Genomic DNA, 57,671 nt, shown 5'->3' with positions numbered 1-57,671 from the left:
GGGTGACGGTTCTGAGCGCGCGGTTCTTCATGGGGGTCCTCTGCTGCTGCCGGCCGCGGGCGGACTCGGCCCCGGCGCGGCGGTGGGGGCCCGTTGAACGCCTCGGGCCGTTATTTCGGCTAGTGTGTTAATTAAGGGTCGGGGCTGTCAAGGGGTGCGGCGGGCCGTTGCGCAACCGCGACGGACGGCCGCCGCCGTCGACGGCCGCAGGCAATCTGCCTGGGGAAAGGGCGAATTGGGCTGCCCGACCCCTCCCCCCGGGCGTCCGCGGGGGCGCTTGCCGCGGCGGGCGGCGATCGGCGGTCAGCGTTATTTCATGTGGTGCCTGAACTAATATGTCCAAGGTCAACACCGGCCCCCGGCGGGCCGCGGAACGAGGAGAGCACGTGCGACAGACGCAGCGCGGCACAACCGGTACGGTCGGCCCGGCGGGCGCCATCCTGGCGGGCCACCCCGAGGTGGCCGACAAGGCCTCGCTGCGCCGCACCAACCTCGGCGTGCTGCTGCGCCACCTGCGCGAGGGCGGCGCCCAGTCCCGCACCCACCTCGCCGCCGCGAGCGGCCTGCCCAAGGCGACCGTCTCGGTGCTGGTCGCCGAGCTGATCCAGCGCGGCCTGGTCCGCGAGGGCGAGCTCGACCGGGCCGGGGCGGTGGGCCGCCCGCACCGGATGGTCGAGCTGGACGGCCGCTGGATCTGCGGCGTCGGCGCCGAGATCGGGCCCGACCACCTCACCGTGCTCGCCCTCGACCTGCGCGGCGACGTGGTCCACCAGGGCCGCCGCCCCCTCGACGTGCCCGCGCTCACCCCGCAGGCCGCCCTGCACGAGGTGGCCGACCTGGTCGCGGACTGCCTCAGCGCGGTGGCCGGGCGCGGCATGCGCGCCGTCGGGATCACCCTGGTCACCCAGGGCTCGGTCGACAGCGCGGCCGGGACGGTCACCGTGGCCACCAACTTCGGCTGGCGCGACGTGCGGGCCGTGCCCGAGCTGCGCGCCCGGCTGGGGCGGCACGCGCCGCCCGTCCTGCTGGAGAACGACGCCGAGTCCGGCGCCCTCGCCGAGTACCTGGCCGTCCCCGGCGCCGACACCCGCGAACTCGTCTACGTCACCGGCGGGATCGGCGCCGGCGGGGCCGGCATCTCCGGCGGCCGGCTGCTGCGCGGCTCCGAGATCGGCCACATGAAGCTCGACCGGCTCGACCGGCCGTGCGGCTGCGGGCGCACCGGCTGCTGGGAGGTCGCGGTCGGGCTGCAGGCGCTGCTGGACGCCGCCGCCGACCCGGCCGACCGGGTCCACGACCGCTCGGTCGACCTGGCCGAGCGGCTCGGCGACCTGCTGGCGCGGGCCGACGCCGGGGACCCGCGCACGCTCGGCGCGCTGGCCGCCGTCGCCGACGACCTGGCCCTCGGGCTCAGCGTCCTGGTGGACGTGCTGAACCCGCCGCGGATCGTGCTGGGCGGCTACTTCGCGGTCTTCGGCCGCTACCTGGTCGGCCCCGCGCAGGAGTTCCTGGACCGCCGGCGGATCGCGCCCGGCTCCCAGCAGGTGGTGGTCTCGGCCTCCGGGCTCGGCCTGTCCAACGCCGCCCGGGGCGGTGCGCACCTGGCGCTGGAGGGATCTTCCAGGACCCGTCGGACGTCCCGCTCCGGCCGGAGCCGGCCGACGGCGACGGGCCCTGGTGAGGCCGCCGTCCGCCGGGTGCGCGTTCGGGTGCGGACCGGAGCTCCTTCGCGCATTTTTTGATCGAGCATGTTGACTTTTGATTGTTAGCGGCGCAGATACTTCACTCTCGAACACGCCGGAGCCTTCAGGCGCCTTCAGGTGCCTTCAGGTGCCTTCCGAAGCCTGCCGAAGCGCTCCGATGCACTCCGAGAGCCCCCTCAGCCGAAGGACTGCCCGTTGATGAGCACTCCCCTGCGCAGAACCCTGGCCACCGCCGCCGCGGCGGCCCTCGCCTGCCTCGCCGCGGGCCTGCCCGCCCCGGCGTCGGCGGCGGCGCCGCCCGCCGCGACCTACACGGTCGGCGTCAGCGCCCCCGTCCCGTTCGGGCACCCCACCGACACGCCCGCCGTCCCCTACCTCGACAAGGACGGCACGTTCTACTACCAGCAGTCCGCCGCGCTCTACGGCGCGAACGACCCCCGCAGGTGGGACTTCTACACCGGCGCCGACTTCGACGGCGCCGCCTTCTCCAGCACCCTCGGCGACTCCGCCGACCCGGCCGACCCGAAGGACCGCAACAGCGACACCACCCGGCGCTGCAACAACAGCCCCACCGGCCTGACGGCCAGTTACGCCCCGGCCGGCAGCAGCTACGCGCAGAAGAACTACTGCGACCTCTCGGGGATCTGGATCGACCCGGACACCGGCGACTGGTACGGCCTGGTCCACAACGAGTTCTCCCCGCAGCCCTTCGGGGACGGCCTGCACTTCGACGCGATCGACTACGCGGTCTCCACCGACCAGGGCCGCACCTGGAAGATCCGCGACCACGTGGTCACCTCGCCCTACCGCACCGCCCGCGGCGACACCGCCCAGTTCCCGAACCAGACGTACTACTACGGCGACGGCGACCAGCGCCTGCTCGTCGACACCGCGTCCGGCTACTTCTACCTCTTCTACGGCTCCCGGGTGGTCGACAAGAGCGGCGGCTGGAAGGCGTTCCACGAGCACGTGGCGCGCGCCCCGATCTCCGGCAAGATGGCGCCCGGCTCCTGGCAGAAGTGGTACGACGGCGCGTGGAGCGAGCCGGGCGTCGGCGGCCGGGAGTCCTCGATGGTGCCGGTCGGGCCGTCCGGCGGCACCGGCTACGTCCCGCCGTCCGGCGAGTACGACCCGGCCAACACCGGCACCTCCGCGCAGCAGATCGCGGCCGGGAAGATGCCCGCAACCTCGCCGCTGTTCGTCATGGACGTCACCTACGACGCCTACCTGGGCCTGTACGTCGGCGAGCCGCAGGCCGTCGACCAGAGCGGCAACGCCCCCCAGCAGTACTACGTCACCGACGACCTCTCCACCCAGAAGTGGTACCTGGCCGGCGACACCGGCGGCTACCGCACCGCGTCCTGGTACCGCTGGTTCCTCGACGGCGGCAACCGGACCAGCTCGCAGATCGTCGGCCGGACCTTCCGCTCCTACTGCTCCTTCGGCTGTTCGAACGGCGCCTCCGGCGAGTACGTGAACACCACCCTCACCTCCACCGCCGCCGCGCCCGCCCCGGTCGACGTGACCCGGGCGTACCGCATCGCCAGCGGCGACGGCCGGGTGCTCGCCCAGGTCGCCGGGTCCGCGGGCACCACCTCGCTGCCCGCGGCCACCGGCAGCGCCCTGGAGTCCTGGACCTTCGCCGCCGTCGGCGACGGCTCCTACCGGATCGCCAACTCCGCCACCGGGCAACTGCTCGGGGTCGACTCCACCGGAACCGCCGGGCGCGCCTGGGGCGCCCGGCCGACCGCCACCGCCGCGCCCGCCGACGGCCCGACCGTCGGCCAGCAGTGGTGGGTCCTCCGGTCGGGCAGCGCCTACCACCTGGTCAACCGCTACAGCGGCCTCGACCTGGCGCTCTCCGCCGCCGCCGGGCGCCCGGCCGAGACCGTCCCGACCCGGACCTGGACCGACACCTCGGGCAGCGCCGTGGGCGGCGGCCGCACCGCGGCCGAGCAGACCCTCGCGCTGACACCGGTGGGCACCGCCGCCGAGGTCGTGACCGTCGCCGCCCCCGGCAGGCAGTCCGGCACCGTCGGCACCGCCGTCTCGCTCCAGCTGAGCGGCACCGACTCGCTGGGCAAGGCGCTCACCTGGTCCGCCACCGGGCTGCCCGCGGGGCTGTCGGTCAGCCCGGCGGGCCTGGTCACCGGCACCCCCACGGCGGTCGGCGCCGCGACGGTCACCGCGACCGCCTCCTCCGGCACCGCCACCGGTTCCACCGCCTTCACCTGGGCGGTGAACCCGGTGCTCGGCGGGTCCCACACCCTGCTGGCCGCGGGCAAGGCCCTCGACGACCCGGGCCACTCCACCAGTACCGGGACGCAGTTCGTCGTCTGGACCCCGAACGGCGGGCCCAACCAGAGCTGGGTCCTCACCCGGCAGGGCGACGGCAGCTACCAGATCACCAACGGCGAGTCCAAGCTCTGCATGGACGTCAGCGGCGGCTCCACCGCGCCGGGCGCCGCGGTCATCCAGTGGACCTGCACCGGCGGCGCCAACCAGCGCTGGCTGGTCGACGCCGTCAGCGGCGGCGGATACACCGTCACCTCCCGGTCGAGCGGCCTGCTGCTGACCGCCGGCTCCACCGCCGACGGCGCCCCGGTCACCCAGCAGGCCGACACCGGCTCGGCGCTCCAGCACTGGTCCGTCGGCTGACCCGCTCCCCCGGCAGCGGTCCGGGCCCGGCGAGTGCGACTCGCCGGGCCCGGACCCCCGGTCACGGGGCGGGGCGTCCCGTCGCGGTGATCTCGGCCGCGCTGGTCCACGGCCCGCGGTTGCCGGCCTCGGTCAGCGCCCGCAGCCGCAGGTAGCGGCCGCGCTTCGCGGTGAACGCGGCCTTCTTGGCGCTCGCGGTGTCGGCGAAGGTCCCGGTGGCCACCGGCGGCCCCCAGTCGGTGGTCGAGTCGGAGACGTACACCTCGTACTGCCCGATCCGCCCGTTGACGCCGCCGTCCTGCCGGGGCAGGTAGCCGAGGCCGTCGACGGCGTAGCGGGCGCCGAGGTCGATCTGGATCTCGTGCGGGAGCGGGGCGGCGATGCTGGACCACTGGGTGTGCCAGATGGTCGCGGAGCTGCCGTCGATGGCGTTGGCGGCGGCGCCGTTCTCGTTGGTGGTCTCCTGGCTGTCGGCGGCGACGACCTTCCAACCGGCCTGCGGGATCGGGCCGCTGGAGGTGACGGGGGTGCCGGCGGGCAGGGTGAGGCCGGTGGCGGTGACGGTGAACGCGCTGTTGACGGCGTGGTCGCCGGCCTTGATCCACAGCGTGCCGGCGCGGTCGGCGGGGTCGAAGTACCAGCCGGTGGCGGCCGCCTGGTAGGCGGCCTTGCCGCTGAGCTTCGGCAGCGCCGTGCCGCCGACCGTGACGGTGCTCGGCGCGGCGGCCGCGTGCACGGTGAACTCGTAGGCCCTGCTGGCGAGTTGCCCGGTGTAGCTGCCGGTGGCGGCACCGACGGCGAGGGTGACGTTCCCGCTGCCCGAGGCCGGTGCGGTGACGTTGACGGTCTGCCGGGCGGACGCGCCGTTCTGGTAGGCCCGGGTGGTGCCGTCGTCCTCGTAGAGGGTGAAGGAGGAGGCGCCGCGCGGGTAGACGTCGTAGGTGAGGGTGGAGACGGGCTTCTCGCCGGTGTAGTTCATCTGCGGCCACATCGGCACCGCCGCACCGGACTTGACGAACAGCGGCAGGGTGTCGAGCGGCGCGCTGTAGCCGTTCAGCCAGCCGGGGCCGGTGTAGACCTTGCCGGTCCAGTAGTCGGTCCAGTCGCCCGCGGGCAGGTAGATGCCGTCGCGGACGGCGGTGTCGCTGACCACGGGGGCGACCAGGAAGGAGTCCCCGGCCATGAACTGACCGCTGGTCAGGTTGCCGCGCGCCACCGGGTCGTCGGGGTACTCCAGCACCATGGCGCGGGTGGCGGGCACGCCGGTGTCGGTGGCGACCCGGCTCATCGTGTACAGGTACGGCATCAGCCGCATCTTCAACTGCAGGTACTTGCGGTTGATCGACAGGTACGGTTCGGCGTACCGCCAGGGCTGCTTGTCGTTGTACCCGGCGGACGGGTTGGTCGCGCCCCAGCCGGACATGGTCATGAACGCCGGGGTGAACGCCTTCCACTGCAGGTCGCGGACGTACGTCTGCGGGCTGCCCGCGTAGATGCCGTCGACGTCCCCGGAGGCGTAGTTGAGGCCGGACAGGCCCGCGCCCGCGATCGACGGGACGTGCCAGCGCATCGCGTCCCAGGTGCCGGAGGTGTCGCCGGTCCACACCACCGCGTTGCGCTGGGTGCCGGCCCAGCCGTCGACCGTCCAGACGAAGCGGCGGCCGTCGGAGTTCTTCTCGATACCGTCGACGGCCTGCTGCACGCCGGTGAAGGCGCCCTTGTAGCCGCCGCCGATCCACGCCACGTCGGTCTTCACCGCGCGCGAACCGGCCGTGCCCACCTCCCAGTTGATGCTGTTCAGGCCGGTGGAGGTCCACAGGCCGGTGTGGACGCCCTGGGCGGCCAGCGAGCTGACGGTGTTCGGCAGGTCGGTGTAGCCGCAGCCGTAGCCGTCGTTGGGCAGGAACCAGCCCGAGGGCATGTCGGCGGCGCGGGCGTCGGTGGCGTAGCCGACCGCGTCGGGGGTGGTCTGGTGGCGCAGCCGGTTGTGGTCGCCGGTGTAGGCGGGGTTGGAAGCGTTGAAGCAGTCGGCGTTGCCGAGTTCGAGTCCCCAGATCGGGGCGAGGAAGGGCTTGCCGGTGACGTCGGTGTAGGCGTTCAGGACGCCCTTGAGCGAGTCCCCGGCGAAGTACCAGGCGTCGAACCGGTTCTCGTTGTGGGTGAGTTGGGTCGGTGCGCCGAAGTTGTAGGAGCCGGGGGCCCAGGTGTTGCGCATCACGCCGTAGCCGTTGGTGGACATGTAGAACGGCGCGGGGCTCGCGTTGCTGTTCTCCGTCCAGGAGTTGGAGACGGAGACCGGGACGGTCTTGTCGCGCAGCGCCCACTCGCCCAGGTGCAGGCCGGTGCCGTAGAACTGCTCGTCGGCGCCGCGCGCGAGGTACTGGGTGGTCTGCTGGTTGGTCCAGCTGGTCGGCTGGGACTCGGCCCAGACCAGGGTGGTGTCGTCCGCCCGGTACAGCGCGAAGGTCAGCGGCGACTTGTTGATCCGCAGGCTGATCGCGGAGGTGCCGATCCGCCAGTAGGCGCCGGCGTCGGTGAGGGTGGCCCCGACGGTGCCGAACGAGGTCCTGACCGCGAGGTCCGCGCCGGCCGGGTCGTTGGTGAAGGTGCCGTCCGGCGAGAGCCAGATCCGGAAGATGTCGGCGCGGGCCACGGTGATCCGGGCGGTGGGCTTGCCGGTGGTGGTGACGGTGAAGGTGTCGCCGGAGCGGGTGACGCCGGTGACGTTGCCGGCCGTGGTGGCGCCGGCGCCCGGCGCCGGGCCGAGGACGGCGAACAGGCTCGCCATCAGCAGGACGGCCAGGCCCAGGGCGGTGCGGCGGGTGCCGGGACTGCCGGGTCGGGGCAGGACGGATCGCATGCGGGGTTCCTCCTCGGAGGGCTGCGGATTCCGGACGGTCGATTTGACCGGTACACATCGCACCAGCGCCTCATCCTGCCGTCAAGTGCTCGATCAGGCACTGTTTCAAGCAGTTTTGCGCACAGCCAGCAAGAATTGCGCACCCGGGGGCGGCGTCCCTGCTCCCCGACGGGGCGTCACCGGGGCGGGGGTGCGCCCCGTCGGCGGGGCGCCGGGTGCGCCGGGGTGTTCCGACGGGCACGATCCCCGTCGGCCTGGCTTCCTTGAAGACGGGGCCCGACAGCGAGCACCCTGACGACCGGATGCCACAGCCGTGGCGGCCGCTCCCCGACTCCGGAAGGCGACTACCGTGAACTCCTCCGACCAGCCCGGGCCGATGGACCCCTCCCCCGCCGGGATCGAGCCGAGCGTCGGCGCCGCGCCGGGCAAGCCCCCGGGCTTCAAGCCCTACCGCCATCCCGCGGCCGGCTGGGGTGCGGCCAAGAGCGTCACGAAGTTCCTGGTCCGCGAGGGCGAGTACCTGGACGGCCCGCGCGCGATCATGAAGATGAACCACGAGGACGGCGGCTTCGACTGCCCGGGCTGCGCCTGGCCCGACGACGTCAAGGGCCTCAAGCTCGACCTGTGCGAGAACGGCATCAAGCACGTCACCTGGGAGATGACCCGCAAGCGGGTGGACCGGGCGTTCTTCGCCGCGCACACCGTCACGGAACTGGCCGGGTGGAGCGACTTCGCGCTGGAGGACCAGGGCCGGCTCACCGAGCCGATGGTGTACGACCCGGCGACCGACCACTACCGGCCGATCTCCTGGCAGGACGCCTTCGAGCTGGTCGGCCGGACGCTGCGGGGGCTGTCCGACCCGAACCGGGCCGCGTTCTACACCTCGGGCCGGCTGGGCAACGAGGCCACCTTCCTCTACCAGTTGATGGCCCGTGAGCTGGGCACCAACAACCTCCCCGACTGCTCCAACATGTGCCACGAGGCCAGCGGCCGGGCCATGCAGGCCGCGCTGGGCACCGGAAAGGGCACGGTGGACCTGAAGGACTGGGAGAGCGCCGACGCGCTGTTCATCCTCGGCGTCAACGCGGCCTCCAACGCGCCCCGGATGCTCACCGCGCTCGCCGGGGCCCACAAGCGCGGTGCGCGGATCGTGCACGTCAACCCGCTGGTCGAGGCCGCCGCCCGGCGCACGATCATCCCGCACGACTTCGTCGACATGGCGCTGAACAAGGCGACCGCGACCAGCAGCCTGAACGTCCAGCCGCGCATCGGCGGCGACATGGCCCTGCTGCGCGGCATGGCCAAGGCCCTGCTGGAGAGCGCCCGCACCGACCCGAAGGCGCTGGACACCCTGTTCGTCGAACGGCACACCAGCGGCTTCGAGGAGTACCGGGCGGTGTGCGAGCGGACGTCCTGGGAGGAGATCGAGCACCAGAGCGGCGTGCCGCGCGCGCAGATCCTCCGGGCCGCCCAGGTGTACCGGGAGGCGGACCGCAGCATCGTCAGCTGGTGCCTGGGCGTCACCCAGCACGAGCACGGGGTGGACACCGTCCGCGAGATCGTCAACCTGCTGCTGCTGCGCGGCAACCTGGGCCGGGAGGGCGCCGGGCCGTCGCCGGTGCGCGGGCACTCCAACGTCCAGGGCAACCGGACCTGCGGGATCGACCACCGGCCGACCGAGGCGTTCCTGGACCGGCTCGGCGCGGTCTGCGGGATCGACCCGCCGACCGCGCACGGCCTGGACACCGTCGCCACCATCGAGGCGATGAACCGCGGCGACGTCGAGGTGTTCGTCGGCATGGGCGGCAACTTCGCCCTCGCCGCCCCCGACACCGCCTACACCTACGCGGGCCTGCGCAACTGCGAGCTGACGGTGCACGTGTCGACCAAGCTGAACCGCAGTCACCTGGTGCACGGGCGGCAGGCGCTGATCCTGCCCTGCCTGGGGCGCACCGAGAAGGACCACCAGCGCGGCGGCGAGCAGCAGACCTCGGTCGAGGACTCGATGAGCATGGTGCACCTCTCCAAGGGCATGAAGCGCCCGGCCTCCCCGCACCTGCTCTCCGAGCCCGCCGTCATCGCGGGCCTGGCCCGCGCGGCGCTGCCGGACAGCGCCACGCCGTGGCAGTGGTACGTCGAGGACTACGACCGGATCCGCGACACCATGGCCGAGGTCCTCGACGGCTTCGAGGACTTCAACCGCCGGGTGCGGCTGCCGCTGGGCTTCCGGATCAGGCAGCCCGCCCGCGAGCTGGTGTTCCTGACGCCGTCGGGGAAGGCCGAGTTCTCGGCGGCGCCGCTGCCGGACGTCGTCCCCGCCCCCGGCACCCTGGCGCTGGGCACGATGCGCTCGCACGACCAGTGGAACACCACCATCTACTCGGACGACGACCGCTACCGGGGCGTCACCAACCTGCGCACCCTGGTCTTCATGAACCGCCAGGACATGCGCGAGCGCCGCCTCGGCGAGTTCGACCCGGTGGACATCACCGCCACCGCCCGGGACGGCTCGACCCGCTCGCTGCACGGCTACCTGGCCGTCCCGTACGACATCCCGCGCGGCTGTGCGGCCGGCTACATGCCGGAGATGAACGTGCTGTGCGCGATCGGCGACTACTCCACCCAGAGCGATCAGCCGATCATGAAGCACCTCAAGGTGACGGTGGTGCCCGCCGCGGACCGCCGGGAGGAGTCCGCCCCGGCCGGGTGACCGGGGGCCGCGGGCACCGCTCCGCTCAGGGCCGCTCCGCTCAGGGCCGGTCCGGCCTGCCGGGGCGGTGCCCGCTGCCGTGCAGCCGACCCAGCAGCAGGTAGGCGCGCTCCTCCGCGGCGGCCAGCTCCGCCGGGTCGACGCCGGTCTCCCACAGCTCGCCGGCCGCCGCGTCGTCCGCCTCCCGCAACTCGACCACGGCCTGCGCCAGTTCGGTCCGGACGTCGGGCCGGGCCTCGGCGCCGTCGTCCGGGGCCGGCCCGAACCGGTCGGCGGCCAGGGCGCGTTCGGCCCGGCCGGCCGCCGCGGTGCAGGCCGCGAGCGCCCGCTCGACCCGGACGGCGGCCCGGTCGTGCACCACCAGGAGCGCGCACAGCAGGCCGACGGCGATGCCGAGCACGCTGCCCAGCGCCCGGTCCAGCACCAGGTCCTCGGCCGAGGCGGGCGACGCCAGGTCGCTCATCAGCAGGGCCAGCGGCGTGACGAACAGGACGCCCAGCGCGTAGTTGCGCACCACGGCGTACTCCAGCAGGAACTCCAGCAGCACGATCACCGCCACCAGCAGCCCGGGTCCGGGCCCGGCGGCCAGCACGGCGACCGCGACCGCCAGCCCGGCGAGGGTGCCCAGGGTGCGCTGCACCGCCCGGTGAGTGGTGGTGCGGAGGCTGACCGAGTGCAGGACGGCCGCGGCCGTCAGGGCCGCCCAGTAGCCGTGCCCGAGGCCCAGCAGCAGGGCCAGCCCGCCCGCGACGCCGGTGCCGAGCGCCATCCGCAGCGCGGGCACGGCATGGACCGCCGCCCGGTGCCGCCGACTGCCGGGGCCCGCCAGCAGTTCGGCCGTGCGGCGGCCGACAGGCCCGGGCCGCGACGGGGATCCGCCCCCGTCCCGGCCGGACCCGTCCGGGGGCCTGCCGGCCGGCGCCGCCAGATCGGCCAGCAGCACCGTGGAACGGAGGCTCCCGTCGGCCAGCAGGCGGGCCTGGGCGCGCAGCCGCACCGGGAGGTCGGCCGAGACCGCCGGGGTTGCCGAACCCACCGGAGCCGCCCGGCCGGCCGAGCCGGCCGGGACTGCGGGGTGACCCGAATTCGCCGGGGCCCCTGGAGGTGGCGAGGTTGCCGGGGTTGCCGGATGCGCCTGGGCTGCCGAATCCGTCGTGGTCGCGCGGGCGGCCGGGTCGGCCGGAGCTGATGGGTCGTCCGGATCCGCCGAAGCGGCCGGGGCTGCATGGTCGGCTGGGCCGACCGGGGCTGCGCGGTCTGCCGGATTCGCCAGAACTGGCGGGGTTGCCGGATGCGCCGGGGCTGCCGGGTTCTCGGGGTGGTTGCCCGCCGAGCGGACCAGCAGTGACCAGCACAGGTCGGTCAGTTGTAGGCAGGGGCCGCCGCGCCCGCCTTGGTCGGACCTGGTCGGTGGGTGGGTCTCCAGCGTGCCGTAGGCCCGTAGTACGGCGCCGGTGGCCCGGTGCCGGGCCCGGGAGCGGGCCGGGCCGGGGGCGCGTTCCAGCAGGTCGGCGACCGCGCGGAGGGCGGCCGCGGCGGCCAGGCGCTGCGGCCGGTCGGGGTGCCAGAGCCGGCCGGACACCGACAGTGCCCACGCCACGGCGGCGCCGAGCGCGGCGGCTGCGGTCTGCGCCGCGGCCTCCGGGCCGGTGGGGGCCCCGTTCGCCGCGACCGCGAAGGAGAACAGCAGCAGGACGGCGCCCAGCCCGCTGAGCCGGGCGGCGTCGCAGCCGAACTTGGCCGCCCCGGCGACCAGGGCCGTGGCGGCCACCACGGCGGCCGCGCCGCCCCGGCCGCCGTCCGGCCCCACCCGGGCGGCGAGCAGCGACCCGGCGCCGACCGCGGCCGTCATCGCCAGCGCCACCAGGGCCAGCACCCGAGCCCGGCGCCGGTAGGGCAGGCCGCGCCCGAACGTCGTGGTGAACGAGCCGAGCATCGCGTACACCGACAGCCGGGGGTGGCCGGCCAGCACCAGCGGCACCGCGGGCAGCGCCATCGCCAGCGCGGCCCGCACCGCGAACAGCAGCGCGCCGTCCGCGCCGCTCAACGCCAGAGCGCCCCGCGGCGACAGGACCCTCGCCGCACCCACCACCGACGAAGGACGTGATCCGCGCACATCCCGCTGTATATCAGGTGATCCGCGCAGGTAGGGGCCGGTGCGCGGCCGCTGCGGCGGCGGACGGCGGCGGGGGCCGTTCGTAGGATGGGGGCGGCTCCTCCGGGAGGGGGACGGACCGGAAGGGTGGAGGTCGGACCGCGTGGTGGTGCAACTGCTCGGGCGGGAACGGGAGTCGGCGGTGCTGGACGGCCTGCTGCGGGACGTCCGGGACGGGCGCAGTGGGGTGCTGGTGCTGCGGGGCGAGGCCGGGGCCGGCAAGTCGGCGCTGCTGGACGAGCTGGCGGGCCGGGCGGGTCGGCTCCGGGTGGTGCGGGCGGCCGGGGTGGAGGCCGAGTCCGAGTTCGCGTACTCGGCGCTGCAACGCCTGTGCGCGCCGCTGTTGGACGGGCCTGACGGTCCTGATGGGCCGGGCGGGCTGGGCGGGCTGGGCGGGCTGCCGCCGGTGCAGCGGGAGGCGCTGCGGGTGGCGTTCGGCCTGAGCGCGGGGGCGGCGCCCGAGATGCTGCTGGTCGGGATGGCGGTGCTCGGCCTGTTCGCCGAGGCGGCCGCCGCGGGGCCGCTGGTGTGCCTGGTGGACGACGCCCAGTGGTTGGACCTGATGTCGCAGCGGATCCTGGCGTTCGTCGGCCGCCGGTTGGACCGCGAGTCGGTGCTGCTGGTGTTCGCCGAGCGGACGGTGGACGGGGCGGGCGACGGGGGTTTCGCCGGGCTGCCGGAGCTGCCGCTGCCCGGGCTGGGCGACGCCGAGGCGAGGGCGCTGCTGGAGCGGGCGCTGCCGGGGCCGGTGGACGCCCGGGTGCGGGACCGGATCGTCGGCGAGGCGGGCGGGAACCCGCTGGCGCTGCTGGAGTTGCCCCGGGGCCTGTCGCCCGCGGAGCTGGCGTTCGGGCTCGGCGGGCCGGGGTCCGGTCCGCCGCCCGCCCGGGTGGAGGAGGGGTTCCGCCGCCGGGTCGAGGCGCTGCCGGCCGACAGCCGGGCGCTGCTGCTGGTCGCGGCGCTCGAACCGGTCGGCGACGGGCCGCTGCTGTGGCACGCGCTGCGGCTGCTGGGCGTCGGTCCGGAGGCGGCGGCGCCGGCCGAGGCGGCCGGGCTGATCGTGCTGGGCGCCCCGGTGCGGTTCCGGCACCCGCTGGTGCGCTCGGCGGTGTGGCGGGCCGCGGCTCCGGACGCCCTGCGGGCCGCCCACCGCGCGCTGGCCGGGGCCACCGACGGCGGGCGCGACCCCGACCGGCTGGCCTGGCACCTGGCGCACGCCGCGGCCGGGCCGGACGAGCGGGTCGCCGTCGCGCTGGAGGACTCCGCCGACCGGGCGCTGGCCCGCGGCGGCCGGGCGGCCGCGGCCGGTTTCCTGGAGCGGGCCGCCGCGCTCAGCCCCGAGCCGAAGGGGCAGGCCCGGCGGGCGCTGGCGGCCGCGGCGGCCCACCTGTCGGCCGGGTCGACGGCCCGGGTGCCCGATCTGCTGGCCGCCGCCGAGCTGGGGCCGCTGGACCTGCTGCAGCAGGCGCACGTCCACCGGCTGCGGGCCCGGGCCGCGGCGCTGACCGGCAGGGGGTCGGCGGCGGTGCGGCCGCTGCTGGACGCGGTGCGGCGGCTCGACGGGCTGGACCCGGCCGCCGCCCGGGAGACCTGCCTGACCGCGTTCGGCACCGCGGTCCGGGCCGGCCGGTCCGACCCGGGGGCGCTGCGGCTGGTCGCCGCGGCCGCCGACGCGCTGCCGTCCGGCGACGAGCCGGCCGGGGTGCTGCTGCGGGCGCTGGCCGGGTGGAGCACGGACGGGCCGGCCGCCGCGCAGCCGCTGCTGGCGCGGGCGCTGGCCGCCCGCCCGGAGGTCGAGGACCCGGCGCTGCTGGGGGCGGTGGTGGACGCCGCCGCCGAACTGGGCGACCTCGGGGCCTGGTTGGACGTCACCGACCGGGCGGTGCGCTCGGCCCGGGCGACGGGCGCGCTGTCGACCCTGGCGGCGGCGCTGCCGCACCGGGCGGCCGCGCTGGGCTTCGCGGGGCGTTTCGCCGAGGGGCGGGCGCTGCTGGCCGGTGCGGCGGCCGTCGGGGGCGGGGCGGACGGGGCCGGTGACGCGGACCGGGCGGCGGTGTCCGTGCTGCTCGACGCGTACCAGGGGCGGGAGCGGCCGGTCCTGGCGGCGGCCGAGCGGTTCTCGGCGGCGGCGTCGGCCGGGGAGCGCGGGCCGGGCGGGCCGGGGCGGCTCGTGGCGGTGGCGGCGCTGGCGCGGGCGGTGCTGCACAACGGGCAGGGTGCCTACGCGGCGGCGTTGGAGGCGGCGGTGGAGGGGGCCGCGTACCGGGATCTCGGCGTGTACCACTGGACGTGCGGCGAGTTGGTCGAGGCGGCGGTCCGGGCGGGGCGGCCGGAGTCGGCGGCGGGGGCGCGGGAGGAGCTGGCCGGTTGGGCCCGGGCGGGCACGCCCTGGGCGCTGGGGGCGGGGGCGCTGGCGGAGGCGCTGGCCGGGGAGCCGGAGCGGGCCGAGGAGCGTTACCGCGAGGCGGTCGACCGGTTCGCCCGGGGCGGGTTGGGCGGGTTCGAGGCCCGGGCCCGGCTGCTGTTCGGCGAGTGGTTGCGCCGGCAGAACCGGCGGGCCCGGGCGCGCGAGGAGTTGCGCGCCGCGCACGGGGCGGCCGTGGCGACGGGGATGGCGGCGTTCGCGGAGCGGGCTCGGCGGGAGCTGCTGGCCACCGGCGAGACGGTGCGCCGGCCGGAGGCGGGCGAGTCCGTGCTGACGCCGCAGGAGGCCCGGATCGCCCGGCTCGCGGCCGACGGGCAGCCGAACGCGGAGATCGGTGCGCAGCTGTTCCTCAGCCCGCGCACCGTGGAGTGGCACCTGCGCAAGGTGTTCACCAAGCTGGGCGTCGCCTCCCGCCGCGAGCTCGGCGGCGCCCTCTCCGGCGGGTGACGGGCGGCGGGCTCAGAGGCCGAGGTCCGCGGCCAGGCAGGAGAAGCGGGCCGCCCTGCTGTCGGGGTCGTCGGCGGGGGCGGTCCGATGGGGTGGCGGGACCGGGCGCTCCCCGACCAGGTCGGCGGGGGCGGGCCGTTCGGGGAGGGCGCCGAACCGGACGCGCCGGGCGGCGGCGGCCTGCGCGTCGGCGTCCGGGCCGCTCCCCGTCCCGACGTTCACCGTCCTGGTGCCCCGCATCCCCCCGTTCCCCGTCCCGCCGTTCCCCGTCCCGCCGCTCACTGTCCCGCCGCCAGGCGTTCGGCGTCCAGCACGGCCCGGGCGAAGGCGGCCGGGGCCTCCTGCGGGGCGTTGTGGCCGGTGCCGGTGAGGACGCGGTGCTCGTAGGGGCCGGTGAAGAACTTCCGGTAGGCGGCGCCGTCGGTGGCGGGCAGGAACGGGTCGAGGGCCGGGTCGAGGGTGATGGTCGGCACGGTGACCGGCGGGCGGGCGGCGAGGAGTTGCTCGTAGCGGTCGTAGCGGCGTTCGCCGTCGGCCAGGCCCAGCCGCCAGCGGTAGTTGTGGACCACGATGGCGGCGTAGTCGGGGTTCTCGAAGGCGGCGGCGGTGCGTTCGAAGGTGGCGTCGTCGAAGTCCCAGGTGGGGGACGCCTCCTCCCAGACCAGCCGGGCCAGGTCGTGCCGGTTCTGCCGGGTCTCCATGGCGGTCCGGCCGCGGTCGGTGGCGAAGTAGTACTGGTACCACCAGGTGCGTTCGGCCTTCGGGGGCAGCGGGTCGCGCTGGGAGGGGACGTTGGTGACCAGGTAGCCGCTCACCGGCACCAGGGCCCTGACCCGTTCCGGCCGGAGCGCCGCGACGACGGTGGCGGTCCGTGAGCCCCAGTCGAAGCCGGCCAGCGTGGCCCGGTGGATTCCCAGGGCGTCCATCAGGGCGATGACGTCGAGCGCGACCGCGGACTGCTGGGCGTTGCGGGGCGTGGTCGGGGAGAGGAAGGCGGTGCTGCCGTGGCCGCGCAGGTACGGCACGATCACCCGGTGGCCGGCGTCCGCGAGCAGCGGTGCCACGTCGGCGAAGCTGTGGATGTCGTACGGCCAGCCGTGCAGGCAGATCACCGTCGGCCCGTGCGCCGGGCCGGTCTCCGCGTAGCCGATGTCGAGCACGCCGGCCCGGACCTGCCGCAGGTCGGTGAACCCGGTGCGGGTGCCGGGGGCGGTGTCCGGGGCCGCCTGGACGGACAGGGTGGCCGGGGTGGCGGCGGTGCGGGCGGCCGCCGGCGGGGCGAGGGCCGGGAGGGTGCCGAGGCCGAGGCCGACCGCGGTGGTGAAGGTGCGCCTGCTGATCATGTCCGGTCCTTTCCGGGGGCGCGTGGCGCCCCGTGGCGGTTGGCGGGAGGGGAGGTGACGGGGGGTCAGTCGGCGAGGCCGGCCGCGCGGGCCAGGTGGGCGGCGTACCAGGCGGGCCAGTCCGGGTCGGGGTGGCCGAGTTCGGCCTCGTACCGGCCGTGGGCGGCCGCGGTGTCGCGCAGGGCCGCTTCGAGGGCGGCGGCGGAGCGGTACACCGCCCGGTCGGTCCGGCCGGGGAGGCGTTCGGTGACCTCCTGGAGGACGAAGGTGTTGCCGTCGGGGTCGGCGAAGGACGCGAACGAGCCGTACGACCGCCGGGCCGGGTGCGGGCCGGCGAGCCGTTCGGCGGTGCCGGCGTGGTGGAAGACGCCGCCGGCGTCGTGGAAGACCTCGCCGACCTCGACCCCGGCGGCGGCGAGTTCGGCGCGGGCCGCGACGACGTCGTCCACGATCAGGTGCACGCCGTGCTCGGAGCCCGGCGCCGCGGCGGTGACGCCGCTGCCGACGATCAGCGACGCGGCCGAGCCGGGCGGGGTCAGGTGCACCACCCGGAAGCCGTCGGGGCCGCTGTGGTCGACGTCCGCGCGGAACCCGATCCGGGTCCAGAAGTCCTTGGCCCGGTCCACGTCCGACACCGGGACCACCACGACCTCGATCTTGAACTCCACCATCGTCGGCTCCTCCGCTGCGCTCCGGGACGCCGGTCGGCGTCGCACCGACCACGATCCCGGGTCCGCCGCCCGGCCGAGCCGGTGGCGGACCCTGGTCCCCCGGGACCAGGGACGCGGGCCGGGGGCCAGGGGCGCGGGCCGGGGGTGCGGGCCCGGGCCCGGGCCCGGGCACGGGTCGTCCCGGGCCAGGGTCCGCCACCGGCTCGGCGGGGTGCGGTCGCCGGGGAGGCTGGGGCCCGTTCGACCGACCGATCCGAGCAGCGCAGGAGCGACCCATGGCAACCATCCACTTCACCGAGCGGACGTCGGCCACCCCGGAGCAGTTCGTGGCGTGCCTGACCGATTTCGGCCCGGGCCGCCGGGAGTTGTTCCCGAACAGCGCCGACGAGTCGCTGCGGGTCCACGCGGAGGGCCCCGGCCGCGCCGACGTCACCGAGGGTTCGGGCGGCGTCTGGGAGCGGCTGCACTACGACTGGTCCGACCCGCACCGGGTGGTGATGACCACGGTCGACTCCAACGTCTGGGGCGGCGCCTCGGGGCACACCTACACCTTCACGCCGCTGCCCGACGGGACGACCCGGCTGGACGTCGTGGTGGTCCGCGAGGGCAAGAACCTCAAGGGCCGGGTCACCGGCCTGCTGCTGGGCGGCGTCGGCAAGGGCCTGCTGGGGGGCGCGCTGCGGAAGACCGTCGCGGCGGTGGAGGCCCGCCACGGGCTGGCCCGCCCGTGACCCGGCCGCGGGGCAACGCGCCCGGGCCCCGGGACCGGACGGTGTGTCCGGCCCCGGGGCCCGGGCGGGTCGCTGCGGGGTGGCTGCGGGGTGGGGCGGGGCGGGGCGGGGTCAGGAGATGGAGAAGACCGACGCCCAGTTCTGGCCGGCCGAGGCGGCCGAGGCGGTGTTGGCGGTGACGGCCTGGCCCGCGGTCGCGTTGCCGTCCAGGGCGAAGCCGGTGGCCGGGTTGGTGAGGGTGTAGGTGCCGGAGGAGTTCTGGGTCACCTGCCACTTCTGGTTGGCGGCGCCGAGGTTGACGGCGGTGAGGGAGATCTGGCCGCCCGCGGTGGTGGGGGCGGTGAGGTAGAGCGGGATCAGGCAGCTGTCGTAGATCCGGACGGTGCCGTCGCCGTTGGCGGTGAACTTCCAGCGCTGCGAGGCCCGGGTGGTGTCCAGGGCGGCGAACTCGGCCACCGAGGGGATGCTGCCGCTGCAGGTGCCGCCGCGCTGGAGGGCGACGCCGCCGCCGTTGCTGAGGGCGTGGTAGGCGTTGTCGCCGACCACGGTGGGGCCGTAGTTGATGGCGTTGGTGTCCAGGGCGGTCAGTGCGGTGCCGGTGGTGGACAGCGGCGGGACGGCGGTCGGGCGGACGTTCTTGAACCAGTCGGCGAAGGTGGCGGGCGTGTGGGAGGCGAGAGTGGCGACGGTGCGGTCCCAGCTGCCGTCGACCTGGTTCCAGAGCCGGAGCAGCGCGCCGTCCACGTTGCCCTGCACCTGGTCACCGGTCTGCCAGCCCGCGGCGGGGGTGAACGGGTAGGAGGAGCCGTCCGACCACACGTAGCGCTGGTCGCCGAGCAGGTAGGCGGCCGCGGAGTCGGCGAAGCCCTCGGTCCAGGCGCAGGTGGCGGAGGAGACCGCCTGGATGTAGTGCGGGCTGCAGTTGGTGACGGTCGGGAAGGTGCTGTTGTACAGCCGGTTCTGGAAGAAGTGGCCCGATTCGTGGAGCACGGTGTGCTCGGAGTCCGGGTCGGCGTCGGCCAGGTGCACGGTGTTGGACAGGTCGTACCAGGGGCCGTCGGTGGAGCCGGACTGCCAACGGACGGTGAGGGTGGTGCAGGTCGCGGCGTTGGCCTCGGCGGCGGTCCAGCACGGGGTGGTGGAGTTGGCCCGGTGCGACCAGAGCAGGTTGACGGTGTCGAAGGCGTGCCAGGCGCGGGCGGCGGTGGCGGGTTTGACGGTGCCGAGGGCGAGGCTGGTGGATATGTTGCTCTGGGTGGGCGTGTCGTAGGTGTAGACCGTGCCGGTGGCGTCGGCGACCCGCCAGACCTGGTTGCTGCGGGTGGCGAAGCGCACGAACAGGTGGTCCATCGCGGTGGTGCCGACCGGGGTGTAGCAGAGGTTGAACGAGCCGTCCGCCGCGCCGGTGAGCTGGGTGTCGGTGTTGAGCTTGTGGTCGGTGTCGGTCGACTTCTCCCGGCCCCAGAGTTCGACCGAGGCGTTGCGGGCGGCCCGGGTCAGGGTCGGCTTGGTGGTGCCCGCCTCGGCGGACTGGTAGTCGAACTGGAGGTTCCCGCTCAGGCAGATCGGCTGGGCGGCGGAGGCGACGCCCGCGGAGAGCGGGACGAGCGCGCCCGCGGCGAGCGCCGCCGGCACCAGCAGGCGGAGCAGGGTGGTGGACCGGTGTGACATGGACGTCCTTCCGGGAGGTGCCCGGGCCCGCCGGTCGGCGGACCTGGCGCAGGACGGCCGGGCGGGCCCCGGCCGGGCCCCGGCGCACCGGTTTCTGACGGTCCGTCAGGGGCGTGAGCCATCGTCCGTTCGGCGCGCGGCGCCCGCCAGGGGCGCACGGAATCACCACCGCCGCTTGTGGGGTTCCGGTGTGTGCCCCGCGCGTCGGCGACGGCCGTGCGCCCCCGGCGGACGCCCCGGGGCACCCCCGGCGACCGGCCGCCGGGGCGGGCTGCGCCACTCGTCGGAGCGCAGTGGGGCGCAGCGGGCGCAGCCCGTGGCGCGGCGGGCACGGGCGGTGGCGCAGCCTGCGGACGGCCGGTGGCGCGGCGCGCGGGCAGCCGGTCGGCCGATCTGCCGGCGGCCGGTCAGCCGATCCGCTGGCGGGGGCGGTCGGCGTCGGAGCGGCGGGCGGAGCGGCGGGCGGGGCGGGGGGCCGGTGCGGTGGTGCGGGCGGGGCCGTCGGGCACGGTGAAGGCGAAGAGCGCGGCGACGAGGGCGACGGCGGCCAGGACGTAGTAGCTGAGCTGGTAGGCGGCCAGCGGCGGGTGGACCCGCTCCTGGCCGGTCGCGCCGAACACCAGCACCGAGGTGACGACGGCGGGGGCGAGGGCGCTGCCGGTCTGCCGGACCACGGTGTTGAGGGTGGCGGCGTGGGCGACGTCCGGGCGGGCGACGGTGCTGAACGAGGCGATGGTGGTCGGGATGAAGACCCCGCCCATGGCCAGGCCGAGCAGGAACATGTAGCAGCGGAAGGTCCACAGGCCGGTGTCGGGGCCGGCGGTGGCGAACAGCACCATCACGGCGGCGACGCCCAGCAGGCCGGTGCCGATGATCAGACGCGGTCCGACCCGGTGGTAGACCGCGCCGACCAGCTGCATCGTCACCAGGACGCCGAACGCCTCGGTGAAGGTGGTGCTGCCGCTCTCCAGCGCGCTGCCGCCGCGGGCCTCCTGGATGAAGATCGGGCCGAGGAACATCGCGCCCATCATCGGGACGTAGCCGACCAGGCTGATCAGGTTGGTGTCGCGGAACAGCCGGTCGCGGAACAGGCGCAGGCGCAGGATCGGTTCGGGCGTGCGGAGTTGGTGCCGGACGGCGACCGCGAGCAGCACGGCGCCGGCGGTCAGGGCGCCGAGCACCGGCGGCCCCGTCCAGCCGAGGTCCGGGCCCGCGCAGACGCCGTACATCAGGGCGGCGGTGCCCGCGCCGCACAGCAGCAGGCCGGGCAGGTCGAGGCGGCCGGCGGCGTGGTCGCGGTGCTCGGCCAGGAAGAGCGCGCCGAACAGCACCGCCGCCGCGCCGAAGGGCACGTTGACGTAGAACACCCAGCGCCAGGACAGGCCGGTGACCAGCAGGCCGCCGAGCAGCGGGGCGATCGCGGGGGCGATCTGCTGCGGGATGACCATCAGCCGGGACAGCCGGACCTGTTCGGCCTGGCTGAAGGTGCGGAAGAGCAGGGCCTGCGAGGTCGGCATGAGCAGGCCGGCGGCCAGGCCCTGCAGGGCGCGGGCGCCGACCAGGGCGGTCAGGTCCGGGGCGGCGCCGCACAGGCCGCTGGCGGCGGTGAAGGCGGACAGGGACAGCAGCATCAGGCGGCGGCCGCCGTAGCGTTCCACCAGCCAGGCGGAGGCGGGGATCATCATGCCCAGGCAGACCGGGTAGACCACGACGACGCCGGTGAGGGCGGCCGGGGTCAGGTCGAACTGCCGGGCGATGCTGGGGAGGGCGACGGTGGTGATCGCACCGTCGACGATGCAGATGAAGGTGGTCAGGACAGCCATGATGGGCACGACACGGCGCTGGCCCAGGCGGGTGCTCATAGAAGCTGAGCATACTCAGTATGAGTATGCTCAGAAAGTCTGTTTCGGCCCGGCGCGGACGACCGGATCCCACCCGGGATCCCGCAACAGGATGGGGAAGGCACGGCATGGCAGAGGAAGCGGCGCCGCGGCAACGGTTCGGCAGCAGCGACGTCCTGATCGACGAACTCTTCGACACCACCCACCGGGTGCGCACCTTCGTGGACGGCCGGCTGCGCGAGCACGGCGCCTCGGTCGCCCGGCTGCGCACCCTGCGTGTCCTCGCCCTCGCGGACGGCCCGCTGCGGATGCGCGACCTCGCCGAGCACGTGGGCAACGCCCCCCGCACCACCACCACGATCGTCGACAGCCTCGAACGCGACGGCCTGCTCGCACGCGTCCGGCACCCCACCGACCGGCGCGCCTTCCTGCTGACCCTCACCCCGGAGGGCGAGCGGCGCCACCGCGAGGCCGAGGAGCTCGACCGGGCCGCGCTCGCCGTCGCGACCGGCGCGCTCGGCGGCGCCGAGCGCGAGCAGCTGCGCGTGCTGCTCGGGCGGATCCGGAGCGCGGTCGCCGACGGCAGCGGCGGCAGCGGCAGCGGCGGCGGCGGCAGCAGCGACGGCGGTGATGACACCGACGGGTGAAAGTCCGCCCGCCGGGGTCAGGTTGACGGCCCTTCGCGCCGAAAGGGTTCGTGAACAGAAGGAGGGGGTCGTCGTGCGCTACGTCCTGCTGGGCCTCGTGCTGGCCTGCCCGGTGACGGCACTGGCCGTCTTCCTCGCGGCGGCCCGGGCGGGCTCCCGCAGCGAGCAGGAGGGGGAGGACGGCCCCGGCTGAGCCGACGTCGTCGGGGCGGGGCGGGCGGGGCGGGGCGGGCGGTAGCGTTCCGGCCGGTGCCGGGCCTCAGCGGCCCGCGTCGAGCACCGCTTCCGCGACGGCGGTGCGGGCGTACAGGACGCTGCGGCCGGTGCGGTGGGCGGTGACGAAGCCCGCGTCGCGCAGGGCGGTGAGGTTCTGCGAGACGTGGGCCGGGGACAGGCCGGTGCGGTGGGCGAGTTCGGTGGTGGTGGCGGGGGTGTCGAGTTCGGCCAGCAGCAGGGCGCGGGCGCGGCCCAGGACGGCGGCGGTGGCGGCGGCGGTGCGGCCGCGCGGCTGCCACAGGTCGCCGACGGCGCGGGCCCGGTAGGCGAGTTGGGGCGGGTCCGGCGGGGAGATCCGGGTGGACAGGCCGGGACCCTTGAAGGCGGTGGGGACCAGCAGCAGCCCGGTGCCCGGGGTGTGGCCGGCCAGGGTCCGGGCCCGGCGGGCCAGGTGCAGCGTGCGGCCGTCCCAACTGATCTGGGGGTGCAGGGTGTTGAGGGTGCGGCCGGTGCCGTGCCGGGCGAGCTGCCGGGTGCGGTGGAAGACGTCGGCGTCCAGCAGGGCGCGGATGCGCGGCCAGTACGGGGCGAGGGCCGATTCCCAGTAGGCGCGGATCTCCTGGGCGAGGCGGGGCAGCGCGGCGGGCGGGTCGGCGTGCAGGGCGCGGGCCCGGGGGCCGGGCGGGCCCTGGTGGTGGCGGAGGTGGTCGAGGTCGGCGCGGACCCGGTCGGCGGGGGCGGCGGTGAGCGCGGCGAGTTCCTGCTCCAGGGTCGGGGCCGGGGTGGCGGGGGCGGGGGTGAGGAAGTCGGGGGCGTACGACCCGGCGGGCGGGATCAGTTCGGCGAGCCAGCCGCGGTCGAGTCCGGCGGCGGCCGTGCGGGGACGCACCTGGTCGAGCCAGCGCCGGTGGACCCGGTCCGCGGTGCCCGCACGCAGCAGCCGGAAGCTGCTGACGACCTGCCACATCGGCGAGACGGCGAACCGGATCCGGGCCAGGTCGCCCGCCGGGAGGGCCAGTTCGGCCATCGCGGCCCCCGTTCCTCGAGGATTCGGGCATCCCCGAATCGGTGGCCGCCACTGTAGCGGCCCGCCGATCATTCCCGGCATGACCTCGCAGACCATCACCGCCGCGGCGGCGGGCAGTTGGACCCTGGGCGACCTGACGGTGCGCCGGATCGGCTTCGGCGCGATGCGCCTGGCCCAGACCGGCCCGGCACCAGGCCCTGTCCGGTCGATCTTGTCGGATCGGCGCGCGTCGTTGGGCGCCCGGCTGGGAGTGCCGGCGGAACGCCCTCGTACTGGGTGTACTTGGGTGTTTCGCCGGTGCTTCCAGCCGGGATGCCCGGCGGCGCGCGCCCGGCAAGATCGGCCGGGCAGGGCCTGGTGTCCGGCGCCGTCCCGCGCGACCGGGCGCAGGCGCTCGGCGTGCTGCGCCGGGCCGTCGAGCTCGGCGTGAACCACATCGACACCGCCGCCTTCTACTTCTCGCCGCTGCACTCGGCCAACGAGCTGATCAACCGTGCGCTGGCGCCCTACCCCGAGGACCTGGTGATCGCCACCAAGGTCGGGCAGCCGCGCGACCCGTCGGGGGCGTGGCTGCCGCACGCCGGGCCGGACCGGTTGCGCGGGCTGGTGGAGGAGAACCTGCGCCAGCTCGGCCGCGACCACCTGGACCTGGTGAACCTCCGGGTCGTGGGCGCGGGCTCGGTCGCCGAGCGGTTCGGCGCGCTGGCCGAGCTGCGGACGGCCGGGCTGGTCCGGCACCTGGGCCTGTCCAACGTCCTGCCGCACCACCTGGACGAGGCGCAGGCCATCGCGCCCGTGGTGTGCGTGCAGAACATGTACGGCCTCGGGGTCCGGCCCGAGCAGGACGCGTTCGTCGGGCTCTGCCGGGCGCGGGGCGTCGCCTTCGTGCCGTTCTACGCGATCGCCGCCGACGGCCGGCAGCACGGGGCGGCCGGGCGCGGGGAGCACCCGGCGGTCCTCGAAGTGGCCCGTGCGCACGGGGTCTCCCCCGCGCAGGTCCGGATCGCCTGGACGCTGCACCGCGGCCCGCACGTGCTGGCCATCCCCGGCACCGGGGACCCCGCCCACCTCGCCGCCAACGTCGCGGCGGGTGCGCTGCGGCTGTCCGCGGCCGAGCTCGACCGGCTCGACGCGCTGCACCGCGCCGGGGCCGAAAGCACGGCCCGGGGGACGGGGAGCACGGCCCGGGGGACGGGGAGCACGGGCTGAGGGATCGCGGTGCGCCGCCCCGCGGCGCCGGTGTCGGGTCCGGCGGGGCGGGGCGGCGCGTCGGGGGTGCGGGTGGGTCAGGACAGCGGGGTGGCGGCGAGCCAGGAGGTGTCCTCGCTCCAGCTGGCGGCGTTGTCCCAGGTGTTGCCGCCGACGCCGTCACCGGCGACGTAGCCGGTGTAGGCGTAGTGGCGGATGAAGCGGTTGGGGTAGTTGGCGGACTGGAAGGAGAAGCCCTGTCCGCTGTGGCCGGCCTGCGGGCAGAAGGTCGCGTCCTGGTTGAACACGGCGGTGCCGTCACCGGCCGCGGTGTGCAGTTGGAAGCCGTAGTGGCGCAGGTACTGGCCGGGGGCGGCGGCCGACTCGAAGGTCAGGCAGGCGCTGTTGGCGAGGCCGGAGCGGACGATCCAGGTGGCGTCGGTGCGGTCGGCGGCGGAGCTGGCGGAGCTGAGCGGGGAGATCGCCACGGTGCTGTCGGCGTTGTGCCGCAGGTAGTCGCCGGTGCAGCAGGCGGTGGTGGCCTTCAGCGAAACCCGGGAGCCGACCGCCAGGTTGCTCGAAGTGACGGCTGCGGCCTGGTAGTTGACGGCGTTGAGGTTGGCCTGCACGGCGTTGTCGGTGGCGTCGGTGGGGTAGCCGGAGGTCATGACGCCCTCGTAGAAGGTGCCGCTGGAGGACTTGCTGTTGTCGCCGCCGATGCCGAGGATGATCGCGCCCTCCTTGTGCATCGGGTTGTAGCCGGAGACGTTCGGGCGGACGCCGTTGTAGTACGTGGACAGGCCGCCGGACTGGGCGTTGCCGGCCTTGATCGCCCACAGGTTGGGGGCGCCCTTGACCATGGCGGTCAGGAAGCGGTGGCTGACGCTCGGGTCGCCCGCGTTGTAGCCCGCGTTGACGCCGGAGAACAGGCCGTTCTCCAGGTCGGCCATCACCCAGGGGCCCTTGCCGGTGCCGGAGCCCCAGATGGTGCTGTCGCCGAAGTAGATGGCCTCCATGTGGCCGTTGCCGGTGTCGAGGTTGTTGGTCTCGGCGTTGCCGTAGTCGAAGCAGCAGCCGCCGCCGAAGTGGGTGCCGTCGAGGACGGCGTACATGCCCTCGGGCTGGTCGCCGGTGGCGATGCCGTTGGTCTTGTTGTTGCGGTAGCCGGTGCCGGCGGCCACGTAGACGCCGTACGCCTTGTGCCCGGCGACGGTGACGGGGGCGGCGGTGGCCGGGGCGAGGTTGTCGGGGCCGCCCGCGGCGCCGCCGGCGGGGGCCTGGGTGAGGCTGTTGCCGCGGCCGGACTGGTCGTAGATGACGGTGATGACGCAGGTGGTGCCGGCGCAGAAGGAGTCCTGGGCGGCGGCGTTCGCGTAGCCGCCGGTGCTCAGGACGCCGATGTCCTTGGTCGCGCCGTCGGAGGCCCGGCGGACCTGGTAGAGCGCGCCGCCGTACCCGCCGTACAGGGCCCGGGTGGTGGAGTGGGCCGCCACGCAGGGCGTTCCGCCGGAGGCGTAGAGGTCGCACGGGCCCTGGGTGGCGGCCTGGGAGGCCGTCTCGGTGCCGGCGATCAGCGCGGCGGTCAGGGCCGTGGTGGCGCCGACCGCGAGCAGGGTGCGCCGGGCGCGGCGCAGCCAGGTGTGGACGGTCAAGGGTGGGCTCCTCGCTGGTGGGTGGGGGTGCGGGGCGGGCTGGGCCCGGGCGGCCGCCCTGATTGTTAGCGCTAACAATTCGCCCTGGACCAAACCCGAACCGGTTGGGGCAGTGGGGAGTTCGGCTCATCGGCGGCCGGGCATCACTCTGGAGGCTCGCCCTGTCCCCGTCAAGGCCCCCGGCCGGATTCGCCCCCACCTGCGGCGGATCGGCACGACGGTGGCGCAGCACCCTTGCCCCGCCGGTTGTTATCGCTCACAATGCCCGGGCCGCAGCCGTCCGGCCCCTCCCCCCTCGGCGGTTTCCAGGGGCGGGGCCGGACGGTCGGGTTCGGAGAGGGACGCGGGCCCGGCGGGCTCGGCTCAGCCGGTTCGGTTCGGCCGGATTCGGTTCGGCTGGCTCGGCTCAGCGGGCTCGGCTCAGCGGGTGGCGGCGAGGGCCTCGGCGACGGTGGTGGACAGCGGGGTGGTGGGGCGGCCGATCAGGCGGGCGAGGTCGCCGCTGCCGCCGGCCAGCAGGCCGCGGGCGATGCCGGAGACGTCGACGTCGACCAGGATCTCGGCGAGCTGCGGGGGCAGGCCCGCGCCGGTGAGCACGCCGAGGTTGGCCTCGGCCGGCAGCTCGTGGTGGGCGACCTCGCGGCCGCTCTGCCGGGACAGTTCGGCGGCGTACTCCTCGAGCGTCCAGGCGGTGTCGCCGCTGAGCTCGTAGACCCGGTTCGTGTGGCCCTCGCCGGTCAGCACCTCGGCCGCGGCGGCGGCGTAGTCGGCGCGGGTCGCGGTGCCGATCCGGCCGCCGGCGGTGCTGCCGGCCACGCCGTGCTCCAACTGGACGGGGATCAGCGCGGTGTAGTTCTCGGTGTACCAGCCGTTGCGCAGGAAGGTGTACGGCAGGCCGGAGTCGAGGATCAGCTGCTCGGTGGCCTTGTGCTCGTCCGCGAGCCGGAAGTCGGCGTCCGGGCCGCCCAGCACCCCGGTGTAGACCAGGCGGGCGGCTCCGGCGGCCTTGGCGGCCTCGATCACGGCGGTGTGCTGGGCGGTCCGGCGGCCGACCTCGCTGCCGGAGATCAGCAGCACGGTGTCGCCCGGGCGGATCGCGGCGGCCAGCGTCTGCGGCCGGTCGTAGTCGGCCTCCCGCAGTTCGACGCCGCGGGCGGCCAGGTCGGCGGCCCGGCCCCGGTCGCGGACGGCGGCGGCGACCTCGGCGGCCGGGACGCGGGCCAGCAGGGCGTCGATGACGAGGCGGCCCAGCTGACCGGTGGCTCCGGTGACGACGATGCTCATGGTGATGCTGCTCCTGGGGTGGGACGACGGCTTTCGCACCCACCGTAGGAAAGTCACTAACGAATCGGAAGTACCCACTTGTGGGTAAGCTACTTCCATGAACCTCAGGGTGAAGGAACTGACCGGCGGCCTCCTGCCGGACGTCAACTCGGAGTGCTGCGCCTCCCGGGGCGTCCTGGAGCACGTCACCAGCCGCTGGGCGGTGCTGGTGCTGGCGGTCCTGCTGGACGGCACCCACCGGTTCAGCGAGCTGCGCCGCGCGGTGGGCGGGGTGAGCGAGAAGATGCTCGCCCAGACCCTGCAGACCCTGGAGCAGGACGGCCTGGTCCTGCGGGAGGCGTACGCCGTCATCCCGCCGCGCGTCGACTACTCGCTGACGCCGCTCGGCGAGGAGGCCGCCCAGCACGTCTGGACGCTGGCCCGCTGGGCCGAGTCGCGCGTCCCGGAGGTGCTGGCGGCCCGGGCGGCGCACGCCGAGCAGGCATCGCAGACGGCGCAGACCCAGCAGGCATCGCAGGCCGGGCGGGCGCCGCAGACCGGGCGGCCCGGGCGGACGAAGAGCGCCCGCTGAGGGGTCGTCACTCCCCCGGCGCGGTGCGCGCCGGGGCGGTGCGCTCCGGCACGGTGCGCAGGAAGCGGTGCAGTGAGGCGGCGGTCGCGGCGACGAACGCGTCCCGCTGCGGCTGCGGGACGACGTCCAGCGACAGGTACGGGTTGAGGTCCTCCAGCTCCACCAGCAGGAGCTCGCCCGTCGCGGTGCGGCAGGCGTCGACCCGCTGGATGCCGTGCTCGATGGTGTTCCAGTCGATGAAGCGGCGGGCGAAGTCCAGGTCGGGCCCGGTCGGCCGGTAGGGCGTCAGCTCCCAGCGGCGGGCCGGGTCGGGGGCGTGCAGGGCGTACTGGAAGGCGTCGTCGACGAAGTAGAACGAGACCTCGTAGCGGAAGTCGATCAGCGGCTGGACGAGCATGCCGTCCAGGGGCGGTCGCGTGGACGGGTCGGTCAGCTGCGCGCGGTCGAGCACGGACAGGCCGATCGAGTCGGCGCCGGCCTTGGGCTTGACCACGTACCGCTCGGCCGGCGGCAGCAGGTGGAGGTCGGCCGGGCGGTCGACGGTGGGGATGACCGGGTGGCCGGCCGCGGTCAGTTCGAGCAGGTAGTCCTTGCCGGCCATGTCGCCGCGGCCGGTCAGCGGGTTGTAGACCCGGGTGCCGCGTTCGGCGGCCCGGCGGCGGAAGGCGTCGAACTGCTCGCGGTAGTGCAGCACCGGGCCGCTGTTGCGGATCACGACCGCGTCGAAGCCGTCCATCAGTGCGGCCGCGTCCCGCGGGTGGCACAGCGCCAGGTCGAACTCCTCGCGCAGCCGCGAGGTCAGGAAGACGTCCTCGTCGCCGTACCGGCGTCCCTGCGCCGGGTAGGCGAGGTCGGTGACGAACAGGATCCCGGAACGCTCGCGCACGCTGCCGTCCTCTCCCGGTGGGCGAGCGGCCACTCTACGCGGCCCGTCCCGGCCGCCGGCAGGGGCCCGGCGGTGCGCCCCGCGCCCTCGGCGGCGGGGTGGGGACACGGGTCGCGGCGGGGCGTACGGCGGGCGCACGGGGGCACGGCGGGTGCGGGAGGGGCGCAGGGGGTCGCGGGGAGAGCGCCGGGGTGGGCCGGGAGCGATTCGGGCGATAGTGGGGCGGATCAGGACGGGTCGGGCGCCCGATGGTCGCGTACGGGCGGAAACGGGCGCCACGGCATATGACTGGGGCTTTTTCGTATTCGCTCATCTGAATGATTACGCGGCGGTAACAGAGCGATCGCCGATAGCGGCCTCGACCCGTCCAATGACGTGATAGGAATAGATATGTTTTTCGGGGGTAGTCGTGCGCCGGCGGATGTCATATACGCCGGGTTGTGCGCCGGACGGATTTCGGGCGTCCATGATCGGGGTGCTGTCACCCCCGCATCGTGAGACGCTCGAAAGCCGGAACGGGGAACACCGGAACGATCCGCACGGGGGCGGTGGCGGGCGGTCCGACGAAAGGGGTCCGGGGGTGGTCCGACAGGGGCGCCGAGCGGGCTCGGAACAGCAACCGACACAAGGCGATGCAAGGGGTGGGCAACGTGAGCAATCCTTTTGACGACGAATCCGGACGCTTCCTGGTGCTGGTGAACCCGGAGGCGCAGTACTCGCTCTGGCCTGCGCACATCGACGTTCCGGGCGGTTGGGAGCAGGTGGGCCCCGAGGGGTCGCGGCAGGAGTGCACGGACCTGATCGACCGGGTCTGGACCGACATGCGCCCGGCCTCCCTGGTGGCAGCCATGGAGTCCGACACCGACTGACGCTTGATCAGATCATCTGATTTAAAGGATTGCTGACGCGGGCCGGACGGCACGTTCCGCGGCCCGTCGGCAATCCCCTTCATTCAGTGGGAATTCACCCCGCGGACGCCCCTGGGCCGACCGCGCGGTCGGCCGTTCCCGCAGCCGTTCCCATTCGTCGCTGGAAACCCCCACCGAAGGTGTCGTCGGCATGTCTGAATACCGTCCCGTCCCCTCGCCCGAAACCGCCCCGGAACTGCCGGAACCGCTGCCGGAGCTGCCGGAACTGCTGGAGCTGACCGCCGCCCAGCAGGGGGTGCGGTACGGCCAGCTGGTCGACCCGGACAGCGCGAAGTACAACATCGGCGAGTGCCTGGAGATCCGCGGCGGGCTCGACGAGGAGCTGTTCGCCGCGGTGGTGGACCGGGTGGTGCACCACTGCGACAGCCTGAACGCGGTGCTGGTCGAGCGGGACGGCGCGGTGCGCCAGCGGGTGGTGCGGCCGGAGGGCGTGCGGGAGCGGCTGCGCCGGGTGGACCTGGGCGGGGAACCGGACCCGGTGGCGGCGGCGGAGCGGTACATGGCGCGGGACATGGCCGCCGTCGACGACCTCGCGGCGCCCTCGCACCACTGGGCGCTGCTGCGGCTCGGGCCCGGACTGCACTACTGGTACGTCCGCTACCACCACATCTCGATGGACGGGCTGAGCGGCGCGGTGGTGGCCCGGGCGGTGGCCGAGCTGTACACCCGGGCGGCGGGCGGGGCGGAGCCGGTCGAGGTCGCGGGGCCGGTGGGCGGGCCGCTGCGGGCGCTGGTGGCGGAGGAGGCGGCCTACCGGGCCTCGGAGCAGTACGCGGCGGACCGGGCGTACTGGGTGGGCCGGTTCGCCGACCGGCCGGCCGACGCCGGTGCGGGCACCCTGCTGCGGCGGCGCACCGACGCCGGTGCGGGTACGCCGCTGCGGCGGCGCACCGACGGGGCCCCGGCGGGCGGGGGCGGGGCGCTGCACACGGGCGGGACGATGCCGCTGCCGGTGTTCGAGGGCCTGCGGCGGCTGGCCGCCGAGCACCGCACCACCTGGAGCGCCGTACTGGTCGCGGCGGTCGCCGCGTACGCGGCGCGGGTGGCCGGGCGGTCCGAGGTGTGCCTGGGGTTGGCCTCGCACGGGCGGCCGGGCCGGTTCCGGGAGGCGGTGGGGATGACCGCCACCGTGCTGCCGCTGCCGCTGGCGGTGGAGCCGGGGGCGACGGTGGGCGGCCTGGTGCGGGCCGTGGCCGCGGAGATGCGCGGCGCGCTGCGGCACCGGCGCTTCTCGCGCGCCGAGCTGGCCCGGGCGTTGAACCTGGCGGACGGCGGGGCGCGGCTGACCGACCTGGTGGTGAACGTCATGGGCTACGACTACGGTCTGGACTTCGCGGGCAGCCGGGCCACCTCCCGGGTGCTGTCGATCGGCCCGGTGGACGACGTGTCGCTGTTCGTCGCCGAGCGGGCCGAGGGGACGGGTCCGCTGATCGGTTTCGACACCGACCCGGGGCTGTACCACCCCGAGGACGTGCGGCTGCACCAGCGGGCGGTGTCCGGTTTCCTGGCGGCGTTCGCCGCGGCGGACGCGGACGCGGCGGTGGACGGCCTGCCGCTGGTGGACGCGGAGCAGGCCCGGCGGCTGGTGGAGCAGGGGCGGGGCGCCGCGCTGCCGGACCCGGCCGCGGGCGGGCTGGCGGCGGCGTTCGCGGCCCGGGCGGCGGCCGGCCCGGACGCGCCGGCCGTGGTGGACGGCGACGCGGTGCTGAGCTACCGGGAACTGGCCCGGCTGGCGGCCGGGTTGGGCGGGGCGCTGGCCGGGCACGGGGTCGGCCCGGAGGACGGGGTGGGGGTGCTGCTGGGGCGGTCGGCCGCGGTGGTGACGGCCTCGCTGGGCGCGGTGTCCGCGGGCGCGGTGTACGTGCCGATGGACCCGGACTGGCCGGCCGAACGGCTGGAGCGGGTGGCCGGGGTGGGCCGGGTGCGGGCGCTGGTGGTGGACGCGGCGGCGGCCGGGACGGACTGGGTGGCGGGGGCGGCCGGGCGGCTGCCGGTGCTGGTGGTGGACCGGTCGGGCGCGGTGCTGGACGGCGCGCCGCCGCGGCCCGGCCCGCTGCCGGGGGCGGTGCCCGGCGGGCGGCTGGCGTACACGGTGTTCACCTCGGGTTCGACCGGTCTGCCCAAGGGCGTCGGGGTGAGCCACGCCGACGTGCTGGCGCTGGCTGCGGACGGGGCGTGGGCGGACGGGGCGGTGGACGCGGTGCTGATGCACTCGGCGTACGTCTTCGACGCCTCGACGTTCGAGGTCTGGGCGCCGCTGCTGAACGGCGGCCGGGTGGTGGTCGCCCCGCCGGGAGTGCTGGACGCGGCCGGGCTGCGGGCGGCGGTGGAGCGGCACGGGGTGAGCGCGCTGTTCCTGACCACCGCGCTGTGCAACGAGATCGCCCGGACCGACCCGGGGGCGTTCGCGGGCCTGCGGCTGGTCGCGGCGGGCGGCGAGGCGGCCGCCCCCGGGGTGATGGGCGGGGTCGCCGCGGCCGCGCCGGACACCGCGGTGCTGCACGTGTACGGGCCGACCGAGACCACCACCTTCGCCACCCGCCACCGGGTGCGGCCCGGCGCGGACGGGGTGCCGCCGATCGGCCGGGCCCTGGACGGGATGCGGCTGTACGTGCTGGACGCGGCGCTGCGTCCCGTCCCGCCGGGCGTGGTGGGCGAGTTGTACGTGGGCGGGGCGGGGGTGGCGCGCGGCTACCTGGGCCGGCCGGGCCTGACCGCCGGGCGGTTCGTCGCGGACCCGTTCGCGGCGGACGGCTCGCGGATGTACCGCACCGGCGACCTGGTGCGCTGGACGGCGGACGGGGACGTCGACTACGCGGGGCGGGCCGACGGGCAGGTGAAGCTGCGCGGCTTCCGGATCGAGCCCGCCGAGGTGGAGAACGCGCTGCTGGCCCGCCCGGGCGTGCGGGACGTGCGGGTGCTGGTGCGCGAGGACGTGCCGGGCAACCCGCGGCTGGTGGCGTACGTGGTGCCGGAGCCCGGGGCCCGGGTGGAGGGCCCGGCGCTGGCCCGGGCGCTGGGCCGGGTGCTGCCCGCGTACACGGTGCCGGGCGCGTTCGTGCTGCTGGACGCGCTGCCGCTGAACGCCAACGGCAAGGTGGACCGGCGGGCGCTGCCCGCGCCGCCGCTCGCCGCCGCCGGGGGCGGCGCGCCGCGCACCCCGTACGAGGAGCTGCTGGCGGGGCTGTTCGCGGACGTGCTCGGGGTGCCCGCGGTGGGTGGGGAGGACGACTTCTTCGCGCTGGGCGGGCACTCGCTGCTGGCGACCCGGCTGGTGGCCCGGATCCGGGCGGCGACGGGGGCCGAGGTGGGGCTGCGCGAGGTGTTCGCGCACCCGACGGTGGCCGCGCTGGCGGCCGTGCTCGGCCCGGCGGGGGCGGGGCGGCCCGCGCTGGTGGCGGCGGGGCGGCCCGATCCGCTGCCGCTGTCGTTCGCGCAGCGGCGGCTGTGGTTCCTGAACCGGGCCGAGGACGCCGGGGACGTCTACAACGTGCCGCTGGTGCTGGCCCTGGACGGGCCGCTGGACGCGGCGGCGCTGAGCGGTGCGCTGGCGGACGTGCTGGCCCGGCACGAGAGCCTGCGCACGGTGCTGGCCGAGCGCGACGGCGTGCCCCGGCAGGTGGTGCTGGACGCGGCGGAGGCCGCGGCGCGGGTGCCGCTGGAGGTCGTCGAGGGCGTCCGGGCGGACGGGGACGGGGGCTCTCCGGCGGACGGGGACGGCTGGGTGGCGGGGGCGGTGCGGCAGGCGGCCGGGGCTCCCTTCGACCTGACCGCCGACCTGCCGGTGCGGGCCCGGCTGCTGCGGACCGGACCGGAGCGGCACGTGCTGGTGCTGGTGCTGCACCACGTGGGCGCCGACGGCTGGTCGCTGGCCCCGCTGTGCCGGGACCTGGCGGCCGCCTACCGGGCCCGGACCGGCGGCGGCGTGCCCGAGTGGCCCGCGCTGCGCGTCCAGTACGCCGACTACGCGCTGTGGCAGCGCGAGCTGCTCGGCGCCGAGGACGACCCGGAGTCCCTGGCGTCCCGTCAACTCGCTTTCTGGCGCGGGGCGCTGGCCGGCCTGCCCGGGCCGGTGGCGCTGCCGCTGGACCGCCCCCGCCCGGCGGTTCCCGGGCACCGGGGCGGCGCGGTGCCGTTCGAGCTGCCCGCCGAGGCGTACGCCGGGCTGGTCCGGCTGGCCCGGGAGAGCGGCTGCACGCCGTTCATGGTGCTGCACGCGGCGCTCGCGGTGACGCTGCACGCGCACGGCGCGGGCACCGACGTCCCGCTGGGCACGGCGCTGGCCGGGCGCACCGAGGAGGCGCTGGACGAGCTGGTCGGCTTCTTCGTCAACACCGTGGTGCTGCGCACCGACCTGTCCGGGGACCCGACGTTCCGTGAACTGCTGGGCCGGGTGCGGGAGTTCGACCTGGCCGCGTTCGGCCACGCCGACCTGCCGTTCGAGCGCCTGGTGGAGGACCTCAACCCGGACCGCTCCGGCGGCCACCACCCGCTGTTCCAGACCATGCTGGTGCTGCAGAACCAGCGGGCACCCGAGCTGGACCTGCCCGGCGTGACGGTGCGGGACCTGTCCGGGGCGCCGACGACCAGCAAGTTCGACCTGACCTTCTCGCTGACCGAGACCCGGGCCGGGGCGGAAGCCGGGGCCGGGGCGGAAGCCGGGGCCGAGGCGAAGGCCGAGACCGGGGCCGGAGCAGAAACCAGGGCCGAGAGCGGGGCCGGGGCCGGGGTCCGGGCCGGGGATGGCGGGGCGGGTGGCGGAACGGTTCGGCTGGGCGGGCACCTGGAGTACGCCGCCGAGCTGTTCGACGCGGGGACGGCGCGGGCGCTCGCGGACCGGTTCGCGCGCGTCCTGGCGCTGGCCGTCGCGGACCCCGACCGGGCGGTCGGGGACTTCGACCCGCTGACCGGGCCGGAGCGCGAGCGGCTGCTGGCGGGCGGGCGCGGCGAGCAGCGTCCGCTGCCCGGGCTGAACGTGCCCGAGCAGGTCGCCCGGTGGGCGGCCCGCACGCCCGGCGCGCCCGCCGTCCGGGACGCCCGTACCCGGCTCACGTACGCCGAGCTGGACGCCCGGGCGGACGCGCTGGCCGCCGTGCTGCGCGGGCGCGGTGCGGGCCGGGGTGCGCTGGTGGCGCTGGCCGCGGCGCCCTCGGTGGAGGCCGTGGTGGGCATGCTCGCGGTGCTGCGGGCGGGCGCCGCCTACCTGCCCGTGGACCCCGGCTACCCGGCCGCGCGGATCGGGCAGATGCTGGCGGACGCCCGGCCCGCGCTGCTGCTCACCGGGCCGGACGTCCCGGCCGCGGTGTCGGCGGCGGCGACCGGGGTGCCCCGCCTCGCGCTGGACGCCCCGCTGCCGCCGGCCCCGGCGGGCCGCGGCGGTCCGGCCGGTCCGGCCGGTCCGGCGGAGGCCGCGTACGTGATCTACACCTCCGGGTCGACCGGCCGTCCCAAGGGCGTGGTCGTCCCGCACCTGGCGCTGGCCAACCACATGGCGTGGATGGCCCGGCACCTGGGGCTGACCCCGGACGACCGGGTGCTCGCCCGCACCTCGACCAGCTTCGACGCCTCGGTGTGGGAGCTGTGGCTGCCGCTGACCTGCGGCGCGGAGGTGTGCGTGGCCCCGGCCGGGGCCAACCGGGAGCCGCGCGAGCTGCTCGACTGGATGCGCCGCTCCGACGTGACGGTGGCCCAGTTCGTGCCCTCGCACCTGGCGCTGGTGCTGGGCGAGGGGGGCGGCCGGGGCGGGGCGGAGCGGCCGTCGGCCGGGCTGCGGGCGGTGCTGTGCGGCGGGGAGGTGCTGCCCCGGGGGCTGGCCGAGGCCGTCGCGGGGCGCTGGGGGGTGGCGGTGCACAACCTGTACGGGCCGACCGAGGCGACCATCGACGCGACCGCGCACCGGGTGGCGGGGCCGGTGGCGGGCGGCTCGGTGCCGATCGGCCGGGTGGTGGACGGGATGCGGGCGTACGTGCTGGACGGGCGGCTGCGGCCGGTGCCGGCGGGGGTGGCCGGGGAGCTGTACCTGGCGGGGGCGAACCTGGCCCGGGGGTACCTGGGGCGGCCGGGGCTGACGGCGGAGCGGTTCGTGGCGGACCCGTTCGGGGCGGACGGCTCGCGGATGTACCGGACCGGCGACCTGGTGCGGTGGGGTGCGGACGGGCTGCTGCAGTACGTGGCGCGGGCCGACGAGCAGGTGAAGCTGCGCGGGTTCCGGGTCGAGCCGGGCGAGGTGGCGGCGGCGCTGCTGGCGCTGCCGGGGGTGGCGGCGGCGTGCGCGGTGGTCCGGGAGGACGTGCCGGGGCGGCCGCGGCTGGTGGGGTACGCGGTCGCGCCGGGGGTGGCGGCGGGGGCGTTGCGGGGGCGCTGGCCGGGGTGCTGCCCGGGTACCTGGTGCCGGAGGCGGTGGTGGTGCTGGAGGCGCTGCCGGTGCTGCCCAACGGGAAGGTGGACCGGTCGGCGCTGCCGGTGCCCGCGGAGGGGGCCGGGGGCGCCGGGGCGGGGCGGGCGCCGCGCACGGTGCGCGAGGAGCTGTTGGCGGGGATCTTCGCGGAGGTGCTGGAGCGGGCGGAGGTCGGGCCGGAGGAGGGCTTCTTCGAGCTGGGCGGGCACTCGCTGCTGGCGATGCGGGTGGTGGGCCGGGTGCGGTCGGTGCTGGGCGCGGAGCTGGCTGTCCGCACGCTGTTCGAGCACCCGACGGCGGCGGCGCTGGCGCGGGTGCTGGAGCCGGCCGCGGAGTCGGGCCGGCCGCCGGTGCGGGCGGTGGAGCGGTCCGGTCCGGTGCCGCTGTCGTTCGCGCAGGGCCGGCTGTGGTTCCTGAACCGGATGGAGGGGCCGGGTTCGGCGTACAACCTGCCGCTGGTGCTGGAGTTGCGCGGTGCGCTGGACCCGGAGGCGCTGGGCGGGGCGCTGCTGGACGTGGTGGGGCGGCACGAGTCGCTGCGCACGGTGTTCCCGGAGCGGGACGGGGTGCCGCACCAGGTGGTGCTGGACGCGGCGGTGGCGGTGCCGCGTCCGCCGGTGGAGAGCACGGCGCCGAAGGACCTGGAGGCGGCGGTGCTGGCGGCGGTCGGCGAGCCGTTCGACGTGCTGGTGGACCCGCCGCTGCGGGTGCGGCTGCTGCGGGCCGGCGCCGGAGCACCACGTGCTGGTGCTGGTGCTGCACCACATCGCGGGGGACGGCTGGTCGCTGGGGCCGCTGGTGCGGGACCTGGGGGCGGCCTACCGGGCCCGGCTGGCGGGCGGCGTTCCGGAGCCGGCGGCGGGGCGGGCGTTGCAGTACGCGGACTACGCGTGCTGGCAGCGCGAGCTGCTGCGGGAGGACGGGGCGCTGCTGCGGGAGCAGTTGGCGCACTGGCGGGGGGCGTTGGCGGGGCTGCCGGGGCTGGTGGAGCTGCCGTGGGACCGGCCGCGGCCGGCGGTGGCGGATCCGCGCGGGGCGTGGTGGAGTTCGAGGTGCCGCCGGCGCTGCACGCGGCGCTGCTGGGGTTGGCGCGGTCGGCGGGCGGGACGCTGTTCATGGTGCTGCGGGCGGCGGTGGCGGCGCTGCTGTCCCGGCACGGGGCGGGCGAGGACGTGCCGCTGGGGGCGCCGGTGGCGGGGCGGACCGACGAGGCGCTGGCGGACCTGGTGGGGTTCTTCGTGAACACGCTGGTGCTGCGCACCGACCTGTCGGGGATCCGACGTTCCGTGAACTGCTGGGCCGGGTGCGGGAGTTCGACCTGGCGGCGTTCGCGCACCAGGACGTGCCGTTCGAGCGGCTGGTGGAGGAACTGAACCCGGTGCGGGCCCGGGACCACCACCCGCTGTTCCAGACCGTGGTGGTGCTGCAGAACCAGCGGGCGGCCCGGCCGGAGCTGCCGGGGCTGGCGGTGGAGCAGCGGCTGGTGCACAACGGGCTGAGCAAGTTCGACCTGACCTTCTCCTTCGCCGAGGACACCGGGGGCGCCGGGGACGCCGGAGCACCGGGGCGGGCGGCGCCGGAGCCGCCGGGGCGGGCGGGCTGGCCGCGGGGCTGGAGTACGCCACCGCGCTGTTCGACCGTTCGACGGCCGAGGCGCTGGCGGCCCGGCTGGTGCGGCTGCTGGAGCTGGTGGCGGCCGAGCCGGACCGGCGGGTGTCAGGGTACGACCTGCTGACGGCCGGGGAGCACCTGCGGCTGTCGCGCTGGGGCACGGCGCGGGAGCTGCCCTCGGGGCCGGGTTCGGCGGTGGCGGGGACGCTGCCCGCGCTGTTCGGCCGGCAGGTCCGGCACGCGCCGGGCGCGCCGGCCGTGGTGGACGGCGGCGGGGTGCTGAGCTACCGCGAACTGGACGGGCTGTCGGCGGAGTTGGCGGGGGTGCTGGCCGGGCACGGGGTGGGTCCGGAGGACCGGGTGGGGGTGCTGCTGGGGCGTTCGGCGGCGCAGGTGACGGCCTCGCTGGGGGCGGTGCGGGCGGCGGCGGTGTACGTGCCGCTGGACGCGCGCTGGCCGGGCGAGCGGTTGGACCGGGTGGCGCAGGTGGCGGGGCTGCGGCTGCTGCTGGTGGACGAGGAGGGGGCCGGGTCGCCGTGGGTGGCGGAGCGGGGCCTGCCGGTGGTGGTGCTGGACCGGTGCGGGCGGGTGCTGCGCGGCGCGCCGCCGCGGCCGGGGCGTCCGGCCCGGGTGGCGGGCCCGGAGGCGCTGGCGTACGTGATGTTCACCTCGGGTTCGACCGGTCTGCCCAAGGGCGTCGGGGTGAGCCACGCGGACGTGGCGGCGCTGGCCGCGGACGGGGCGTGGGCGGACGGGGCGGTGGACGCGGTGCTGATGCACTCGGCGTACGTCTTCGACGCCTCGACGTTCGAGGTCTGGGCGCCGCTGCTGAACGGCGGCCGGGTGGTGGTCGCCCCGCCGGGGCTGCTGGAGGCCCGGACGCTGGACGTGGCGGTGCACGAGCAGGGGGTGACGGCGCTGTTCCTGACCACGGCGCTGTTCAACGTGGTGGCGGAGACCGACCCGGGGGCGTTCGCGGGCCTGCGGGTGGTGTGCGCGGGCGGGGAGCTGGCCTCGCCGGACGCGATGCAGCGGGTGGCGGCGACCGCGCCGGACACGGCGGTGCTGCACGTGTACGGGCCGACCGAGACGACCACGTTCGCCACCCGCCACCGGGTCTCCCCCGGGCTGCCGGCCGGTCCGCCGCCGATCGGGCGGCCGCTGGACGGGATGCGGCTGCACGTGCTGGACGCGGCGCTGAACCAGGTCGCGCCGGGCGTGGTGGGCGAGTTGTACCTGGCGGGCCGGGGCGTGGCGCGCGGCTACCTGGGCCGGCCGGGGGCGAGCGCGGAGCGGTTCGTGGCGGACCCGTTCGCGGCGGACGGCTCGCGGATGTACCGCACCGGCGACCTGGTGCGCTGGACGGCGGACGGGGAGGTGGCGTACGTCGCCCGGGCCGACGGGCAGGTGAAGCTGCGCGGCTACCGGGTGGAGCCGGGCGAGATCGAGGGCGTGCTGGCGGCGCTGCCGGAGGTCGCGGACGCGTTCGTGCTGGTGCGCGAGGACGTGCCGGGCGACCGGCGGCTGGTGGCGTACGTCGTCCCGGCGGCCGGGGCCGCGCCGCGGCCGGCGGAGCTGGCGCGGGCGGTGGGCCGGGTGCTGCCGGGGTACATGGTGCCGGCGGCGGTGGTGCTGCTGGCGGCGTTCCCGCTGAACCCGAACGGGAAGGTGGACCGGGCGGCGCTGCCGGTGCCCGAGGACGGGGCGGGCGCCGGGGCGGGGCGGGCGCCGCGCACGGCCCGCGAGGAGCTGGTGTGCGGGCTGTTCGCGGACCTGCTGGGCCGGGCGTCGGTCGGTGCGGACGAGGACTTCTTCGCGCTGGGCGGGCACTCGCTGCTGGCGACCCGGCTGGCGGCCCGGCTGCGCTCGGTGCTGGACGTGGACACCGAGGTGCGGACGGTCTTCGAGCACCCGACGCCGGCCGCGCTGGCGGCGGCGCTGGACGGTGCGCGGGCCGAGCGGCCCCGGCTGGAGCGGGCGGCCGGGCGGCCCGATCCGCTGCCGCTGTCGTACGCGCAGCAGCGGCTGTGGTTCCTGCACCGCTTCGAGGGGCCGAGCGCGACGTACAACGTGCCGCTGGTGCTGCGGCTGGACGGGCCGCTGGACGCGGCGGCGCTGGGCCGGGCGCTGACCGACGTGGTGGGGCGGCACGAGAGCCTGCGCACGGTCTTCCCGGAGACGGGGGGCGTGCCCCGGCAGGTGGTGCTGGACGCGGCGGGCGCGGACCTGGACCTGACGCCGCGGGAGGTGGACCCGGCGCAGCTGGACGCGGTGCTGGCGGCCGAGACGGCGTACGCCTTCGACGTGGCGGTGCAGCGCCCGGTGCGGGCCCGGCTGCTGCGGCTGGGGCCGGACGCGCACGTGCTGGTGCTGCTGGTGCACCACGTCGCGGGCGACGGCTGGTCGCTGGCGCCGCTGTCCCGGGACCTGGGCGCGGCGTACCGGGCCCGGTCGGCGGGGCGGGCGCCGGGCTGGGCGGAGCTGCCGGTGCAGTACGCGGACTACACGCTGTGGCAGCGCGCCCTGCTGGGCGACGAGGGCGACCCGGCGGGGCTGGCGGCGCGTCAGCTGGCGTTCTGGGAGGAGGCGTTGGCGGATCTGCCGGACGTGCTGGAGCTGCCGGTGGACCGGCCGCGGCCGGCGGTGGCCTCGCACCGGGGCGACGCGTTCGCCTTCCCGGTGGACCCGGACACCCACCGGGCGCTGGACGCGCTGGCCCGCTCGCGCGGCTGCAGCCTGTTCATGGTGCTGCAGGGGGCGCTGGCGGTGCTGCTGCACCGGCACGGCGCGGGCGAGGACATCGCCCTGGGCACGCCGGTGGCGGGGCGCACCGACGAGGCGCTGGACGAGCTGGTGGGCTTCTTCGTGAACACGCTGGTGCTGCGCACCGACCTGTCGGGGGACCCGACGTTCGAGCAGGTGCTGGACCGGGTGCGGGAGTTCGACCTGGCGGCGTACGCGCACCAGGACGTGCCGTTCGAGCGGCTGGTGGACGCGCTGGAGCCGGAGCGGACCGAGAGCCGCCACCCGCTGTTCCAGGTGATGCTGGCGCTGCAGAACAACGCCGGGGCGGAGCTGGAGCTGCCGGGGCTGGTGGTGGCGCAGCAGCCGGTGCGCACCGGGATCAGCAAGTTCGACCTGACCTTCACCTTCGCCGAGCGCCGGGACGGGCGGGGCCGCCCGCTGGGGCTGGACGGGACGCTGGAGTTCGCCGCGGACCTGTTCGAGCCGGCCACGGCGCGGGCGCTGGCGGAGCGGCTGGTGCGGCTGCTGGGCGTGCTGGCGGCCGATCCGGGGCTGCGGGTGGGCGCGGTGCCGGTGCTGGACGGCGCGGAGCGGGCGGCGCTGGCCGAGGCGGCCCGCGGGCCGGTGCGGGCGGTGGCGGAGCGGTCGGTGCCGGGGGCGTTCCGGGCGCAGTGCGCGCGCACCCCGGACGCGCTCGCGGTGCGGGCCGGCGCGGCGTCGTTGACCTTCGCGGAGCTGGACGCGCGTTCGGACGCGCTGGCGCGGCGGCTGCGCGGGCGCGGGGTGCGGCGCGGGGACGTGGTGGCGCTGGCGATGCCGGGCACCGCGGAGCAGGTGGTGGCGATGCTGGCGGTGGCGAAGGCGGGCGCGGCGTGGCTGCCGCTGGACCCGCAGTACCCGGCGGGGCGGCTGCGGTTCGTGGTGGAGGACGCCCGGCCGGTGCTGCTGCTGGCCCCGGCGGGGGTGCTGGCGGCGCTGCCGGAGCTGCCGGTGCCGGTGCTGGCGCTGGACGGCGGCGGGGCGCCGGACGGGGCCGGGGAGGTCCCGGAGGTGGCGCTGGTGGACCCGGCGCCGCTGGACGCCGCGTACGTGATCCACACCTCGGGTTCCACCGGCCGTCCCAAGGGGGTGCTGGTCACCCACGCGGGGCTGGTCAACCACATGGCGTGGCTGGCCGGGCACCTGGGCCTGACCGGGGCGGACCGGGTGCTGGCCAGGACCTCGCCGAGTTTCGACGCCTCGGTGTGGGAGACCTGGCTGCCGCTGCTGCACGGCGGGGCGACCTGCCCGGTGCCGCCGGAGCTGAACCACGACCCGGCCGGGCTGCTGGCCCGGATGCGCGCCGAGGGCGTGACGGTGGCCCAGTTCGTGCCGTCGCTGCTGGCGCTGGTGCTGGGCGAGACGGAGCGGGAGGCGGCGCCGGCCGCGCTGCGGGCGGTGCTGTGCGGCGGCGAGCCGCTGACCGGGGCGCTGGCCGGGCGGGCCGCGCGGGCCTGGGGCGTGGCGGTGCACAACCTGTACGGGCCGACCGAGGCGACCATCGACGCCACCGCGCACCGCTGGCGGCCCGCGGAGGACGGGGCGGGCGGCGTGCCGCTGGGGCGTCCGGTGGACAACCTGCGGGCGTACGTGCTGGACGACGCCCTGGGGCCGGTGCCGCCGGGGGCGGTGGGCGAGCTGTACCTGGCGGGTGCGGGCCTGGCCCGCGGCTACCTGGGGCGGGCGGCGCTGACCGGGTCCCGGTTCGTGGCGGACCCGTTCGCGGCGGACGGGACGCGGATGTACCGCACCGGCGACCTGGTGCGGCGGGGCGCGGACGGGCTGCTGCGCTACCTGGGGCGCGACGACGACCAGGTGAAGCTGCACGGCCTGCGGATCGAGCCGGGCGAGGTGGAGGCGGCGCTGACCGCGCTGGACGGGGTGGGCGCGGCCTGCGTGCTGGTGCGGGCGGAGCGGCTGGTGGCCTACCTGGTGCCCGCGGCGGGCGGCGCGCTGCCGTCGGACGCGGAGCTGCGGGCCCGGCTGGCGCAGGTGCTGCCGGCGGCGCTGGTGCCGGCGGTGTTCGTGCGGCTGGCGGCGCTGCCGCTGCTGCCCAGCGGGAAGGCGGACCGGCGGGCGCTGCCCGATCCGCCGCGGCCCGCGGCGGCGGTGGCCGGGAGCGGGGCGGGCCGGCCCGCGGCCGGGCCGGAGCGGGTGCTGTGCGAGGTGTTCGCGGGGGTGCTGCGGGTGCCGGAGGTCGGGCCGGAGGAGGACTTCTTCGCGCTGGGCGGGGACAGCATCCTGTCGATCCAGCTGGTCAGCCGGGCCCGGGAGGCGGGGCTGCTGGTCACCCCGCGCGACGTGTTCCTGCACCGGACGCCGCGGGCGGTGGCCGAGGTGGCCCGGGCGGCGGGCGCGGTGCCCGCGGCGGCGGCCGGGGACGGGACGGGCGCCATGCCGCCGACCCCGATCGCGGCCTGGTTCCTGGACCGGCCGGGCCCCACCGACGGCTACCACCAGTCCGTGGTGCTGCGCACCCCGGCCGGGGCGGACCGGGAGCGGCTGGCGGCGGCGCTGCAGCTGCTGGTCGACCACCACGACATGCTGCGGGTGCGGGTGACCCGGGCCGCGGGCGGTGCGGCGGCGCTGGAGGCGCTGCCGCGCGGGGCGGTGCCGGTCGGGCCGCGGCTGGTGCGGCTGGACGTGGCGGGCCTGGCCGAGCCGCGGGTGCGGGAGGTGCTGGCCGCCGAGGGCGAGCGGGCCCGGGGGCGGCTGCGGCCGACGCACGGCGGGGTGCTGGAGGCGGTGTGGTGCGACGCGGGGCCGTCCGCGCGCGGGCGGCTGCTGCTGCTGGTGCACCACCTGGCGGTGGACGCGGTGTCCTGGCGGATCCTGGTCGAGGACCTGGCGACCGCCTGGCGGGCGGTGTCGGGCGCGCCGGACGCGGTGCTGCCGCCGGTGGGCACCTCGTACCGGGCCTGGGCGCGGCTGCTGGCGGCGCAGGGCGCGGCCGGGGACCGGGCGGGCGAGCTGCCGCTGTGGGAGGCGGTGGCGCGGGCCGAGGAGCCGCCGCTGGGCGCCCGGGCGCTGGACGCGGCCCGGGACACGGCGGGGCGGACCCGGTCGCTGACCACCCGTCCGGCGGCCGGCTGCACCCGGGAGCTGCTGACCACGGCGCCGCAGGCGTTCCACGCCGGGGTGGACGACGTGCTGCTGACGGCGCTGGCGCTGGCGGTGCGTTCCTGGCGGGCGGAGCGGTCCGGGTCGGACGGGCGGGCGGGGGTGCTGGTGGGCCTGGAGAGCCACGGGCGCGAGCAGCTCGCCGAGGGCCTGGACCTGTCGCGCACGGTGGGCTGGTTCACCAGCCTGTACCCGGTGCTGCTGGACCCGGGGCCGCTGGACCCGCGGGCGCCGGGCCGGTTCGACGCCGGGCTGGTGGACCGGGCGGTGAAGAACGTCAAGGAGCAGCTGCGGGCGGTGCCGGACCACGGCGTCGGGTACGGGGTGCTGCGGCACCTGGACCCGGCCGCCCGGGGGCGGCTGTCCGGCGGGGCCGGGCCGCGGATCGGCTTCAACTACCTGGGCCGCCACCCGGCGCCCGGCGACGGCCCGGCGGCGGACTGGGAGGTGCTGCCGGACGGCGGCGCGCCGGCTCCGGCGGACCCGGGCATGCCGGTGCACCACGTGCTGGACGTCAACGCGCACACCGAGGACGGGCCGGACGGCCCGCGCCTGACGGCCCGTTGGACGTGGGCCGCCGACCTGCTCGGGGAGGCGGACGTGGCGGCGCTCGCGGACGCCTTCGACCGGGCGCTGCGGGCGGTCGCGGAGCACTCCGCGCAGCCCGACGCGGGCGGCTGGACGCCGTCCGACCTTCCCCTGGTCTCGCTGGACCAGGCCCAACTCGACCGACTGCAGAACAAGTGGGGTGGACGCGCATGACCGGGTTCCAGTTGGAGGACGTACTGCCGCTGACGCCGTTGCAGGCGGGCATGCTCTTCCACGCGCTGTACGACGCCGAGGCGGTGGACGTGTACACCTCGCAGTTCGTGCTGTCGCTGGAGGGCGGGGTGGACGCGGCGGTGCTGCGGGCGGCGCTGGGCGCGCTGCTGCGGCGGCACGCCAACCTGCGGGTGGGGTTCCTGCACGAGGACCTGGACCAGCCGGTGCAGGCGGTGGCGGCCGAGGTGCCGGTGCCGCTGCACGAGCAGGACCTGGCGGCCGCCGGGGGCGGGGCGGCGGCGGTGGAGGGGCGGCTGCGGGAGTTCCTGGCCGCCGACCGGGTGCGGCGCTTCGACCTGGCCTCCCCGCCGCTGATGCGCTTCGCGCTGCTGCGCACCGGCCCGGACCGGCACCGGCTGGTGATCACCGCGCACCACGTCCTGCTGGACGGCTGGTCGGTGCCGCTGCTGCTGCGCGAGCTGTTCGAGCTGTACGGGAGCGGGGGCGACGCGGCCGGGCTGCCCCGGGTCGCCCCGTACCGCTCCTACCTGGCCTGGCTGGCCGGGCAGGACCGGGGCGCGGCGCTGGACGCCTGGCGGGCGGCGCTGGCCGGGGTGGAGGCGCCGACGCTGCTGGCGGGGCGGGCGGCGGCCGGGGCGGCGGGCGCGGGCGAGCTGCCCGAGACGCTGGTGCTGGAGCTGGACGCGGCGGCCGCCGAGCGGCTGCGGGCCACCGCCCGGGCGCACCGGCTGACGCTGAACACGCTGGTGCAGGGCGCGTGGGGGCTGCTGCTGGCGCGGCTGACCGGCCGCTCGGACGTGCTGTTCGGGACGACGGTGTCGGGGCGGCCGCCGGAGCTGCCCGGGGTCGAGTCGATGGTCGGCCTGTTCATCAACACGGTGCCGGTGCGGTTGGCGGTGCGGCCGGGCGAGGGCCTGGCGGCGCTGCTGGCCCGGTTGCAGGACGAGCAGGGCGCGCTGCTGGGCAGCCAGCACGTGGGGCTGACCGACATCGCGGCGACCACCGGCCTGGACACCCTGTTCGACACCCTGCTGGTGTTCGAGAACTACCCGCTGGACCAGGAGGGCCTGCGGGCGGCCGGGCGGGCGCTGCCGGGCCTGGCCGTGACCGGCATGGCGGGCAGCGACGCCGCGCACTACCCGCTGACCCTGACGGTGGCGCCGGGCCGGACGCTGCGGATCACCTTCGCCTTCCGGCCCTCGGTGCTGGAGCGGCCGTGGGCGGAGCGGACGGTGGCCCGGCTGCGGCAGTTGCTGGAGGTGCTGGGCGGGGGCCTGGCGGGGCGGGCCGACGCGCTGCCGGTGCTGCTGGCGGGCGAGCGGGAGCGGCTGCTGGCCCGGGGCGCGGGGGCGGCGCTGCCGGCCGGCGTCGAGGGCACCGACCTGGCGGCGGCGGTGGCCCGGCGGGCGGCCGGGCGGCCGGGCGCGGTCGCGGTGGCCGGGGCGGGCGAGCACCTGACCTACCGTCAACTCGTGGATGTTTCGGACGGGTTGGCGGGTGCGCTGGCCGGTCTCGGGGTGGCCCCGGAGGAGGGGGTGGGCCTGCTGCTGGGCCGGTCGGCCGCGCAGGTCAGCGCGCCGCTGGCGGTGCTGCGGGCGGGCGGCGCGTACGTGCCGCTGGACCCGCGCTGGCCGGCCGAGCGGCTGGAGCGGGTGGCCGCGGCGGCGGCCCCGCGGCTGCTGGTGGTGGACGGGGCCAACGCCGGGCACCCGTGGGTGCGGGCGCTGGGGCCCGGGGTGCGGGTGCTGACCGTGGACGGCGCGGGCCGGGTGCTGGCCGGGGCGCCGGAGCGGCCCGGCGCGCTGCCCGCCCCGGCGGGCGGGCGGCGGCTGGCGTACGTGATGTTCACCTCCGGCTCGACCGGCCTGCCCAAGGCGGTGGGCGTCACGCACGCGGACGTGGCCGCGCTGGCCGCCGACCGGACCTGGGACGGGGACGGCGCGGGCGAGGCGGTGCTGCTGCACTCGGCGTACGTGTTCGACGCGGCGACCTTCGAGCTGTGGGTGCCGCTGCTGCGCGGCGGCCGGGTGGTGGTGGCGCCGGAGGGCGTGCTGCAGCCGGCGGCGCTGCGCGAGGCGGTGGAGCGGGACGGGGTGCGGGCGGCGTTCTTGACCACGGCGCTGTTCAACGTGGTCGCCGAGACCGACCCGGGCGCGCTGGGCCTGCTGCGGCTGGTGGCCTGCGGCGGCGAGGCGGCCGCGCCGGGGGTGCTGCAGCGCCTGGCGGCCGCGCACCCCGGCACCCGGGTGCTGAACGCGTACGGGCCGACCGAGGCCACCACCTTCGCGCTGCTGCACCGGGTGCCCGCCGCGGGCGCCCCGGCCGGGGCGCCGCCGGTCGGGCGGCCGCTGGACGGGGTGCGCGCCCTGGTGCTGGACGGCGCGCTGCGGCCGGTGCCGGACGGCGCGGAGGGCGAGCTGTACCTGGCGGGGCCGGGCGTGGCCCGCGGCTACCTGGGGCAGCCCGGGGCGACCGCCGCCCGGTTCGTCGCCGACCCGGCGGGCCCGGCGGGCTCCCGGATGTACCGCACCGGCGACCTGGTGCGCCGGTGCGCGGACGGGAGCGTCGCCTACGTGGGGCGGGCCGACCAGCAGGTGAAGCTGCGCGGCCACCGGATCGAGCCGGGCGAGGTGGAGGCGGTGCTGCGCGCCCACCCGTCGGTGCGGGCGGCCTGCGTCGTGGTCCGCGAGGACCGGCCGGGCGACCGGGCCCTGGTCGGGTACGCCGTCCCGGCGGCGGGCCGGACCGCGGACCCGGCGGCGCTGGCCGGGTACCTGGGCGGCCGGCTGCCCGCGTACCTGGTGCCCTCGGCGGTGGTGGTGCTGGAGGCGCTGCCGATGACCGCCAACGGCAAGCTCGACCGGGCCGCGCTGCCCGCCCCCGCGGCGGCCGCGCCGACCGGCGGCCGGGCGCCGCTGGAGGGCCGGGAGGAGATCCTGGCCGGGCTGTTCGCCGGGACGCTGGGCCTGCCCCGGGTCGGCGCGGACGACAACTTCTTCGCGCTGGGCGGCAATTCGCTGCTGGCGACGCTGCTGGTGGGCCGGATCCGCTCCGCGCTGGACACCGAGGCGCAGATCCGCACCCTGTTCGAGCACCCGACGGTCGCGGCGCTCGCCGCGGCCCTGCGCGACGCCGGGCGCCCGGCCCGCCCGGCGCTGCGCCGCGGCCCGCGGCCCGCCCGGCTGCCGCTCTCCCCCGCCCAGCAGCGGCTGTGGTTCCTGCACCGCCTGGACGGCCCGTCCGCGACCTACCACGTGCCGTTCGCGGTGCGCCTGGACGGGCCGCTGGACGTGGACGCGCTGCGGCTGGCCTGCCACGACGTGGTGGAGCGGCACGCCGCGCTGCGCACCGTCTTCCCGTCGGGGCCGTCGGGGCCGGACGGGCCGGACGGGCCGGTGCAGCGGATCGTGCCGGGCGCCGAGGTGCGGCTGCCGTTCGCGGTGGAGGACGTCGAGCCGGGCAAGTGCGCGGACCGGGTGGCCGCGGCGGTCGCCGAGCCGATCGACGTGGAGCGCGAGGTCCCGCTGCGGGCGGTGCTGCTGCGGGAGGCCGCCGACGCGCACGTGCTGGTGCTGGTGGTGCACCACATCGCCGCGGACGGCTCCTCGCTGGCGCCGCTCTTCCGCGACCTGGGGGCCGCCTACCGGGCCCGGCTGGCGGGCGGCGCCCCCGGTTGGGCGCCGCCGCCGGTCGACTACGCCGACTACACGCTGTGGCAGCGCGAGCTGCTCGGCGCCGAGGACGACCCGGAGTCCCTGGCGTCCCGTCAGCTGGATTTCTGGCGCGGGGCGCTGGCCGGCCTGCCCGAGCGGATCGAGCTGCCCTGCGACCGGCCGCGACCGGCCGGGGCCGGGCACGGCGGCGCCACCCACCACTTCACCGTGGACGCCGCCACCGCCGGGCGGATCACCGCGCTGGCCCGGGCCGGGCGGTGCAGCGAGTTCATGGTGCTGCAGGCCGCGCTGGCGCTGCTGCTGCACCGGCACGGCGCGGGCGAGGACGTCCCGCTGGGCACCGCGGTGGCCGGGCGCACCGACGAGGCGACCGCCGACCTGGTGGGCTTCTTCGTCAACACCCTGGTGCTGCGCACCGACCTGTCCGGGGACCCGACGTTCCGTGAACTCCTGGACCGCGTCAAGGAGTTCGACCTGGCCGCGTACGCCCACCAGGACGTGCCGTTCGAGCGGCTGGTCGAGCTGCTGAACCCGGCCCGGGCCGACCACCACCCGCTGTTCCAGACCATGCTGGTGCTGCAGAACCACTCCCCCGCCGCGCCCGCCGAACTCCCCGGGCTGGCGGTCCGCCCGGTGCCGGTGGACCTGGGCGCCAGCAAGTTCGACCTGTCCTTCACCTTCGTCGCGACCCCGGACGGCGCGGCCCCGGACGGCTCGGTCCCGGACGGCGCCGGGGGCCTGGCCGCCACCGTCGACTACGCGACCGCGCTGTTCGACGCCGACACCGTCCGGGCGCTGGCCGAGCGGCTGGTGCGGCTGCTGCGGGCCGTCACCGACGACCCCGGCCTGCCGCTGCACGCCTACCCGGTGCTCGACCCGGCCGAGCAGGCCCGGCTGGAGCGCTGGGGCACCGGCCCGCGGGCCGAGCCGCCCGCCGCCTTCCCGGAGCTGTTCGCCCGGCAGCTGCGCCGCACACCCGACGCGCCCGCCGTCCGCGACCCGCGCACCACCCTGACCTACCGTCAGCTCGACGCCCGCGCCGGGGCGCTGGCCCGCCGGCTGACCGCGCTGGGCGTCGGCCCCGAGGACCGGGTCGCGGTCGCGCTGCCCCGCGACAGCGGCCTGGCGGTGGCCCTGCTGGCCGTCCTGCGGGCCGGGGCCGCCTACCTGCCGCTCGACCCGGCCTACCCGGCGGCCCGGCTGGCGTACATGCTCGAGGACGCCGCGCCCCGGCTGCTGCTCACCACGCCCGAGGTGCACGCGGGCCTGCCGGGCTCGGCGGTGCCGCACCTGTACCCCGACGCGGCCGGCGGTGCTCCGGACGTGCCGCCGGGGCCGGAGCCCGCGGTGGACCCGGCCCACCCCGCGTACGTGATCTACACCTCGGGCTCGACCGGGCGGCCCAAGGGCGTGGTGGTCACCCACCGGGGCATCGCGGCGCTGGCGGGCACCCAGCGGGAGCGGCTGCGGGCGGGGGACGGGAGCCGGGTGCTGCAACTGGCGTCGGTGAGCTTCGACGCCGCGTTCTGGGAGCTGTGCATGGGCCTGCTGTCCGGTGCCTGCCTGGAGCTCGACACCCGTGAGGCGCTGCTGCCGGGCCCGGCGCTGGCCGCCCGGGTCCGCGAGCACGGCATCACCCACCTGACCCTGCCCCCGGCCGCCCTGGCCGTGCTGCCCGCCGGTTCGCTGCCCGCCGGGACCACCCTGGTGCTGGCCGGCGAGACCTGCCCGCCCGCGCTGGCCCGCGCCTGGGCCCCGGGGCGCTTCCTGGTCAACGCGTACGGCCCCACCGAGACCACGGTCTGCGCCACCATGAGCGGCTTCCGGCCCGCCGGAGCCCTCCCGGCCGGGGAGCGGCCGGACCGGGCGGTGCCGATCGGCGTTCCCGTGGACGGCACCCGGGTGCGCGTCCTGGACGCCCGGCTGTCGCCCGTCCCGCCGGGCGTGGTGGGCGAGTTGTACGTGTCCGGCGAGGGCCTGGCGCGCGGCTACCTGGGCCGCCCGGGCCTGACCGCGTCCCGTTTCGTCGCCGACCCGGCCGGGGCGCCCGGCGAGCGGATGTACCGCACCGGCGACCTGGCCCGCTGGCGCCGCGACGGGCAGGTGGAGTACGTCGGGCGCGCCGACGAGCAGGTCAAGCTGCGCGGTTTCCGGATCGAACCGGGCGAGGTGGAGGCGGCGCTCACCGCGCTGCCGGGCGTCGCGGCGGCCTGCGTCGTGGTCCGCGAGGACCGGCCGGGCGACCGGCGGCTGGTCGCGTACACCGTCCCGGACGGGCCGGACGGCGCCCCGACCGACGCCGCCGAACTGCGGGCCCGGCTGGCGGACGTGCTGCCCGGGCACCTGGTGCCCGCCGCGTACGTCCGGCTGGACGCGCTGCCGCTGACCCCCAACGGGAAGACCGACCGCCGCGCGCTGCCCGCCCCCGAGGGCCCGGCCACCGCCGGGCGGGGGCCGCGCACCGAGCGGGAACGGGTGCTGTGCGAGGTGTTCGCGCAGACCCTGGGCCTGCCCGGGGTCGCCGCCACCGACGACTTCTTCGCCTCCGGCGGCCACTCCCTGCTGGTGGTGACCCTCGCCCAGCGGATCGAGGAGCGCTGCGGCCGCCGCCTCTCGCTGCGCGCCCTGTTCGCGGCCCCGACCCCGGAGGGCGTCGCCCGCCTGCTGGACGGGCCCGCGCCCGGGTCCGGTGCGGGAGCGGAGGCGGTGGACTGGGCCGCCGAGGTGCGGCTGGCCCCCGACATCACCGGCACCGCCCGGCCCCGGGCTGACCGGCCCCGGGCCGTCCTGCCCGCTCCCGTGCCACTGCTGACGGGTGCCTCCGGGTTCCTCGGGGCGTTCCTGCTGCGCGACCTGCTGGAGGCGACCGGCGGGCCGGTGGACTGCCTGGTGCGGGCCGCGGACGAGCGGGACGGGGCGCTGCGGCTGGAACGGAACCTGCGGCGGTACGGGCTGTGGCGGGAGCACTACCGGGACCTGGTCCGCCCGGTGCCCGGCGACCTCGGCGCGCCCGGGCTGGGGCTCGACCCGCAGGCGCGGGCGGCGCTGCTGCGCCGGCTGGGGCCGGTCGTGCACAACGGGGCCCGGGTCAACTTCGCGGCGGGGTACCGGGAGTTGCGGGGCGCGAACGTCGCGGGCACCGAGGAGTTGCTGCGCCTGCTGGCGGACTCCCGCTCCCCCGGCCTGCACCACGTCTCGACCACCGGCGTCCACCCGGCGACCGGCGGCCCGGCCACCGTCACCGAACGCACCCCCGCGGGTCCGGTCGAGGCGCTGCCGGACGGCTACGCGCAGAGCAAGTGGGTCGCCGAGGGCCTGGTCGCCCTGGCCCGGGAGCGCGGCCTGCCGGTCACCGTGCACCGCCCCGGCCGGATCAGCGGCGACACCGCCACCGGGGCCTGCCAGGACCGCGACCTGCTCTGGCAGCTGATCAAGGGCTGCCTCCAGGCCGGAGCCGTCCCCGACCTGCCGCCCGGCTCCACCGGCTGGGTCCCGGTGGACTACGTCAGCGCCGCGATCACCGCGTTCGTGCTCGCCGCCCCCGCCGGCACCGGCACCTTCCACCTCACCCACCCCGAACCCCCGGACCTGGCCCAGGTGTTCGCCGCCGCCGAAACCCTCGGCTACCGCCTGCGCACCCTGCCCGCCGACCACTGGCGCGCCACCGTCGCCGCCCGCCACGACAACGCCGCCCAGCTCTTCCTCGGCGAGACCGGCCCCGCCCCGGAACCCGCGGCGGCCCGCCGCTTCGACTCCCGCCGCACCGCCGAGGCCGCAGCCCGCCTCGGCGTCCGCCCCGCCCCCCTGACCGAGGAGGTCCTCATCCGCTACCTGTCCTACTTCCGCACCACCGGCTTCCTCCCCGCCCCGGGCACCGCCTGACGGCCCGGCACCGTCCTGGCGGACCGGCACCGTCCCGGCGGATCGGGCAGACGGCCTGTCAGGTACCGAACAGTGCAAGTTCTGTCCGGAAGATGATCGTCAGCCTGACAGGCAGGCCCCTGACGTGCACGGTCGCAGGAACACCCCACTGCTTCCGGTCGGAATTGGTCTCTACCATTGTCCCGTCATCGCCTTCGGGGGATGCTCTTCGGCGAAGCGCCGGGCACAGGCCCGGCGCTCGCCGTCGAGAGGAAGACCCATGTCGATTCGCAAGGCGTTCTCCGCCGTCGCCGTGGCCGGTGTCGTGGCCGGCGGCGCCCTGGCCGCGGCCCCGGGCGCCCAGGCGGCCACCTACACCTACGTCGGCGTGTACCCCACCGCCGCCGCCTGCAACACGGCCGGCCAGGCGTACGTGAACAGCCAGCAGGCCGTCACCTACTTCTGTGACACCACCACCCCGACCGGCCCGGCGCGGCTCTCCGTGGTCCTGCGCTGAACCAGTGGCCCCCGCCGGGCCGGCGCTTCTTCCGCTGAGCCACCGGACCCGCTGCGGGCCGAGGCGCGGACGTGTCAGCGGACGTGTCAGCCGAAGACGAAGCGGGCGGCGGCCTCGGCGGGGGTGACCCCGTCGCGCCGTCCGGGGACGTCGTGGACGGCGGCGGCGCCTTCGGCCCGGAGCCGGTCGGCACCGGCGTCCCGGCTCATGACCGCGGCGTAGGCGCGGACGTCCGCGGCGGTGAGGTCGGTGCGGCCCCGCTCGGCGTACTGCCGGAGGAGGTCGGCGACCTCCGGGTCGAACCGCAGCACGGTCACCGGCACGCCGAAGCGCCCGGCCAGGTCGAGGAGCCGGGCGCGCGCCCGCGGCGTGACGTTCGTCGATTCGGCGACCGCGCTGCGTCCGGCGGCGAGCCTGGCGGCGATCCGGCGGTCCCGCTCCTCGAAGATCCGTGCGTCCGCGGCGTCGGAGTCCGCTCCCGCCGGTGCGGCGCCGAAGAGCTCCGCGCGGATCTCATCACTGGACACCACCGCGCCGGCGTCGATCCGCCCGCCCGCGACCAGTTCCCGAACGAAGCTGGTCTTGCCCGCGGCCGGCGGCCCCACCAGGACGACGAGCCCGACCGGCACCCGGACGACCGGCTCGGAGGCAGTGCGAGGACGTTCCGTCACGTCCCCATCCTGCCGGACCCGGCCACGCCCCGTCAGTCCCCGGCCCGCCGCCCGCCCCCGCTCCGGCACCGAGTCCCTCCGGGACGGGACGGCCGGGGCCCGTCCGGGCAGTCGTCCGGCGGCTCGCTTCCGGTCCGGTGGGGCGGCGTTCAGTGGTCGCGGGTGACGGACCAGGCCGGGAGGTGGGTGAAGAAGGCGACGGCTCCGGGGTGCCAGTGGTGCCAGCCGGCGGCCAGGGCGGCGGCGCGGTGGGCGTGGCGGGCGGCTTCGGCGGGGAGAGTGCGGTCGAGGTGGTGGGTGCGGGCGAGGGTGCGGAGGGTGGCGACGGCGGCCGGGTCGGGGGTGCCCAGGGCGGCGCGGAGGGCGGTGCGGGCGGCCGGGTCGTCGGCGGTGGCGGCCAGGAGGGCGTGGACGAGGTAGCTGTGGCGGCCGGAGCGGAGGTCGGTGCCGAGGGGTTTGCCGAGGGTGTCGGGGTTGCCGAAGAGGTCGAGCCAGTCGTCGTGGATCTGGTTGGCGGTGCCCAGGGCGGTGGCGTAGGCGCGCAGGTCGGCGTCGTGCGGGGCGGGGTCGGTGCCGGCGGCGAGCAGGCCGAGGCGGAGCGGGGCGAGGATCGAGTAGTGGGTGGACTTGTACTCGGTGACGGTGTGCAGGAAGGCGGTGTCGGGGGCGGGGTGGAAGTCGCGTTCGAGGTCGATGAGTTGGCCGTTGACGGCGGCGGCCGCGGCGTCGGTGGCGACGGTGGCCATGGCCAGGGCCCGGTCGGGGGGCAGGTCGCCGGTGAGCAGGGCCCGGACGGCGAGGAAGGCGGCCAGGTCGCCGGCCAGGACCGCGAGGGCGAGGGCGGTGTCGGGGTGGTCGGGGAATTCGGCGCGGTAGGCGTAGTAGGTGGACGGGCCGCCGCGGCGCAGGGGGGCGTCGTCGATGATGTCGTCGTGGATCAGGCCGTGGGTGTGCAGCAGTTCGACGCTGATCGCGGCGGCGTCCAGGCCGGGCGCCGGCCGGTCGGCGACCAGGGCGGCGGCTTCGTGCAGCAGCGCCACCCGGAGCCGTTTGCCGCCGCGCAGGGACAGCTCCCGCACCAGTTCGAGGGCCCGGGCCGGGAACCTGCCGTGCGGGGGCAGTCGGGCCCCGCCGCCCTCCGGGTCGGCCAGGGCGTCGAAGTGGGCCGCGAAGCGGGCTTCGAAGCGTTCCTGGTGGTCGGCGGCACGGCGTAGGGCGGCGGCGAGGGCGTCGTTCACCCCGTCAGGCTCCCACGGCCCGGCCCCCGTTCGACCGGCCGGGGTTCAGCGGGGGCGGCTGCCGGTCAGTTTGTGCCAGCGGTCGCGCTCGGCGTCGAGGGCGCGGCGGGCACCGGGGATCCTGGGGTCGGCGGCCTGGTCGGCTTCGGCCTGTTCCAGTCGTTCTTCGGCCCGTTCGCGGCCGGCGGTGTCGGCGGTGGCTTCCGCGAGTTCGGCTTCGGCTTCGGGAATCTCGGCCAGGCGGCGCGGTTTGGCGCGTTTGGCTTCGGCTATCGCGTCGTGCGTCCTGGTGGTGAACTCGGTCAGCGCGGCCCGGTCGGTCTCCTCGCCGGGGAGGTCGACCACCTGCTGTCGGCCGTCCGGCAGCACCAGGTGCAGGTGTCCGGTGCCTTCGGTGTGCTCGCTGCGGACGGCGATCTCCTCGAGCGGGTACTCGGCGGTGCCGCCGCCCGCGGAGAGCACCAGTCGGCACTGGTACAGGTCGACCGGTCCGAGGGTGGCGAGCAGGGGGCCCCGGCCGGGGTCGCGCAGGTGCTGGAGGCGGAGTTCGGCCCGGGCGATCCGGCTGCGGTGGGCGGCGCGTTCCGCTGCGAGGTCGGCCCGGAGTGCCGCGAGGCTCCGGGCGGCTTCGCGTTCCAGGCGGCGGAGGGTGCCGCGCCGGGCCTCCAACCGGGACCGGTCGGCGGCGTACTGCTGGTGGAAGGCGAAGCGCCAGCCTCCCGGGTAGCGGTCCATCCACCAGCCGGCTCCGGCCAGTGCCGCCACCAGGACGGCCAGTACCGCCCAGCCCCAGGCCCCCATCGCGTCCTCCCCGCCCGTGGTCCGGCGTTCCGTCGGGCACCAGCATGCCGTCGGGACCGGTCGGCGCGCCCGGGGTTTCCCGATACCGGTCGGGGCCTGTTCCCCGTTGACGGGGTGTCAGGTGTCGGGTGTCAGGTGTCTTCGGGGGCGAGGGTGTGCAGGAGGTGGAGGAGGGTGGTGCGTTCTTCGGGGGTCAGGGGGGCGAAGTGGTCGGTGAGGACGGTGTCGGCGATCTGTTCGCCGGCGGTGAGGAGGGCCTGGCCGGCGGGGGTGAGGTGGTGTTCGAGGCGGCGGCCGTGGCCGGGGGTGCGGGTGATCAGGCCCTGGGCGAGCAGGCGGCCGGCGAGGGTGCCGAAGGACTGCTCGGTCTGGAAGGTGGCGGTGGCGAGTTCCCGGGCGGAGGCGCCGGGGCGGCGGCCGACGGCCCGGAGGGCGTCCCACTGGGCGAGGGTGGTGCCGGCGGCGGTGAGGGCGGTGTCGAGGGCGCGGTGCTGGCGGTACTGGACCTTCTTGACGGCCCGGCCGAGGACGTGGAGCTCTGGGTTCATGCGGCCAGCCTACCCATGACTCAACTAGCTTAATTAAGGATCCTTAGTTAGAGTGGGCGCATGACCACCGAACAGTTCCTCCTCGCCGAGGCCGGCACCGGCCGCCCCGTCCTCCTCCTGCACGGCGGCGGCGGTCCGGCCACCGTCGCCCCGCTCGCCGCCCACCTCGCCCGGACCGCCCACGTCCTCTCCCCCGTCCACCCCGGCTGGGACGGCACCGAGCGCCCCGCCGGGATCACCCGGATGGCCGACCTCGCCGCGCTCTACCTCGACCTGCTGCGGCGGCGCGGCCTGCGGGACGTACTGGTGGTGGGCTCCTCCCTCGGCGGCTGGATCGGCGCCGAACTGGCGCTGCTCGACGGCGCGCAGGACCCGCGGGAGCGGGTGGTCGGCGGGCTGGTGCTGATCGACGCCGTGGGCATCGGGGTGGACGGGGAGCCGCTCACCGACGTCTTCGCCCTGGACGCCCGCGGCCTGGCCGAGCACTCCTGGCACGACCCCGACCGCTTCTTCGTCGACCCGGCGACCCTGCCCCCGGCCGAACTCGCCCGCCGCCGGGGCAACCTGGCCACCATGCAGGTGCTGGCCGGCGACCCCTACATGTACGACCCCGGGCTGCGGGAGCGGCTGTCCGGCGTCCGGGTGCCGGTCCTGGTGCTGTGGGGCGAGAGCGACCGGGTCGCCACCCCCGGCTACGGCGCCGCCTACGCCGGTTCGTTCCCCGACGCCCGCTTCGTGCCGGTGCCCGGCGCCGGGCACCTCCCGCACCTGGAGCGGCCGGCCGAGGTGCTCGCCCACCTGGACGCCGAACTGCGCCGCCCGCTGCGGACCGGGTGACGTCCCTCGCCCCGTCCCGGCGCCGACCCCCGTCCCGGCCCGGGTCTCAGGCGCCGACGCCGACCGGGCGGCGGGCGAACCAGGCGATGGTGGCGGCCAGGCCCGGGTCGGTGCCGACGGCGGGCTGCCAGCCGAGCGCGGTGCGGGCCAGGGTGATGTCGGGGCGGCGCAGCGAGGGGTCGTCGCCGGGGCGTTCGACGAACTCGACCGGTGAGGCGGAGCCGCACAACGCGCGGATGCGGTGGGCGAGTTGGAGGATGGTCAGCTCGGCGGGGTTGCCGAGGTTGATCGGTCCGGGGTGGCCGGCGGCGGCCGCGGCCAGGATGCCGGCGACGGTGTCGTCGACGTGGCACAGCGAGCGGGTCTGGCTGCCGTCCCCGGCGACGGTGAGCGGCCGTCCGGCCAGGGCCTGGGTGATGAAGGCGGGCACGGCCCGCCCGTCGGTGGGGCGCATCCGCGGGCCGTAGGTGTTGAACAGCCGGACGATGACGGTGTCGGTGCCGCGGGCGGTGCGGTAGGCGGTGGTGAGCGCCTCGGCGTAGCGCTTGGCCTCGTCGTACTGGCTGCGCGGGCCGATCGGGTTGACGTTGCCCCAGTACGTCTCGGGCTGCGGGTGGACCAGTGGGTCGCCGTACACCTCGGAGGTGGAGGTGAGCAGGAAGCGGGCGCCCTTGCGGCGGGCCAGTTCGAGGGCGTTGTGGGTGCCGTGGGCGCCGGCCCGCAGGGTCTCGACGGGGTGGCGGGCGTAGTCGTGCGGGGAGGCGGGCGAGGCGAGGTGGACGACCAGGTCGACCGGCCCGTCGACGTCGAACGGCTCGCACACGTCGTGGCGGCGGAGCGTGAAGCCGGGGTCGCCGGCGCGGTCGGCGAGGTTGTCGAGGCTGCCGGTGAGCAGGTTGTCGACGCACACCACCTCGGTGCCCTGCGCGCGCAGCCGGTCGCACAGGTGGGAGCCGACGAAGCCCGCGCCGCCGGTGACGACGGCCCGGCGGGCGGCCGGGCCCGCGGCCGGGCGGGTGACCGGGCGGGCGGCTGTTCCGGTGCCTGAGCCGGGGCCAGCGGCCGTGCCGGTGCCGGTGCCGGGGCCCGTGCGGGTGGGGTGGGCCATGGTCAGGACTCCCGCAGCGAGCGGCCGGTGTGGGCGAGGAAGACGTCGTCCAGGGTGGGGCGGTGCAGTTCGATGGTGGCGGTGGCGATGCCCGCCTCGGCCAGCG

The 57,671-nt window shown here is 76.6% G+C and carries 32 protein-coding genes and 4 pseudogenes (2 of these 36 running past the window's edge); 18 read left to right on the top strand and 18 right to left on the bottom strand.

Annotated elements, in window-relative coordinates:
* Positions 1–31 carry the 5' end (the start) of an ABC transporter substrate-binding protein gene (locus tag EDD39_RS36880; RefSeq protein WP_123563920.1) on the bottom strand. Its footprint begins 977 nt before the window's first position, so 31 of the gene's 1,008 nt are visible here — the first part of the coding sequence; it begins with the start codon at positions 29–31; its stop codon lies off the left edge, out of view.
* Positions 32–386: 355 nt separating this feature from the next.
* On the opposite strand from EDD39_RS36880, the gene EDD39_RS36875 reads away from it, so the two are divergent.
* Positions 387–1,742, top strand: a complete 1,356-nt coding sequence (locus EDD39_RS36875) for an ROK family transcriptional regulator (RefSeq protein ID WP_208765766.1) — start codon at positions 387–389, stop codon at positions 1,740–1,742.
* 159 nt (positions 1,743–1,901) lie between these two features.
* The gene (locus EDD39_RS36870) at positions 1,902–4,361 is read left to right on the top strand and encodes an RICIN domain-containing protein (protein ID WP_123563918.1); all 2,460 of its coding nucleotides are present in this window, start codon (positions 1,902–1,904) and stop codon (positions 4,359–4,361) included.
* Positions 4,362–4,422: 61 nt separating this feature from the next.
* Here the strand turns inward: EDD39_RS36870 and EDD39_RS36865 are convergent, their stop codons facing one another.
* Positions 4,423–7,221, bottom strand: coding sequence for a TIM-barrel domain-containing protein (locus tag EDD39_RS36865; RefSeq protein ID WP_208765765.1), 2,799 nt, complete (start codon positions 7,219–7,221; stop codon positions 4,423–4,425).
* Positions 7,222–7,597: 376 nt separating this feature from the next.
* Here EDD39_RS36865 and EDD39_RS36860 point away from each other — a divergent pair, with 376 nt between their 5' ends.
* Positions 7,598–9,931 (top strand): FdhF/YdeP family oxidoreductase, encoded by a 2,334-nt coding sequence (locus EDD39_RS36860; protein WP_123564104.1) that lies wholly within the window; start codon positions 7,598–7,600, stop codon positions 9,929–9,931.
* 40 nt (positions 9,932–9,971) lie between these two features.
* Here EDD39_RS36860 and EDD39_RS36855 read toward each other — a convergent pair whose 3' ends face one another.
* Positions 9,972–11,927 carry an FUSC family protein gene (locus tag EDD39_RS36855; protein ID WP_425269813.1) on the bottom strand — a complete coding sequence of 652 codons (1,956 nt, stop codon included), beginning with the start codon at positions 11,925–11,927 and terminating at the stop codon, positions 9,972–9,974.
* A gap of 262 nt (positions 11,928–12,189) precedes the next feature.
* Here EDD39_RS36855 and EDD39_RS36850 point away from each other — a divergent pair, with 262 nt between their 5' ends.
* Positions 12,190–14,958, top strand: coding sequence for a helix-turn-helix transcriptional regulator (locus tag EDD39_RS36850; protein ID WP_123563917.1), 2,769 nt, complete (start codon positions 12,190–12,192; stop codon positions 14,956–14,958).
* Between the two features lie 12 nt (positions 14,959–14,970).
* Here the strand turns inward: EDD39_RS36850 and EDD39_RS36845 are convergent, their stop codons facing one another.
* The 3 genes from EDD39_RS36845 to EDD39_RS36835 form a co-directional block, all read right to left on the bottom strand.
* A complete protein-coding gene (locus EDD39_RS36845) occupies positions 14,971–15,198 on the bottom strand; it encodes a hypothetical protein (RefSeq protein ID WP_123563916.1) in 228 nt (75 codons plus the stop codon).
* Between the two features lie 38 nt (positions 15,199–15,236).
* Positions 15,237–16,301 carry an alpha/beta fold hydrolase gene (locus EDD39_RS36840; RefSeq protein ID WP_123563915.1) on the bottom strand — a complete coding sequence of 355 codons (1,065 nt, stop codon included), beginning with the start codon at positions 16,299–16,301 and terminating at the stop codon, positions 15,237–15,239.
* A gap of 65 nt (positions 16,302–16,366) precedes the next feature.
* Positions 16,367–16,972, bottom strand: coding sequence for a VOC family protein (locus tag EDD39_RS36835; RefSeq protein WP_123563914.1), 606 nt, complete (start codon positions 16,970–16,972; stop codon positions 16,367–16,369).
* A gap of 275 nt (positions 16,973–17,247) precedes the next feature.
* On the opposite strand from EDD39_RS36835, the gene EDD39_RS36830 reads away from it, so the two are divergent.
* Positions 17,248–17,703: an SRPBCC family protein gene (locus EDD39_RS36830; RefSeq protein ID WP_123563913.1), complete on the top strand. Its 456-nt coding sequence runs from the start codon at positions 17,248–17,250 to the stop codon at positions 17,701–17,703.
* A gap of 111 nt (positions 17,704–17,814) precedes the next feature.
* On the opposite strand, the gene EDD39_RS42450 is transcribed toward EDD39_RS36830, so the two are convergent.
* Both EDD39_RS42450 and EDD39_RS36820 read right to left on the bottom strand, forming a co-directional pair.
* Entirely contained in the window at positions 17,815–19,374 is a 1,560-nt protein-coding gene (locus tag EDD39_RS42450; RefSeq protein ID WP_123563912.1) for an RICIN domain-containing protein, read from the bottom strand.
* Between the two features lie 407 nt (positions 19,375–19,781).
* Positions 19,782–21,236, bottom strand: coding sequence for a DHA2 family efflux MFS transporter permease subunit (locus tag EDD39_RS36820; RefSeq protein WP_123563911.1), 1,455 nt, complete (start codon positions 21,234–21,236; stop codon positions 19,782–19,784).
* 107 nt (positions 21,237–21,343) lie between these two features.
* Between EDD39_RS36820 and EDD39_RS36815 the strand changes: the two genes are divergently transcribed.
* Complete coding sequence (locus tag EDD39_RS36815) at positions 21,344–21,862, top strand: MarR family winged helix-turn-helix transcriptional regulator (RefSeq protein ID WP_123563910.1); 519 nt, start codon at positions 21,344–21,346, stop codon at positions 21,860–21,862.
* Positions 21,863–22,121: 259 nt separating this feature from the next.
* Here EDD39_RS36815 and EDD39_RS36810 read toward each other — a convergent pair whose 3' ends face one another.
* A complete protein-coding gene (locus EDD39_RS36810; RefSeq protein ID WP_208765764.1) occupies positions 22,122–23,105 on the bottom strand; it encodes a DUF5937 family protein in 984 nt (327 codons plus the stop codon).
* 79 nt (positions 23,106–23,184) lie between these two features.
* Here EDD39_RS36810 and EDD39_RS41810 point away from each other — a divergent pair.
* Together EDD39_RS41810 and EDD39_RS36800 are read left to right on the top strand one after the other, a co-directional pair.
* A pseudogene (locus tag EDD39_RS41810) lies at positions 23,185–23,295 on the top strand (aldo/keto reductase); the annotation flags it as partial.
* 122 nt (positions 23,296–23,417) lie between these two features.
* Entirely contained in the window at positions 23,418–24,314 is an 897-nt protein-coding gene (locus EDD39_RS36800) for an aldo/keto reductase (protein ID WP_123563909.1), read from the top strand.
* 77 nt (positions 24,315–24,391) lie between these two features.
* On the opposite strand, the gene EDD39_RS36795 is transcribed toward EDD39_RS36800, so the two are convergent.
* Both EDD39_RS36795 and EDD39_RS36790 read right to left on the bottom strand, forming a co-directional pair.
* Positions 24,392–25,945 carry an alpha-L-arabinofuranosidase B gene (locus tag EDD39_RS36795; RefSeq protein WP_123563908.1) on the bottom strand — a complete coding sequence of 518 codons (1,554 nt, stop codon included), beginning with the start codon at positions 25,943–25,945 and terminating at the stop codon, positions 24,392–24,394.
* Positions 25,946–26,365: 420 nt separating this feature from the next.
* A complete protein-coding gene (locus EDD39_RS36790) occupies positions 26,366–27,229 on the bottom strand; it encodes an NAD(P)H-binding protein (RefSeq protein ID WP_123563907.1) in 864 nt (287 codons plus the stop codon).
* 97 nt (positions 27,230–27,326) lie between these two features.
* Here EDD39_RS36790 and EDD39_RS36785 point away from each other — a divergent pair, with 97 nt between their 5' ends.
* Complete coding sequence (locus EDD39_RS36785; protein WP_123563906.1) at positions 27,327–27,800, top strand: winged helix-turn-helix transcriptional regulator; 474 nt, start codon at positions 27,327–27,329, stop codon at positions 27,798–27,800.
* Positions 27,801–27,807: 7 nt separating this feature from the next.
* Here the strand turns inward: EDD39_RS36785 and EDD39_RS36780 are convergent, their stop codons facing one another.
* Positions 27,808–28,686, bottom strand: coding sequence for an ATP-grasp domain-containing protein (locus EDD39_RS36780; protein WP_123563905.1), 879 nt, complete (start codon positions 28,684–28,686; stop codon positions 27,808–27,810).
* A gap of 650 nt (positions 28,687–29,336) precedes the next feature.
* On the opposite strand from EDD39_RS36780, the gene EDD39_RS36775 reads away from it, so the two are divergent.
* From EDD39_RS36775 to EDD39_RS36750, 8 genes and pseudogenes are all read left to right on the top strand, one after another.
* A complete protein-coding gene (locus tag EDD39_RS36775; protein WP_123564101.1) occupies positions 29,337–29,555 on the top strand; it encodes an MbtH family protein in 219 nt (72 codons plus the stop codon).
* Between the two features lie 190 nt (positions 29,556–29,745).
* Positions 29,746–36,429, top strand: a complete 6,684-nt coding sequence (locus EDD39_RS42845; protein ID WP_123563904.1) for a non-ribosomal peptide synthetase — start codon at positions 29,746–29,748, stop codon at positions 36,427–36,429.
* 5 nt (positions 36,430–36,434) lie between these two features.
* Positions 36,435–36,677 (top strand): annotated as a pseudogene (locus EDD39_RS42840) (condensation domain-containing protein); the annotation flags it as partial.
* 76 nt (positions 36,678–36,753) lie between these two features.
* Positions 36,754–36,975 (top strand): annotated as a pseudogene (locus EDD39_RS42835) (condensation domain-containing protein); the annotation flags it as partial.
* Positions 36,903–37,747: pseudogene (locus EDD39_RS42830) on the top strand (condensation domain-containing protein). The pseudogenes EDD39_RS42835 and EDD39_RS42830, both read left to right, overlap by 73 nt.
* Positions 37,684–44,289 (top strand): non-ribosomal peptide synthetase, encoded by a 6,606-nt coding sequence (locus EDD39_RS42825; RefSeq protein WP_123563903.1) that lies wholly within the window; start codon positions 37,684–37,686, stop codon positions 44,287–44,289. Before EDD39_RS42830 ends, EDD39_RS42825 begins: the two are co-directional and overlap by 64 nt.
* Positions 44,286–51,866 carry a non-ribosomal peptide synthetase gene (locus tag EDD39_RS36755; RefSeq protein WP_123563902.1) on the top strand — a complete coding sequence of 2,527 codons (7,581 nt, stop codon included), beginning with the start codon at positions 44,286–44,288 and terminating at the stop codon, positions 51,864–51,866. Before EDD39_RS42825 ends, EDD39_RS36755 begins: the two co-directional genes overlap by 4 nt.
* A 259-nt stretch (positions 51,867–52,125) precedes the next feature.
* Entirely contained in the window at positions 52,126–52,362 is a 237-nt protein-coding gene (locus EDD39_RS36750) for a hypothetical protein (protein WP_123563901.1), read from the top strand.
* 86 nt (positions 52,363–52,448) lie between these two features.
* Here EDD39_RS36750 and EDD39_RS36745 read toward each other — a convergent pair whose 3' ends face one another.
* From EDD39_RS36745 to EDD39_RS36730, 4 genes are all read right to left on the bottom strand, one after another.
* Positions 52,449–53,033 carry an AAA family ATPase gene (locus EDD39_RS36745; protein WP_244257495.1) on the bottom strand — a complete coding sequence of 195 codons (585 nt, stop codon included), beginning with the start codon at positions 53,031–53,033 and terminating at the stop codon, positions 52,449–52,451.
* Positions 53,034–53,182: 149 nt separating this feature from the next.
* Entirely contained in the window at positions 53,183–54,271 is a 1,089-nt protein-coding gene (locus EDD39_RS36740) for a polyprenyl synthetase family protein (RefSeq protein ID WP_123563899.1), read from the bottom strand.
* 45 nt (positions 54,272–54,316) lie between these two features.
* Entirely contained in the window at positions 54,317–55,072 is a 756-nt protein-coding gene (locus EDD39_RS36735) for a hypothetical protein (protein ID WP_123563898.1), read from the bottom strand.
* Positions 55,073–55,203: 131 nt separating this feature from the next.
* Entirely contained in the window at positions 55,204–55,620 is a 417-nt protein-coding gene (locus tag EDD39_RS36730; protein ID WP_123563897.1) for a MarR family winged helix-turn-helix transcriptional regulator, read from the bottom strand.
* Between the two features lie 60 nt (positions 55,621–55,680).
* Between EDD39_RS36730 and EDD39_RS36725 the strand changes: the two genes are divergently transcribed.
* On the top strand, positions 55,681–56,457 hold the full coding sequence (locus tag EDD39_RS36725; protein ID WP_030461801.1) for an alpha/beta fold hydrolase: 777 nt from the start codon (positions 55,681–55,683) through the stop codon (positions 56,455–56,457).
* Between the two features lie 46 nt (positions 56,458–56,503).
* Here EDD39_RS36725 and EDD39_RS36720 read toward each other — a convergent pair whose 3' ends face one another.
* Together EDD39_RS36720 and EDD39_RS36715 are read right to left on the bottom strand one after the other, a co-directional pair.
* Positions 56,504–57,565, bottom strand: a complete 1,062-nt coding sequence (locus tag EDD39_RS36720) for an NAD-dependent epimerase/dehydratase family protein (protein ID WP_123563896.1) — start codon at positions 57,563–57,565, stop codon at positions 56,504–56,506.
* 2 nt (positions 57,566–57,567) lie between these two features.
* Positions 57,568–57,671 carry the 3' end of an ATP-binding cassette domain-containing protein gene (locus EDD39_RS36715; RefSeq protein ID WP_123563895.1) on the bottom strand. 859 nt of this gene lie beyond the right edge of the window, so the window shows 104 of its 963 coding nt (coding positions 860–963); its start codon lies off the right edge, out of view; its stop codon occupies positions 57,568–57,570.

The sequence above is a fragment of the Kitasatospora cineracea genome (assembly GCF_003751605.1).
Lineage (GTDB): Bacteria > Actinomycetota > Actinomycetes > Streptomycetales > Streptomycetaceae > Kitasatospora > Kitasatospora cineracea.
Note: the sequence above shows the minus strand (reverse complement) of the source record. Positions and strands in the feature narration are given on the sequence as shown.

Bases quoted from the DNA above. Each gene is read 5' to 3' on its own strand.
- EDD39_RS36870 (WP_123563918.1), top strand. From the start codon at position 1,902: ATGAGCACTCCCCTGCGCAGAACCCTGGCCACCGCCGCCGCGGCGGCC.
- EDD39_RS36865 (WP_208765765.1), bottom strand. From the start codon at position 7,221: ATGCGATCCGTCCTGCCCCGACCCGGCAGTCCCGGCACCCGCCGCACC.
- EDD39_RS36860 (WP_123564104.1), top strand. From the start codon at position 7,598: ATGGACCCCTCCCCCGCCGGGATCGAGCCGAGCGTCGGCGCCGCGCCG.
- EDD39_RS36855 (WP_425269813.1), bottom strand. From the start codon at position 11,927: ATGGCGCTGCCCGCGGTGCCGCTGGTGCTGGCCGGCCACCCCCGGCTG.
- EDD39_RS36845 (WP_123563916.1), bottom strand. From the start codon at position 15,198: ATGCGGGGCACCAGGACGGTGAACGTCGGGACGGGGAGCGGCCCGGAC.
- EDD39_RS36840 (WP_123563915.1), bottom strand. From the start codon at position 16,301: ATGATCAGCAGGCGCACCTTCACCACCGCGGTCGGCCTCGGCCTCGGC.
- EDD39_RS36835 (WP_123563914.1), bottom strand. From the start codon at position 16,972: ATGGTGGAGTTCAAGATCGAGGTCGTGGTGGTCCCGGTGTCGGACGTG.
- EDD39_RS36830 (WP_123563913.1), top strand. From the start codon at position 17,248: ATGGCAACCATCCACTTCACCGAGCGGACGTCGGCCACCCCGGAGCAG.
- EDD39_RS42450 (WP_123563912.1), bottom strand. From the start codon at position 19,374: ATGTCACACCGGTCCACCACCCTGCTCCGCCTGCTGGTGCCGGCGGCG.
- EDD39_RS36820 (WP_123563911.1), bottom strand. From the start codon at position 21,236: ATGAGCACCCGCCTGGGCCAGCGCCGTGTCGTGCCCATCATGGCTGTC.
- EDD39_RS36815 (WP_123563910.1), top strand. From the start codon at position 21,344: ATGGCAGAGGAAGCGGCGCCGCGGCAACGGTTCGGCAGCAGCGACGTC.
- EDD39_RS36810 (WP_208765764.1), bottom strand. From the start codon at position 23,105: ATGGCCGAACTGGCCCTCCCGGCGGGCGACCTGGCCCGGATCCGGTTC.
- EDD39_RS36800 (WP_123563909.1), top strand. From the start codon at position 23,418: ATGCCCGGCGGCGCGCGCCCGGCAAGATCGGCCGGGCAGGGCCTGGTG.
- EDD39_RS36790 (WP_123563907.1), bottom strand. From the start codon at position 27,229: ATGAGCATCGTCGTCACCGGAGCCACCGGTCAGCTGGGCCGCCTCGTC.
- EDD39_RS36785 (WP_123563906.1), top strand. From the start codon at position 27,327: ATGAACCTCAGGGTGAAGGAACTGACCGGCGGCCTCCTGCCGGACGTC.
- EDD39_RS42845 (WP_123563904.1), top strand. From the start codon at position 29,746: ATGTCTGAATACCGTCCCGTCCCCTCGCCCGAAACCGCCCCGGAACTG.
- EDD39_RS36755 (WP_123563902.1), top strand. From the start codon at position 44,286: ATGACCGGGTTCCAGTTGGAGGACGTACTGCCGCTGACGCCGTTGCAG.
- EDD39_RS36750 (WP_123563901.1), top strand. From the start codon at position 52,126: ATGTCGATTCGCAAGGCGTTCTCCGCCGTCGCCGTGGCCGGTGTCGTG.
- EDD39_RS36735 (WP_123563898.1), bottom strand. From the start codon at position 55,072: ATGGGGGCCTGGGGCTGGGCGGTACTGGCCGTCCTGGTGGCGGCACTG.
- EDD39_RS36730 (WP_123563897.1), bottom strand. From the start codon at position 55,620: ATGAACCCAGAGCTCCACGTCCTCGGCCGGGCCGTCAAGAAGGTCCAG.
- EDD39_RS36725 (WP_030461801.1), top strand. From the start codon at position 55,681: ATGACCACCGAACAGTTCCTCCTCGCCGAGGCCGGCACCGGCCGCCCC.
- EDD39_RS36720 (WP_123563896.1), bottom strand. From the start codon at position 57,565: ATGGCCCACCCCACCCGCACGGGCCCCGGCACCGGCACCGGCACGGCC.